Source organism: Brevundimonas sp. FV2ps16 (assembly GCF_058681075.1).
Genome location: NZ_CM178728.1, coordinates 2,129,803 through 2,186,415 on the forward strand (window position 1 = coordinate 2,129,803; position 56,613 = coordinate 2,186,415).

The 56,613-nt window shown below is 65.5% G+C and carries 51 protein-coding genes and 2 pseudogenes (2 of these 53 cut by a window edge); 31 read left to right on the plus strand and 22 right to left on the minus strand.

Features of this window, described 5'->3' with window-relative positions:
* Positions 1-453 carry the beginning of a tryptophan halogenase family protein gene (locus ACW170_RS10325; protein ID WP_492086605.1) on the minus strand. The gene continues 987 nt to the left of window position 1, outside the view, so 453 of the gene's 1,440 nt are visible here — the first part of the coding sequence; it begins with the start codon at positions 451-453; its stop codon lies off the left edge, out of view.
* Positions 454-656: 203 nt separating this feature from the next.
* On the opposite strand from ACW170_RS10325, the gene ACW170_RS10330 reads away from it, so the two are divergent.
* Complete coding sequence (locus ACW170_RS10330) at positions 657-3,713, plus strand: TonB-dependent receptor (protein ID WP_492086606.1); 3,057 nt, start codon at positions 657-659, stop codon at positions 3,711-3,713.
* Between the two features lie 62 nt (positions 3,714-3,775).
* Here the strand turns inward: ACW170_RS10330 and ACW170_RS10335 are convergent, their stop codons facing one another.
* The gene (locus ACW170_RS10335; protein ID WP_492086607.1) at positions 3,776-5,629 is read right to left on the minus strand and encodes a glycoside hydrolase family 9 protein; all 1,854 of its coding nucleotides are present in this window, start codon (positions 5,627-5,629) and stop codon (positions 3,776-3,778) included.
* Between the two features lie 169 nt (positions 5,630-5,798).
* On the opposite strand from ACW170_RS10335, the gene ACW170_RS10340 reads away from it, so the two are divergent.
* Positions 5,799-7,322, plus strand: a complete 1,524-nt coding sequence (locus ACW170_RS10340; protein WP_492086608.1) for a tryptophan halogenase family protein — start codon at positions 5,799-5,801, stop codon at positions 7,320-7,322.
* A 143-nt stretch (positions 7,323-7,465) separates the two neighbouring features.
* Here the strand turns inward: ACW170_RS10340 and ACW170_RS10345 are convergent, their stop codons facing one another.
* On the minus strand, positions 7,466-7,729 hold the full coding sequence (locus tag ACW170_RS10345) for a hypothetical protein (protein ID WP_492086609.1): 264 nt from the start codon (positions 7,727-7,729) through the stop codon (positions 7,466-7,468).
* A 318-nt stretch (positions 7,730-8,047) separates the two neighbouring features.
* Between ACW170_RS10345 and ACW170_RS10350 the strand changes: the two genes are divergently transcribed.
* Positions 8,048-9,025 carry an aldo/keto reductase gene (locus ACW170_RS10350; protein WP_492086610.1) on the plus strand — a complete coding sequence of 326 codons (978 nt, stop codon included), beginning with the start codon at positions 8,048-8,050 and terminating at the stop codon, positions 9,023-9,025.
* A gap of 294 nt (positions 9,026-9,319) precedes the next feature.
* Here the strand turns inward: ACW170_RS10350 and ACW170_RS10355 are convergent, their stop codons facing one another.
* The 3 genes from ACW170_RS10355 to ACW170_RS10365 all read right to left on the minus strand — a co-directional run bounded on the left by ACW170_RS10355 (position 9,320) and on the right by ACW170_RS10365 (position 12,878).
* Positions 9,320-10,285: an alpha/beta fold hydrolase gene (locus ACW170_RS10355; RefSeq protein WP_492086611.1), complete on the minus strand. Its 966-nt coding sequence runs from the start codon at positions 10,283-10,285 to the stop codon at positions 9,320-9,322.
* A complete protein-coding gene (locus ACW170_RS10360; protein ID WP_492086612.1) occupies positions 10,282-11,049 on the minus strand; it encodes a cytochrome P450 in 768 nt (255 codons plus the stop codon). The genes ACW170_RS10355 and ACW170_RS10360 overlap by 4 nt, the downstream gene beginning before the upstream one ends.
* Before the next feature lie 713 nt (positions 11,050-11,762).
* On the minus strand, positions 11,763-12,878 hold the full coding sequence (locus ACW170_RS10365) for a GAF domain-containing protein (RefSeq protein ID WP_492086613.1): 1,116 nt from the start codon (positions 12,876-12,878) through the stop codon (positions 11,763-11,765).
* 137 nt (positions 12,879-13,015) lie between these two features.
* On the opposite strand from ACW170_RS10365, the gene ACW170_RS10370 reads away from it, so the two are divergent.
* Both ACW170_RS10370 and ACW170_RS10375 read left to right on the plus strand, forming a co-directional pair.
* Positions 13,016-14,632: a GMC family oxidoreductase gene (locus ACW170_RS10370; RefSeq protein WP_492086614.1), complete on the plus strand. Its 1,617-nt coding sequence runs from the start codon at positions 13,016-13,018 to the stop codon at positions 14,630-14,632.
* Between the two features lie 136 nt (positions 14,633-14,768).
* Entirely contained in the window at positions 14,769-15,482 is a 714-nt protein-coding gene (locus ACW170_RS10375; RefSeq protein ID WP_492086615.1) for a winged helix-turn-helix domain-containing protein, read from the plus strand.
* A gap of 186 nt (positions 15,483-15,668) precedes the next feature.
* Here the strand turns inward: ACW170_RS10375 and ACW170_RS10380 are convergent, their stop codons facing one another.
* From ACW170_RS10380 to ACW170_RS10390, 3 genes are all read right to left on the minus strand, one after another.
* Complete coding sequence (locus ACW170_RS10380) at positions 15,669-16,418, minus strand: winged helix-turn-helix domain-containing protein (protein WP_492086616.1); 750 nt, start codon at positions 16,416-16,418, stop codon at positions 15,669-15,671.
* Between the two features lie 343 nt (positions 16,419-16,761).
* Positions 16,762-17,088 (minus strand): nuclear transport factor 2 family protein, encoded by a 327-nt coding sequence (locus ACW170_RS10385; RefSeq protein WP_492086617.1) that lies wholly within the window; start codon positions 17,086-17,088, stop codon positions 16,762-16,764.
* A gap of 175 nt (positions 17,089-17,263) precedes the next feature.
* Positions 17,264-18,061: a response regulator transcription factor gene (locus ACW170_RS10390; protein ID WP_492086618.1), complete on the minus strand. Its 798-nt coding sequence runs from the start codon at positions 18,059-18,061 to the stop codon at positions 17,264-17,266.
* A 79-nt stretch (positions 18,062-18,140) separates the two neighbouring features.
* Here ACW170_RS10390 and ACW170_RS10395 point away from each other — a divergent pair, with 79 nt between their 5' ends.
* Entirely contained in the window at positions 18,141-18,773 is a 633-nt protein-coding gene (locus ACW170_RS10395; protein ID WP_492086619.1) for a response regulator, read from the plus strand.
* Between the two features lie 65 nt (positions 18,774-18,838).
* Here ACW170_RS10395 and ACW170_RS10400 read toward each other — a convergent pair whose 3' ends face one another.
* Positions 18,839-19,234 carry a hypothetical protein gene (locus ACW170_RS10400; protein ID WP_492086620.1) on the minus strand — a complete coding sequence of 132 codons (396 nt, stop codon included), beginning with the start codon at positions 19,232-19,234 and terminating at the stop codon, positions 18,839-18,841.
* Between the two features lie 190 nt (positions 19,235-19,424).
* Here ACW170_RS10400 and ACW170_RS10405 point away from each other — a divergent pair, with 190 nt between their 5' ends.
* The 3 genes from ACW170_RS10405 to ACW170_RS10415 all read left to right on the plus strand — a co-directional run bounded on the left by ACW170_RS10405 (position 19,425) and on the right by ACW170_RS10415 (position 24,796).
* The gene (locus ACW170_RS10405; protein ID WP_492086621.1) at positions 19,425-22,424 is read left to right on the plus strand and encodes a ligand-binding sensor domain-containing protein; all 3,000 of its coding nucleotides are present in this window, start codon (positions 19,425-19,427) and stop codon (positions 22,422-22,424) included.
* Positions 22,425-22,707: 283 nt separating this feature from the next.
* Positions 22,708-23,541 (plus strand): alpha/beta fold hydrolase, encoded by an 834-nt coding sequence (locus ACW170_RS10410; protein ID WP_492089168.1) that lies wholly within the window; start codon positions 22,708-22,710, stop codon positions 23,539-23,541.
* A 274-nt stretch (positions 23,542-23,815) separates the two neighbouring features.
* The gene (locus ACW170_RS10415; RefSeq protein ID WP_492086622.1) at positions 23,816-24,796 is read left to right on the plus strand and encodes a hypothetical protein; all 981 of its coding nucleotides are present in this window, start codon (positions 23,816-23,818) and stop codon (positions 24,794-24,796) included.
* Positions 24,797-24,803: 7 nt separating this feature from the next.
* Here the strand turns inward: ACW170_RS10415 and ACW170_RS10420 are convergent, their stop codons facing one another.
* Together ACW170_RS10420 and ACW170_RS10425 are read right to left on the minus strand one after the other, a co-directional pair.
* Positions 24,804-25,160, minus strand: coding sequence for a lysozyme inhibitor LprI family protein (locus ACW170_RS10420; RefSeq protein ID WP_492086623.1), 357 nt, complete (start codon positions 25,158-25,160; stop codon positions 24,804-24,806).
* A 193-nt stretch (positions 25,161-25,353) separates the two neighbouring features.
* Positions 25,354-26,055 carry a phosphatase PAP2 family protein gene (locus tag ACW170_RS10425; RefSeq protein WP_492086624.1) on the minus strand — a complete coding sequence of 234 codons (702 nt, stop codon included), beginning with the start codon at positions 26,053-26,055 and terminating at the stop codon, positions 25,354-25,356.
* Positions 26,056-26,400: 345 nt separating this feature from the next.
* On the opposite strand from ACW170_RS10425, the gene ACW170_RS10430 reads away from it, so the two are divergent.
* The 3 genes from ACW170_RS10430 to glnA all read left to right on the plus strand — a co-directional run bounded on the left by ACW170_RS10430 (position 26,401) and on the right by glnA (position 29,162).
* Positions 26,401-27,033, plus strand: coding sequence for a LysE family translocator (locus ACW170_RS10430; RefSeq protein WP_492086625.1), 633 nt, complete (start codon positions 26,401-26,403; stop codon positions 27,031-27,033).
* A 45-nt stretch (positions 27,034-27,078) separates the two neighbouring features.
* Positions 27,079-27,489, plus strand: coding sequence for a DoxX family protein (locus ACW170_RS10435; RefSeq protein WP_492086626.1), 411 nt, complete (start codon positions 27,079-27,081; stop codon positions 27,487-27,489).
* Positions 27,490-27,752: 263 nt separating this feature from the next.
* Complete coding sequence (gene glnA / locus ACW170_RS10440) at positions 27,753-29,162, plus strand: type I glutamate--ammonia ligase (RefSeq protein ID WP_492086627.1); 1,410 nt, start codon at positions 27,753-27,755, stop codon at positions 29,160-29,162.
* 95 nt (positions 29,163-29,257) lie between these two features.
* Here the strand turns inward: glnA and ACW170_RS10445 are convergent, their stop codons facing one another.
* A complete protein-coding gene (locus tag ACW170_RS10445; RefSeq protein ID WP_492086628.1) occupies positions 29,258-30,040 on the minus strand; it encodes a GNAT family N-acetyltransferase in 783 nt (260 codons plus the stop codon).
* A gap of 171 nt (positions 30,041-30,211) precedes the next feature.
* Positions 30,212-30,753: pseudogene (locus ACW170_RS10450) on the minus strand (DDE-type integrase/transposase/recombinase).
* 155 nt (positions 30,754-30,908) lie between these two features.
* Here ACW170_RS10450 and ACW170_RS10455 point away from each other — a divergent pair.
* From ACW170_RS10455 to ACW170_RS10475, 5 genes and pseudogenes are all read left to right on the plus strand, one after another.
* Positions 30,909-31,031: pseudogene (locus tag ACW170_RS10455) on the plus strand (LuxR C-terminal-related transcriptional regulator); the annotation flags it as partial.
* Between the two features lie 163 nt (positions 31,032-31,194).
* A complete protein-coding gene (locus ACW170_RS10460; protein WP_271166521.1) occupies positions 31,195-31,464 on the plus strand; it encodes a hypothetical protein in 270 nt (89 codons plus the stop codon).
* A 112-nt stretch (positions 31,465-31,576) separates the two neighbouring features.
* The gene (locus ACW170_RS10465; protein ID WP_492086629.1) at positions 31,577-31,933 is read left to right on the plus strand and encodes a hypothetical protein; all 357 of its coding nucleotides are present in this window, start codon (positions 31,577-31,579) and stop codon (positions 31,931-31,933) included.
* Positions 31,934-31,961: 28 nt separating this feature from the next.
* Positions 31,962-32,366: a hypothetical protein gene (locus tag ACW170_RS10470; protein ID WP_492086630.1), complete on the plus strand. Its 405-nt coding sequence runs from the start codon at positions 31,962-31,964 to the stop codon at positions 32,364-32,366.
* Positions 32,367-32,396: 30 nt separating this feature from the next.
* On the plus strand, positions 32,397-32,753 hold the full coding sequence (locus ACW170_RS10475; RefSeq protein WP_492086631.1) for a helix-turn-helix domain-containing protein: 357 nt from the start codon (positions 32,397-32,399) through the stop codon (positions 32,751-32,753).
* A 62-nt stretch (positions 32,754-32,815) separates the two neighbouring features.
* On the opposite strand, the gene ACW170_RS10480 is transcribed toward ACW170_RS10475, so the two are convergent.
* Positions 32,816-34,102 (minus strand): DUF5690 family protein, encoded by a 1,287-nt coding sequence (locus tag ACW170_RS10480; RefSeq protein WP_492086632.1) that lies wholly within the window; start codon positions 34,100-34,102, stop codon positions 32,816-32,818.
* Positions 34,103-34,176: 74 nt separating this feature from the next.
* Between ACW170_RS10480 and ACW170_RS10485 the strand changes: the two genes are divergently transcribed.
* Together ACW170_RS10485 and phnX are read left to right on the plus strand one after the other, a co-directional pair.
* A complete protein-coding gene (locus ACW170_RS10485; protein WP_492086633.1) occupies positions 34,177-35,310 on the plus strand; it encodes a TIGR03364 family FAD-dependent oxidoreductase in 1,134 nt (377 codons plus the stop codon).
* Positions 35,307-36,110, plus strand: a complete 804-nt coding sequence (gene phnX / locus ACW170_RS10490) for a phosphonoacetaldehyde hydrolase (protein WP_492086634.1) — start codon at positions 35,307-35,309, stop codon at positions 36,108-36,110. Before ACW170_RS10485 ends, phnX begins: the two co-directional genes overlap by 4 nt.
* On the opposite strand, the gene ACW170_RS10495 is transcribed toward phnX, so the two are convergent.
* Positions 36,107-36,676, minus strand: coding sequence for a phosphonate degradation HD-domain oxygenase (locus tag ACW170_RS10495; protein ID WP_492086635.1), 570 nt, complete (start codon positions 36,674-36,676; stop codon positions 36,107-36,109). The two genes, phnX and ACW170_RS10495, sit on opposite strands and share 4 nt — an antisense overlap.
* A 102-nt stretch (positions 36,677-36,778) precedes the next feature.
* Positions 36,779-38,431 (minus strand): alkaline phosphatase family protein, encoded by a 1,653-nt coding sequence (locus ACW170_RS10500; protein ID WP_492086636.1) that lies wholly within the window; start codon positions 38,429-38,431, stop codon positions 36,779-36,781.
* Positions 38,432-38,646: 215 nt separating this feature from the next.
* Here ACW170_RS10500 and ACW170_RS10505 point away from each other — a divergent pair, with 215 nt between their 5' ends.
* Positions 38,647-39,384, plus strand: coding sequence for a UTRA domain-containing protein (locus ACW170_RS10505; RefSeq protein ID WP_492086637.1), 738 nt, complete (start codon positions 38,647-38,649; stop codon positions 39,382-39,384).
* Here ACW170_RS10505 and ACW170_RS10510 read toward each other — a convergent pair whose 3' ends face one another.
* Complete coding sequence (locus ACW170_RS10510; RefSeq protein ID WP_492086638.1) at positions 39,385-40,185, minus strand: DeoR/GlpR family DNA-binding transcription regulator; 801 nt, start codon at positions 40,183-40,185, stop codon at positions 39,385-39,387.
* Between the two features lie 359 nt (positions 40,186-40,544).
* On the opposite strand from ACW170_RS10510, the gene ACW170_RS10515 reads away from it, so the two are divergent.
* From ACW170_RS10515 to ACW170_RS10540, 6 genes are all read left to right on the plus strand, one after another.
* Positions 40,545-43,331, plus strand: coding sequence for a TonB-dependent receptor (locus ACW170_RS10515; RefSeq protein ID WP_492086639.1), 2,787 nt, complete (start codon positions 40,545-40,547; stop codon positions 43,329-43,331).
* A gap of 72 nt (positions 43,332-43,403) precedes the next feature.
* The gene (locus tag ACW170_RS10520; protein ID WP_492086640.1) at positions 43,404-44,042 is read left to right on the plus strand and encodes a sulfotransferase family 2 domain-containing protein; all 639 of its coding nucleotides are present in this window, start codon (positions 43,404-43,406) and stop codon (positions 44,040-44,042) included.
* Between the two features lie 5 nt (positions 44,043-44,047).
* A complete protein-coding gene (locus ACW170_RS10525; protein ID WP_492086641.1) occupies positions 44,048-44,668 on the plus strand; it encodes an aspartyl/asparaginyl beta-hydroxylase domain-containing protein in 621 nt (206 codons plus the stop codon).
* On the plus strand, positions 44,665-46,596 hold the full coding sequence (locus ACW170_RS10530; protein ID WP_492086642.1) for a sulfotransferase: 1,932 nt from the start codon (positions 44,665-44,667) through the stop codon (positions 46,594-46,596). Before ACW170_RS10525 ends, ACW170_RS10530 begins: the two co-directional genes overlap by 4 nt.
* Positions 46,597-46,600: 4 nt before the next feature.
* Complete coding sequence (locus tag ACW170_RS10535) at positions 46,601-47,551, plus strand: aspartyl/asparaginyl beta-hydroxylase domain-containing protein (protein ID WP_492086643.1); 951 nt, start codon at positions 46,601-46,603, stop codon at positions 47,549-47,551.
* A gap of 78 nt (positions 47,552-47,629) precedes the next feature.
* Positions 47,630-49,429 (plus strand): acyl-CoA dehydrogenase, encoded by a 1,800-nt coding sequence (locus ACW170_RS10540; RefSeq protein ID WP_492086644.1) that lies wholly within the window; start codon positions 47,630-47,632, stop codon positions 49,427-49,429.
* On the opposite strand, the gene ACW170_RS10545 is transcribed toward ACW170_RS10540, so the two are convergent.
* From ACW170_RS10545 to ACW170_RS10560, 4 genes are all read right to left on the minus strand, one after another.
* Complete coding sequence (locus ACW170_RS10545; RefSeq protein ID WP_492086645.1) at positions 49,430-50,035, minus strand: biliverdin-producing heme oxygenase; 606 nt, start codon at positions 50,033-50,035, stop codon at positions 49,430-49,432.
* Between the two features lie 68 nt (positions 50,036-50,103).
* Positions 50,104-51,270, minus strand: coding sequence for a glutathionylspermidine synthase family protein (locus ACW170_RS10550; RefSeq protein ID WP_492086646.1), 1,167 nt, complete (start codon positions 51,268-51,270; stop codon positions 50,104-50,106).
* A 3-nt stretch (positions 51,271-51,273) separates the two neighbouring features.
* The gene (locus tag ACW170_RS10555; protein ID WP_035305458.1) at positions 51,274-52,014 is read right to left on the minus strand and encodes a PspA/IM30 family protein; all 741 of its coding nucleotides are present in this window, start codon (positions 52,012-52,014) and stop codon (positions 51,274-51,276) included.
* Positions 52,015-52,029: 15 nt separating this feature from the next.
* The gene (locus ACW170_RS10560; RefSeq protein WP_492086647.1) at positions 52,030-52,725 is read right to left on the minus strand and encodes a YjfI family protein; all 696 of its coding nucleotides are present in this window, start codon (positions 52,723-52,725) and stop codon (positions 52,030-52,032) included.
* Positions 52,726-52,803: 78 nt separating this feature from the next.
* Here ACW170_RS10560 and ACW170_RS10565 point away from each other — a divergent pair, with 78 nt between their 5' ends.
* The 5 genes from ACW170_RS10565 to ACW170_RS10585 form a co-directional block, all read left to right on the plus strand.
* The gene (locus ACW170_RS10565) at positions 52,804-53,850 is read left to right on the plus strand and encodes an ion channel (protein ID WP_492086648.1); all 1,047 of its coding nucleotides are present in this window, start codon (positions 52,804-52,806) and stop codon (positions 53,848-53,850) included.
* Between the two features lie 2 nt (positions 53,851-53,852).
* Positions 53,853-54,500: a DUF2491 family protein gene (locus ACW170_RS10570; protein ID WP_492086649.1), complete on the plus strand. Its 648-nt coding sequence runs from the start codon at positions 53,853-53,855 to the stop codon at positions 54,498-54,500.
* A 24-nt stretch (positions 54,501-54,524) separates the two neighbouring features.
* A complete protein-coding gene (locus ACW170_RS10575; RefSeq protein WP_492086650.1) occupies positions 54,525-54,938 on the plus strand; it encodes a DUF350 domain-containing protein in 414 nt (137 codons plus the stop codon).
* 5 nt (positions 54,939-54,943) lie between these two features.
* Positions 54,944-55,576, plus strand: coding sequence for a DUF1190 domain-containing protein (locus tag ACW170_RS10580; RefSeq protein WP_492086651.1), 633 nt, complete (start codon positions 54,944-54,946; stop codon positions 55,574-55,576).
* Positions 55,577-55,756: 180 nt separating this feature from the next.
* Positions 55,757-56,613 carry the beginning of a TonB-dependent receptor gene (locus ACW170_RS10585; RefSeq protein ID WP_492086652.1) on the plus strand. The gene runs 1,912 nt beyond the window's last position, so 857 of the gene's 2,769 nt are visible here — the first part of the coding sequence; the start codon lies at positions 55,757-55,759; its stop codon lies beyond the right edge, outside the window.

Here is a 56,613-nt window from a genome sequence, read left to right on the forward strand (position 1 = left end):
GCGCAAATAGGCGGCGTACAGACCGGCGTCGAAATGATAGGCGTGCTTGAGGCTGGATAGGACGGTGCGGGGATCGGTCGATCCGGGCGTGAATCGATTGAGCCGCGCGGCTGTCGCCGCCAGGCAATAGTCCGCAAGCGGCGTCTCGTCGCCGGCCTCCCGCTGAGCGAGCCAGTAGTGGTGGAAGCCTACTCCCTCCAGATCCACGCCAAAGGCGCCGAACGGGTGGATGTATCTGTCGCCGAGCGTCCCCCAGTCGACGAACTCGATGCCCAGCTTGAACGTGCCTTGCGTCGCCCTGAGAAAGTCGTTCTCGTCGATGCCGAGCATCGCGTTGAATGTGGCGATCGGGGGAATGGTGGCCTCGCCAACACCGACGGTTCCGATCTCTTCCGACTCGATCAGACGGACGCGAACTCGTGGCGATAACCGGCTGAGCGCGGCGGCCGCCATCCAACCCGCCGTGCCGCCCCCAACCACGAGAACCTCGCGTATAGCATTGCTTTGCGAAGGTTTTTGCAGGCCTGGCGTCATGCTCGCGGTCTTCTCGGCAGGGGATTGGGAACGTTCCATTACATTGACCGCCTATGGGACGCATGCTAGTCGCGGGATGACAGCGCTGTCACGTTGTCCAAAACATATTCCTCGGGGGAAACATGCGCGACACAATTCACACTCCGACAGGCGATTTGCGCGGTCGCCGTCTGATGCACGGGGTTTCGGCTCTCGCCATCGGCGCGATTCTGTTTGCCGGTTCGGCCGTGGCCCAGACCGCCGACGCCGCGCCTCAAAGCCAGGACGAGGCCGTCGACACGGCCGACGCGACCGATGTTCAGGAGATCGTGGTCACCGGCATTCGCGCCAGCCTGCGCAGCGCGCAAAGGATCAAGGAAAACTCGGACGTCTTCGTCGACGCCGTCACTGCGGACGATATCGGCGCCCTTCCGGACCGGTCCGTGACAGAGGCGCTTCAACGCGTGCCTGGCGTCTCGATCAACCGTTTCGCCGGCGCCAACGACCCCGACCACTTCTCGGTCGAAGGCTCCGGCGTCGTGATTCGCGGCCTGAACTTCGTCCGTTCCGAGTTGAATGGCCGGGATACCTTCTCGGCCAACAACGGTCGTGATCTGTCTTTCGCCGATGTTCCGTCCGAGCTGCTCGGCAGCGTCGAGGTCTTCAAGAACATGTCGGCCGAAATGATCGAAGGCGGCATCGGCGGCACCGTCAATCTCAACACTCGAAAACCCTTTGACGCGCCGGGCCGCACCTTCGCTTTCACGACCGAGGCGAGCTGGGGCGACATGCGCAACAATATTGCGCCGACCGTCTCCTTGCTGGGCAGCGATCGCTGGGAGACTCGGTATGGAGAGTTCGGTCTTCTGCTCAGCGGCGTCCACTCCGAACTGGATTCGCGGGCCGAAGGTCTGCAGTCGCTCAACTATCGCCTGACGACGGTGGACGGTCAGGATCGCTGGACGCCGTCCGGCCTGGCCTTCCGCACCCAGGAATTCGACCGTCGCCGCGACGGCATCGCGGCCGCAGGCCAGTGGCGCTCAAATGACCGCAAGATGGTTGCGACCCTGCAGTATCTTCGGTCGGATTCGCAACAGGCCTGGCTGGAAAGCGCGATCGAATCCGTCGTCGACGACAGCGGCAATCGCACCGCCTTCGCCGGGACGAACTGGACCTATAACGGAGACGGAATCTTTACCGGCGGGGCGATCACGTCCAATGCCGATTGGCGATCAGCCGACCCCTCCGTACCGCTCAACGGAATCCAGCACCTGTTCGTGAAACGCGGCGTGGTGCAGGACTATCTGACCAGCGATTACGGCTTCAACTTCAAGTGGGCGCCGACGGATCGCCTTCGGTTCAACTTCGACGCCCAGTATGTCGATTCCACCGTGGATGCGGTCGACTTCCAGCTGACCAATTCCTTCTTCGCCGTCGACGTCCTGGATCTGACCGGCGATCTGCCGTCGCTGAACTTGCTCGCGCCCGACGGTGGCGACATCGACGCCTATCTGGCCGATCCTGCCAACTATTTCTGGCGTAACGCCATGGATCATATCGAACAGAGCGAGGGGGACGAGACCGCGTTCAAGGCCGACGCCGAGTATGATCTCAGCGCGGGCTGGATCGAATCCGTCAAGGGCGGCGTCCGGTTCGCCGAGCGCGATCAGACCACGCGCAACTCCGCCTACAACTGGGGGGTCATGTCGGAAATCTGGAACGGGGTTACCGGGCCGGTCTGGTTGGACCAGGGCGATGTGACGACCCCCCGGCTCACCGGCGGCCTGGACCACGCCTCGCCCTACAGCTTCAACGCCATGGGCGTGCCGGTCACGGCTTACGGCTATGCCGGGAATCCTGGCCGTTCGTATGCCGAGACGGCGGCCTTCGCTCAACAGATGAACGCCATCTGGGGCGGCAATGGCTGGACGCCGCTGGCGGCACGGTCAAACGTGGTCCCCGGCACGCCTTTCACGCCGGGCGAGATCAACACCACGAACGAACAGACCAGCGCTGCCTATTTGATGCTGAGGTTCAACAACGGCGCCGAGCCGGTGTGGGGCCAGAGCGTGGCGATCAGCGGCAACCTGGGCGTCCGCTACGTGGAGACCAAGATCTCCGCCGAAGGCGCCTTGAGCTTCCCGACTCAGGCTCAGGTCTTCACCGGCACCTGCGCGGCGCCGGTCGGCGGCGGCGATCTGCCGGCCTTCTGTCGGCTGACCCCGGCGCAGCAGGCGGCTGCCCTGGCCTTCGCCACGGGAGCCTCCATTCCCGAAACGGCCGAGCACAGTTACGACAACTGGCTGCCCAGCCTGAACGTCAAATTCGGCCTGACGCCCGAGTATCTGATCCGCTTCGGCTATTCGGAAGCCATCCGGCGTTCGGACCTGGGCTTGACCCGAGATCAGGTGCCCATCCAGCCCCGCGTCATCGACAATAATTTCCTGGGCTTCGAGGCTCAGGCCGGCAACACCTTCCTGAACCCGATCAAGTCGCGTCAGTTCGACCTATCCAGCGAATGGTATTTCGCGCCGACCGGTTCGCTGACCCTGTCGCTGTTCCACAAGACCCTGACGGATGTGATCACCAACGGCTATTATGATCGCACCGTGACCAACAACGGACAGACGTTCGACGTCTATGTTCGCGGACCGGTCAACAGCACCGAGGAAGGCACGGTTCAGGGGCTGGAGCTGGCCTATCAGCAGTTCTATGACTTCTTGCCCGGTTGGCTGTCCGGCTTCGGGATTCAGGCCAACTACACCTACATCGACAGCTCGGGCGTGCCGCAGGAAAACCTGGACGCCGGCAAGGCCAATCCGGGCGGCAGCGAGACCGCCATCGACACCAGCCAGCTGCCGTTGGAAGGCCTGTCGGAACACAACGCCAACTTCACGGCCATCTACGAGAACGCCAAGATTTCGGCCCGCCTTGCCTATAGCTGGCGCTCGGAGTTCCTTCTGACCACGCGCGACGAGATCGTGCCCTTCGCGCCCATTATGTCGGACGCGACGGGGCAGCTCGACGGCTCGGTCTTCTATTCGGTGAATGACCGGATCAAGGTCGGGGTTCAGGCTGTGAACCTGCTCAACGAAACGACTCAGACCTTCCAGGTTCTCGACGACAGCCTGCTGGAAGCGCCGAGGTCGTGGTTCCGCAACGACCGCCGCTTCTCCTTCGTGGTGCGCGGCACCTTCTAGTCTTTCTCCTCGCTTCCTGAGCGAAACTGGCGCGCCGTCTTCGGACGGCGCGCCATTCTTTTTCAGTGGTCGTCCACAAAGGCCGCCGCCCAGACCAGGGGGGCGTTCCAGTTGATCGCCACCTCGTTCAGCGCATAGGCGTTGATGTCGTCGACCCAGCAGGTCTGAGGTGCGCAGCGACCGGCAAGGGGCCGGGCGACGTCATCCGTCATCGCCTGATTGTTCGGCCCGCCGGAGACGACGCCGGGCGGCGGAGCGGGATAGGCCGGATCGGCGGCCTTGGCCCAGAAGCGGTGATGGGGATGTTCCATCGGCCGCGCCCCATAGCCGCTGACGAACGACTGATCGAGCGGGTTGCGGCCCAGGACATAGTCCAGCGCCTGGATGACGCCGTTGCGATAGACCCAGTCGCCGGTGAAGTCGAACGCCAAGCCCATGACCACGGCGCGGCTCAAGATCGCTCCGTTGGAACCCCAGGGGTAGTCGACGCCGCCGAAAGGCACGCGGTAGCCCGAGGCCCAGCCTTCTTCCACATAAGCGCGGGCGCCGGCGGCGAGATTGCCGCGCACCTTCGCTCGGTCCGTCTCAGGCAGAGACGAGGGAACGAGGGCCAGGGTAATCGAGCCCAGGCTGGCCACGGAGGCCCAGCTGGGATCACCGGTCGCCGTGGCGCCCGAACGGGGTCCCCCGAGGTAGTAGGGGGATGTCTTCAGCGCCGCGAGATAGGCGTCCGCTCCGGTCGAGACGTAGAGTTCCGCCGTGGCCCAGTAAAACTCGTCCGACAGGTCCTCGTCGCCATAACCGCCCCCACCGTCGAAGGCGTCTCGCGCATAGACCTCGCGGTTGCGCAGGGCGGCGCGGTAGGCGCGTTGAGACGCGCTGGCGCAGCGACGCGCGAAGTCGATGTCGATGTCGCGCCATATCCGCGCGCACTGGGCGGTCACTGCGGCAAGGTTGAGGGTGGCGGCGGTGCTGGGGGGATAGAGAAGCCGCGTCTCCCGGTCGTCGGCCGGCGCGGTGGGCAGAGGCGTCCATTTGGCGTCGTGCACCTTGTGGTGGGCCATGCCGCCGACGTCTCTCGAGGTCAGGGTCTCCGACTGTCTGCCGACGGGGACGAGCGCCTGAACGCCGTCGCGAATCTGCATTTTCAGCAGGAATTCGAGTTCATACCGCGCCTCATCGAGAAGATCGTCGACGCCGTTCCCCGCTTCGGGAATGTCCGTTGTTCCGTCTGCAAAGGCGCGCGCGCCAGGACCGCCCTTCGCCAATGCGCGCTCGTAGCTGTTCAACAGCATCCAGACCGAGATGCCGCCATTGACCACGTATTTTCCGTGGTCCCCGGCGTCGTACCATCCGCCCGTGACGTCGAGGGTGTAATCGCAGCCTGGCCAGACGACGCCAAATCGATCTGCGCCGGAGAAGCAGGTGGCCGACTCATGGGGGTGTCCAGCCGGCCTGGCGAGATCGGCCCGCGACACATGGTCGGCCAGGATCGGAACGCCTGCCCGGTTCTGGTAGAAAAAGGCGAGAGCGTCGCGTTTAAGGGCGCGGTGCGGGTGGTCGAGAACAACGAAGGGAGGGCTCTCCTGATCGTCCACGACCAGACGATAGGCCTCCCCCGGCGTCCGGAGCGCCGAGAAGTCGACGAGGTGCACATGTTCGCCCGAAGCGGCGTCTTGGCCGAAGACCTCGCTGCGGCCTTGGGCCATGGTCTGGCCGGCGGCGTCGAGCACACGCCAGGCCAAGGGCTGGCGTACGGGGGAGGGCAGGGTGGCGCCCTTGGGGCCATGGGTCTCGAAGCCGACCTGGCTCATGCGTATGGCGCGTTTTTCGCGATCAGGGGTCTGACTCTCCGCCGTAACCGACAGAAGAGCCCCCGCGAGGATCGTGGCGGCGAACAGATATCTCTTGAACATGGACAGGTCCCTCCCCGGGGCGGTTCATCCGTCCCCTGTTAAGCGCGTCGATTTTATCAGGTGACAGCGCTGTCACAACAGTTCAGTTGTTCGCCTCGCCACCCTGCGGCATTTCGAACCCTCATGTCGTCGTCGCCCGAGCGCGCGGCGAGCCTTTCACGGACCGATCATGTCAGCACAAACTTCAGAAGAGGCTCGGGTTCGTCGGGTGGTGATCGTCGGCGGCGGGACTGCCGGCTGGATGACCGCCGCCGCCCTGACCCGGCTGGCGGCGCCTTCGGGGGTGGACGTCTGTCTGGTCGAGTCGGAGGCGATCGGCACGGTCGGGGTCGGAGAATCGACCCTGCCTCATATTCGCGCCTTCAACGAACGGCTCGGCATTGACGAGGCGACCTTCGTCAAGGCGACCCAGGCGACGTTCAAACTGGGCATTCGGTTCGACGACTGGCGGGCGGTGGGGGACCGCTATATTCACCCCTTCGGAGACTATGGCGCGCCGGGCGGCGAAGCCCCGTTTCATCACTACTGGCTGCGCGCCGCCAAGCTCGCCGACGTCGGTCCGATCGACGACTACGCACTGGCCGTCGTCGCGGCGCGGGAGGGCCGTTTTGCGCCGCCCGCCGATGATCCCCGATCCATGATGTCGACCTATGGCTACGCCTACCAGCTGGATGCAACCTTGTACGCTCGCTTCCTTCGCGACTACGCTGAAACCAGGGGCGCGAGACGGATAGAGGGGCGGATCGTCGAAGTCGCGCAAGACGGCGAGAGCGGCGCCATCCGGTCGCTGCGTCTGGAGACGGGCGAGACCGTCGAAGGCGATCTCTTTGTCGACTGTTCGGGTTTCCGCGCCCTGCTGATCGAGGGGACGCTGAAGGCCGGTTTCACCGATTGGTCGCACTGGCTGCCGTGCGATCGAGCGATCGCCATTCCGTGCCAGAGCGATCAGCCCACCGTGCCTTACACGACGGCCCGGGCCATGGAAGCCGGCTGGCGGTTCCGGATCCCTCTGCAGCATCGCGTGGGCAACGGCTACGTCTATTCCAGCCGGTTCATCGACGCCGACGCCGCCCTTGAGCGCCTTGCAGCAGAGCTTGAGGGGGCGGCGCTGGCCCCGCCCAACCATCTGAAATTCACGGCCGGTCAGAGGACGCGCAACTGGGTCGGCAACTGCGTGTCCGTTGGGCTTTCATCCGGCTTCATCGAGCCGCTGGAATCGACCAGCATCTATCTGATCCAGATCGCCATAACCAAGCTGTTGGAACTCTGGCCCACCGGCGCCTGTGATCCGGTGTCGGCGGCCGAATTCAACCGTCAGATGGATCTGGAGTACGAACGGATCCGCGACTTCATCATCCTGCACTATTGCGCGACGGAGAGAAGCGACACGCCCTTTTGGGACTATGTGCGCACCATGCCCTTGCCCCCCTCTCTGGCTGAAAAGATCGAGCTGTTCCGCGCGCGGGGGGTCGTTCAGGAATACCGGGAGGGATTGTTCCTCCATCCGAGTTGGGTCGCCGTCTACCTGGGACAGGGCGTCCTGCCTCAAGCGCACCACCCCCTGGCCGATGCGCCCAGCGACGATCAGTTGCTCTCGAGCCTCGCGCGTTTGCGGACCGTCGTTCAGCAGAGCGCTTCGCAGCTGCCGTCTCAAGACGCCTTCATCGCCCGAATGACGGCGGCTTCGGCTTAATTAGGCGAGGGCCCCCAGGCGAGGGAAACCGACGTCGCTTTGTTTGGGCGGGCGAAATGACGACGCGGGGCGGCAGCTTGTCCTTCAGTGAAGTCCGAAACCGGTTTGGGAATAAATGACCACTTCTCTAATCGGGCATGGGGTCAAGCTGGTTTTGATCGTCGGCCTGATCGATCACGAATGCACACGACATCGAAGCCGATTTCCCGGAAGCCATAGGTGAGGTGCTGGGTCAGCGTGCCGGCCTCCAGGCTTACCTGATGGATCGGCTCAAAGAACTCGTTCAGGCCGCGGACCAGGTCCGGCAAATCCGACGACACTGACCGCTCGAGGCGGACCTTTCCGTCGCCATCGATGATGCAGACCGTCACTGAGCGCAGCGACACCTCCAACGCTGCGTAGAACATCGTCGTCTCCCTGAGGCCTGGGACTTGAAGCCCCGTTGTTGGCGCTCTCGTCGTCGGATCGGGAGATGATCCTCTCCGGTTTGACCGGCTGGTGTCGCAGCAGGCGGCCCAGCAGCTTCAAGGCCGCCTGCGTATCGCGGCGGAGCCGCCAGAGGCGTAGAGGCCGCCAATACGGACTTCTAGATGGCCGCTCCACGAGACGATCCGGTTACGCCGGTAACGTCGAGACCGGGATTTGAAATCATTCTGGAACCGCATGGGCGGAGAGGTGGCATGTTCGGGCGGCCTCCGCCGCTGCCGTCTTTTAAGAGCAATCACATGAAAACTCGCGTTCTTGGGTCCGGGCTCAGCGTTTCGGAGATGGGCCTCGGCTGCATGGGGCTGTCGTTCGGCTATGGACCGGGTATCGACGAAGATGAGGCGATCCGGGTCATCCGGGGAGCGCACGAAAAGGGCGTCACCTTCTTCGACACTGCCGAAGCCTATGTCGGGAACGAGGCGTTGGTGGGCCAAGCCCTGGCGCCCATCCGCGATCAGGTCGTCATAGCGACCAAGTTCGGCTGGAAGGGCGGCGATGCGATGACGCACCAGTTGGACAGCACCCCCGATCGTATTCGGCTGGTCGCGGAGCAGTCGCTCACCCGCCTGAAGACCGATCGGATCGATCTCTTCTATCAGCATCGTGTCGATCCGAACGTGCCGATCGAAGACGTCGCAGGCGTCGTCGGCGACCTGATTGCAGAGGGAAAGGTGGCCCACTTCGGTCTGTGCGAAGCCGGAGCCCAGACCATCCGCCGCGCGCACGCCGTCCAGCCCGTCGCCGCAGTGCAGAGCGAATACTCGTTGTTCACGCGAGACGTCGAAACGGAGATCCTGACGACGCTCGAGGAGCTTGGCATAGGTTTCGTGCCCTTCAGCCCGCTCGGCCAGGGATTCTTGAGCGGCAAGATCAACTCGGCTTCGACCTTCGCGCACGATGACATCCGCAGCCTGCTGCCGCGGTTCCAAGCGAAGGCCCGGGAATCCAACCAGCGGCTTGTCCTTGCGCTCCAGTCCATCGCCGAACGCAAGCGCGCCACTCCGGCGCAGGTCGCCCTGACCTGGCTACTGGCCCAGAGGCCCTGGATCGTTCCGATTCCGGGCACGACCAAGCTGCACCGCGTGGAGGAGAACGTCGGCGCCTGCGAAATCGATCTGACTTCGGAAGACCGGGACGAGATTTCCGCAATCCTCTCAAGTCTGCCCGTTCAAGGCGAGCGCGGTACAGACCAGATGATGACGTTGTTGGATCGCTGACAAAGGATCCTGGTCGGATGGGACGGTGCAACCGCGCAAAGACCATCCGACGGGACTTGACCCCCTGTTGCTGCCGCTCTCGTCGTCGGATCGGGAGATGCGGGTCCTCGATCCGGTTGTTCTCTCTGAGGCGGCCGGGGCGGTGAACCTGGGTGGGATCAGCGCTCGAAGGGCCGATCCGTATGACGTCAGGCCGTCCGTCGCGATCACCTCCGCCGGGTAGCGGTGGCGTTTGAACGGCAGCGGCTTCATGACAATCGTCTCCGATCAGCCATTTGAGGCCATCTCCTAGCGTTAGCCTGGCGGCACTGTATTGGTCTCCACCGCGCGCGGCGCATATCCGGCTGACTTCAGAAAACGGATCATGGACTGATTGAAGAGTTCCGGATTCTGCCAGGGTGCGAAATGCCCGCTGTCCGCCAGATACTGAAGATCGGCGCCGGGTATGGCGTCCGCGAGATAGGCGGGGTGTTCAGGCTTGATGAATTCATCTTTCGAGCCCGCGACGATCAGGACCCTGCGCGCCCGAACCAAGGCGAGTTGACCGGGGCCGTAATGAAGCTGGGTTGTCTGCATGCTCCGGACCGCCTGGATCAGAGCCGAGAAGTCCGGGGCCGGCGAAAGCTGCTCATAGTCGGCCGCCAGCCGTGGCCCCACCTGCTTAAGGATTGGCGCCTCGTTTGCGTCCTCTCGAACGCCCTCCAGATCCATATTGGCGCCGAAAGCATAGAGGGGGCCAAGTCGATCGCCGCGATCCATGCCGAGCACGAGCGCCGTTATGGCCCCGTCGCTCCAGCCCACGACCGCAGGTCGGTTCAACTGTAGATGATCGATTACCGAGCCGACATCCTCAGCCAGCTGATCATAGCTCAGAGGCGCCGAACCCATCGTGCTGCGACCATGGCCGCGGCTGTCGATGAGTATGACCTGGTAGCCGGCTTCAAGGAGTACGGGGACCTGTCCGCCCCAGGCCCGGTGGCTGGATAGCCCCCCGTGCAGAAGGATTACAGGCGGGCCGTCGCCGATCACGCCATACCAGAGATGCGCGCCCTCTCGCCAAACGCCGCCCTGTGTAGGAAGCGGAGGCAAGGCGCGTTCGGCGGGCAGGGTTTTGATCGAGTGCGACGGCGGCGAGCAACCGAGAAGGCCGGGCAGGAGTGCGAGCCCCAGGCCCAGCGCCCGCCATGGTATTCTGCTCAGGCGGTCAGCGTGGGGGCGTCGCATGCTGGCGGACGATGCGTTCTCAGAGGCGCGGATCACCACGTCACCTTCAGTTCGCCGATGCGCCGGATTCCCGCGTAGCCCTCCACCTTGACCGGTGGTCCGGCCAGTCGAAGACCAGGAAGCTTGCGGCACAGGGCCATCAGGCCCTCTTCGAGTTCCAGCCGGGCCAGGGCCTCGCCAATGCAGCGATGCGCTCCGGCGCCGAACGCCATATGCCAGCGAGCATGATCCTGCCGGTCGATCAGGAAGGTGTCCGGATCATGGAAGCGAGCGGGATCGCGCATGGCGGATAGGGTCGACAAGGACACCAAATGCCCGGCTGGTATGACCATTCCGTCCAGCGTGATCGCTTCCGTCGAGAACCGGGGAAAAGAGCCGACCGGCGGTTCGAACCGCAGCGCCTCTTCTACGGCGGCCCGCGCACGGTCATGATCTTCGCTGAAGTCGGTCCAATCTGCACCGCGCTCGGCCAGAAGGCTGACCTGCACGGCCAGTGCGCCGCGGGTGGTGTCGCTGGCTCCGATGATCAGCGTGACGATTTGGGCGGCGGCCTCCGCCTCGGTCAGCTCGCCCGCGCCGATGGCGGCGAGCATGTCGTCGAACAGCGTGGCGCCAGCCGTTTGACCGGCGACCGCCGTGTCGAACCACGCTTTCACATAGTCGATAAGCCAACGCGCGCCTTCGACCATGGCGTCCATATCTTCGCCGGGAAGGGCCGGGGCGAAGGCATGAGAGACCTTGTAGACGGATCGCGCGAACGCTTGGGCTTCGCTTGCCGGCACGCCCAGGAGCTGGCTCATTATCAGGGGCGGGAGGGGGGCGCAGAACGCCTGGACCAGGTCCGCCGCGCCATCGGCCTTGAAGCCGTCGATTAAGCCTTCGGCTGTCCTCCGGACCGTATCGCGAAGGGACTCGATGGCCCGGAAGGCGAAGGTGCGCGACAGGGGCGCCCGCCGCCGGCGATGCGCATCGCCCTCGGACAGCAACACCGATGTCGCCAGGAGGTCGAACAGCGGACCCGGCGGGACGCCCCGCATACGTGCATAGAGCGCGCCGTCGATCTGTTGCGTTCGGGGATCCTTGAGAAGCCGTTCGACATCGTCTGCGCGAAGAACGAGGCAGGCGCCGTCCTCCCGCTGGATCACGGGGCTTTTTTGGCGCCAATGACGAAACATGCCGTGGGGGTCGCGCTCCAGGTCCAGCGAGGAAACGACGGGGATGGGCGGGCCTGGCGCAGCAGGCGGCGGAGCAAGCCGCTGGTCCGGGTTGGTCTGACGGTCGTCGTGGGAAGCGGTCGGTGCTGCAGTCATCGCGGGTCCTGTCGGTCGGCACGGCGGCCGTACAGGCGCTTTCGAGCGACGGCCGATGAGACATGTTCGGCGCGCCGTGTCACAGGCGGGCTTCAGGACCCGAGCTTATCGACTACAGATGAAACCCTTTCGTCGGCGCAAGGCCTCGGATGATCGAGCTGAACCGCCTCGATTCGTTCGATGAGGGCGCGCCGTCGCCTCGGTCAGCGGGACTTTCGGTCCAGGGCCTCCATCGCCTGTCTCAGACGACTGTCGGTCGCCCGCAACTTGACCTCATCCGAGACAAGCGCGGCCAAATTCGTAAGGATCGCTCGCTGACTGTCGTCGAGCTTCCGCGGGCGGGTGTCGATGACGCACAGGGAGCCCAAGGTGAAACCGTCTGGATCCACGATGGGGCATCCAGCATAGAAACGGAAGTTCGGGGCGTCCGCGACAGCGGGGTTGTCGGAGAAGCGAGGGTCGGCGGACAGATCCTCTGAAATCATGCAGCTGTTCTGCAGGATGGTGTGATTGCAAAACGCCCAGCTTCTCGGCGTATCGACCATCTCCAGCCCATGGCGAGACTTGAACCACTGCCGGGTGGGCGTCAGCAGGGTGATGAGGGAGATCGGCATGCCGAGCGTCTGCGCCGCCAACCACGTCAGTCGGTCGAACGCGTCCTCAGGTGGCGTGTCGACAAGACCGGAGCGTTCGAGAGCGATCAGCCGTTGCGCCTCATTGCCGGGAAGAGGGAACAACGAAGTCGCCTCCAGAGCGCTGCGCGGTTGATCAGCCCCCCTGGCGGCGGCCTCGGCCGCGTGCGCCAAATCATCCACGCTATCGATGAACCGGACCCGGCCGGCGGTGTGAGACGCTTTGACGAGTGCTTGATGATCTCCGCGACCTACGACCAGTACGATGGTGTGTTGTAGGGCGATATTGGCGCCTAGCGCATGAAGCAGTCCGTCAGACAGGGCGAACGAGTCTGCGTCTATGACCACCGCCGCCGGCGACCGACCGCCTATGTCCAGCATGGCGGAGAACGGCTCGGGATAGGCGTCGATGAAGCAGGATGGGGCGCCTTTTAGCGCGGCTTCGAACGCCGGCAACCGTTCAGGCCGCGCGATGACCACGACCCTTGCTGAGGCTGGCGAGACCTGGATCTCCTGACCTTTGACGAGCGCCACCACGTCGCTTCGGTAAACCCGTCGATGGCCGCCTGGCGTCTTCCAAGAAGGGATCGAGCCGCCCTCGATCAGCAGCTGAGCTGTTCTGACCGACACGCCGAGAATCTTCGCGGCGTCCGTGGTGGTCACGATCTCCTTTTCGGCGGCGTCCATGGTGTCTCCTGCGGCGGATCGCCGGCTCTCGTCAATATGGAGAGGGGCTCGCGCACCGCCATACCACGGCCTAAATCTGATGTATCTGATGGATTTGGTAGATTTGATACCTGATCCGTTGATGTGGAGATTTGAAAATGATGGATGGACCGCAAGCCGATGAGGCGGATTTCGCCGCCCGCGTCGCAGCCAATCAGGCCGAGCGCCTGGGGGCTCTCAGGAAGACTTTCGACTTCATCGTCTGCGGCGCGGGCAGTTCGGGTTCGGTCCTCGCTCGACGATTGGCGGAAAACCCCGCTGTCCATGTGCTGCTGATCGAGGCCGGCGGGAGCGATGATCGGCCGAGTGTCATGGACCCGGCCGCTTGGCCGACCAATCTGGGCAGCGAGACAGATTGGGGATTTGTCGCCGAGCCGAATCCCGAGTTGAACGGGCGGGCCATGCCGATGTCCATGGGCAAGGTTTTGGGCGGTGGTTCAAGCATCAATGTCGGCGTTTGGGCGCGCGGCCATCGCAGCGACTGGGATTATTTCGCCCAGGAAAGCGGCGACGAGTCCTGGGGCTATGCGTCCGTCCTGGACCTCTATCGCGAGATTGAGAACTGGCAGGGCGCGGCTGATCCTATGTATCGCGGCACGGGCGGGCCCGTTTATGTGCAGCCGACTCCCGATCCCGGACCGGCGGCGCTGGCCATGCTGGACGCCGCACTCGAGCTCGGCATCCCCACTTACAACAGCCCGAACGGCCGGATGATGGAGAGCGACGGCGGCTGCGCCATTTCCGACGTTCTCACGCGAGACGGCAAACGCCATTCCATCTTCCGGGCCTTCACCTATCCCTATCTGGATCGGCCCAATCTCACGCTTCTGACCCGCACCCAGGTGAACCGGGTGATCGTTCAGAACGGGCGCGCCGTCGGGGTCGAGACCGTGCGGGACGGCGTGGTCGAACGGTTTGACGCCGCCCATGAGGTCATACTGTCGCTTGGCGCCATCATGACGCCGACCGTCCTGATGCGCTCCGGGATCGGGGATGAGGACGAGTTGCGTGCGGCAGACATCAAGGTCCTTCACAATCTTCCGGGTGTCGGCCGCAATCTGCAAGACCATGTGTCCTTCGGCTGCATCTGGGAATACCGGGAACCGATCGCGCCGCGGAACAGCGGCAGCGAGGCGACGCTCTATTGGAAGTCCGACCCCGCCGTCAGCGAACCCGACTTGTTGTTCTGTCAGGTCGAGTTCCCCGTGCCGAGCCCCGAAACCGCTGGCCTTGGCGTCCCGGAGCACGGTTGGACCATGTTCGCCGGTCTCGCTCACCCCAAGAGCCGCGGTCGGGTTCGCCTCTCAAGCGGAGATCTCCTCTCCCTGCCGCGCATCGAGTTGAACACCTTCAGCCATCCGGATGATCTTCGTACGGCGATCGCCTGCGTCGAACTGTGTCGCGATCTGGGCAATACGCGGGCCTTTGAACCGCTCGTCACGCGTGAAGCCATGCCCGGGCCGCTGGGTCAGGCAGACATGGAGCGTTACGTTCGAGATGCGGCGGTGACTTACTGGCATCAGACCTGTTCGGCCAAGATGGGTCGGGACGCGCTGTCCGTCGTGGACGGCAGTCTGCGGGTCTATGGCGTTGAGGGTCTGCGCATTGCCGACGGATCGGTGATGCCGCGCGTCGCGACAGGCAACACCATGGCGCCTTGCACGATCATCGGTGAAAAGGCCTCGCGCTACATCCGCGCGGCCCACGGGGTCTAGGCGCCGAGCAACGGAGGCGGCCGCCGGCGGGGACCCGGCGGCCGCTGGCTCGGCGAATGGCGGATCGTCCTCGCCCCCCTGCGAGGCCTCGCCCACGCCTCTCCAAGTCTCTTCAAGTCAGGAAAAGTGCTGCTCAATGTTGTACGCGAAAAGACACGTCCTCGTCGTCGACGACAATGCCGCGGCTTGCGATGCGCTGGGCGGATTTCTCAGCGCGCACGCCTTTCAGGTGAGCACGGCGGCCGATGGCGTCGCCATGCGGCGAATTCTCAGGGCTCGGCCTATTGATCTGGTCGTCCTCAATCTTGGCATCGCCCGTGAGGACGGCCTTGATCTCATGCGGGGCGTCGTTGATCGTGACGATGCGCCCGTGATCAGTATCACCGACGCTGGAAGGGGGGAGCCGGACAAGGTCGTCGCGCTCGAACTGGGCGCTGACGACTGCATGAGCACGCCCGTCAGCCCACGGGAACTGCTTGCGCGTATCCGCAGCGTCTTGCGCCGCGCCCGCCCGGCCAAGGTGCGGGAACGCATCCGATGGCGCTTTGACGGGTGGGAACTGGACCTGCGAAGGCGGAGCCTTACTTCCCCGGACGGCGCCCCGGTCAAGCTTACGACAGCCGAGTTCAATCTGCTGACCGCCCTCTTGAGGGCCCCCAGTCAGATCCTGACCCGTCATCAGTTGGTCGCCGCCAGCCGGGTCCATCCCGACGAGGTGAACGACCGCAGCATTGATGTCATGATCCTGCGGCTGCGGCGAAAGCTGAAACCCGCGCCAGGCCATCAGCCCCTCATCCGAACCGAGCGCGGCGTCGGCTATGGACTTGCTGTTCCTGTAGAAGCCTTTTGACCGGTCGTTTGGTCCGCCTGGCCCGGTTCGGCCTGGGATGTGACCGAGCGGGATCGTGGCGCCGAATATCCAGCCCGACTTCCATATCGGAGCGAACCTGGTGTCTGCCGGCCGGGCGGGCGCCCTCAGTGTCAGTCTTGGCGGCGGCGCCCAGCACCCTGGTCATTCCTCTTGCGACCGAATGTGTTAGGACGCCTCCACCTCGGCCTTGAAAATATAGCCGAGGCCCCTGATGGTCGCGATCACCTCGACGCTGTTCGGCCTTGCCTGGAGCTTCCGCCGAAGTCGCAGCACCTGAGCATCAATGCTGCGGTCCGATAGGTCCTCGCGCATACCTGTCGCGTCGAGCAAGTCGTGGCGAGACAGCACGCGTTGCGGCGCGCTGATAAAGGCGTTTAGGAGCCGGAATTCGCCCAAGGTCAGAACGACCGAAGCGCCGCCCTCTTGGGACAGACGGCGCGTGCGGCAATCCAACTCCCACAGGCCGAACCGGACGCGTGTGCGCGGACGCAATCGCACTGCTCCGGACAACTGATTGCGCCGTCGCAGGATGCTGCGGATCCGGGCGTTGAGTTCACGTGGATCGACCGGACCGTCGAGATAGTCGTCAGCGCCCAGTTCGAGGCCTACGATTCCGTCAGCCGGGTGACGCGGCTTCGCAGCGACGAGGACGACCGGAACCTCCGACGCCGCGCGCAGTCGCCGCAAAAGATCAAGGCCGTCTCCGCCGAGATCGAGGTCCAGGACCACCAGGCTAGGATGGTCGCCGATACCCCGAAACAAGCCCGCGGGCGTTTCGGTCGCGACGACCCGCATCCCGTCTTCCTCAAGGGTGGAGCAAAGGCTCTCGAGCAAACGGGTTGAGCCGGCCGCAAAAAGGATGCGAGGCCTAACGGTCAACAGGTCGAGCGGATGACCGACAGAGGCCAGATTCATCTCCGGCCGCCATTGGCTATTCGCTGTGGCCTCCTCATTCAAGGGGAGGCGGCGGGCCGCTAGATCCTGTGTGGGATGGGCAGGGCTGGTCATAGACTATTGATACAGGTTGGCCCGGCCCGGCGGTGGAACGATCCGGTTGCGACTGAAACACCGGCCGCAGGACGGGGCGACTGAGATGCTAAAGGCGAGCCCCCAGCCCTCGTATCGGCAAGGGCAGGCGAGGTGCGGCCGTCACATGGTTGGGATGGCCTGCAAGAAGCGCCCGTACCGTTCCTAACAACGTCAGGCAGGCCTTGGGCGTCGGAGGCTGTCGATCAACGGCCGAGTCAATCTTCTGTCCTCAGGCGATCTCCATGCTCTTGATCGCATCGCCGTCGAGTTCGAAGACCAGGACGAACCGGCGCTGGCTCACCTCGAAGTCGCCGGCCTTAACGCCCTCAACGACGATTTTGCCAGTCTCGTGGCATAGGGTGTCCGGGATGAAGACCGTCCCGTTTGCGGCCGACGTGTCGAGAATCCAGGAGCGCACCGCCTGATGGCCTTGGTGACGTCGGCCGCCGTGATTGACGGCGCCGTCGGCGGCAAAGGTTTGCACCATGCCCTCGACGTCGCGCCGCGCGATGGCGTCTACATAGTCTGCGATCGGCTGGGGGAGTCTTACGAACATCCGGGTCTCCAAGGTTGAAAATGAGAAGTCGATGCAAGCTGCAAAACGAGCCGATCGATCACAAGCCGGGCCTGCCGGCTTTCGCGTTGCGACTGAAACAGCCGGTAGGCGCGAGGTCCTCGGCGACGCCAGGTCTTTGACGGTAGGGCGCGCACACCGATCGAACAGACGGGCATCAGACGCCAAGGCCCAGCAGATCGGCCATCCGGACCAGATCCGCTGTCCCCCGCGCCTGCATCTTCTGCATCGCCAGCCGGCGATGGGTTTTGACCGTCGTCTCGCTGAGGTCGAGTTCGGCCGCCGCCTGCTTGTTCAGACGACCCGTCGCCACCAGTTCGACGACTTGCCGCTGACGGGCCGAAAGGCTGTCGAAACAGCGACGTAGTCGCTCGCTTTCCCGCCGTTCAAGCCAACGCCGCTGGTCGATCGCCAAGGCGGCCGTGACGGCGTCGAGAAGCTCCTGCTCTCGAAAGGGCTTTGTCAGGAAATCGGTCGCTCCCCCCCGCATCGCCCGGACAGACAGCGCGACGTCAGCATAGGCCGTCATGATGATCACCGGCGGATGGCTTTCCGACCGGGCCGCCTGCGTCAGCAGATCAAGACCGTTGCCGTCCGGCAGCCGTATGTCGGTGAGAATGCAACTGGGCCTGTCCGGGAGGTCGGCGGCGTAGAAGTCTTGTAGGGACGCATGTTCGGTGGATTCCAGGCCGATTGACAGCAGCAGCTCATGCAGAGCCATCCCGAGGATCAGATCGTCTTCGACGATGTGAACCAGGGCGGGGGGGATCGCGTGGGGCAAACGCTCGTGTCTTCGTTGTGCGGGCATTAAGGCTTGCTCCTTTTGGACGAGGCATGATCCGGGAGAAGCCGGACCCGGTCGAGTTGGATCGGGTAGGCTCGCGCCTACACTGATGCGGGGGAGCAGCCGCCGCCGCCGGATGCTCCGGGCATGCCCGAACGGGTGAGTGGACATGGATCAATCGGGCTTGATACTCTGCGAGACGCGCTCATCTTGGCGTGGGCCGCGTTGATGGCGGACAAGGAGTGACGCGGTGTCGGCCAGCAGCAACCCGATACGTGTTCTGGTCGTGGATGATCACGCCATGCTGCGCGAAGGCGTCGCGGCCATGATGTCGACAGAGAGCGATATGGAGCTGGCAGGTCAGGCCGCCGACGGCGTCGAGGCGGTCGCGGCGTTTGAGCGCCTGCGTCCAGACATCGTTCTGCTCGATTTGCAGATGCCGCGCATGAAAGGCCTGGACGTGCTCGCCGCAGTTCGACAGCTGGAACCGGCGGCCCGGGTGATTGTGTTGACCACCTACGACGGGGACTTCCAGGCATTGCGCGCCCTCAAGGCCGGCGCCTCCGGCTATCTCCTCAAGACGTCGCTTCGCAAGGAGTTGATCGACGCCGTTCGGGCGGTCCACTCGGGGCGTCGCTACATTCTCGCGGAAGTCGCCCACGACATCGCGCTACATGCCACCGAGGACAGTCTCAGCCAGCGCGAAATCGACATTCTGGACCAGGTGGCGAGGGGGCAGTCCAACAAGGCTGTGGCGCGCGGTTTCGGTCTGTCGGAAGACACCATAAAGGCCCATCTTCGCAGCGTGTTTTCGAAGCTGCACGTCAGGGATCGAACCGAAGCTGTCACCGTTGCCTTGAAACGTGGCATCCTGACGCTTTAGCGGCGTCATGAACTCGGCGGAGGCGGCGCCCGCGGTCTGGGCAAACGGGTCCGGCGCCGCTCGATCTACTTCGGGCTATCAGAGCTCGGCAGGATGATCCGCCGTCTTCCGAACAGGGCGCTGTCGATCGAATAGGCGCCGGGGCCGACAAGAGCGAGAGCGGCGGCGCAGACGACGTGGACAGTAAGGGGGTCCAAGCTGACGGACCGGGCGAATATCAGCGGCAAGGCCACAGCGCTGACGGCGGCCAGCGCCCTTGTTTGGATACCGGCCGCGATGGGAGCTGCGATCATCAACCAAACGGCGAGCACCCAGCCGAAACGGGGTTGCGCCGCGTTCGCGAGCGCAACTGCAGATCCGGCGACCCCAATGCGCAGAAGCAACAGGCCGGCCCCCGTCAAGCCGCTCGGGTAAATGTACATCAGGGAGCCCATGCCTAGACGTCGCACGATCCCTTTCATGCGTGTAGCCTCGACTGAGGGACGATCGCCTAACCTGATCGGGGATGCGTCTTCTTCACCGATGTCTCGATATGGGGGCGACAGAAATGGGTGAAGGTAGGGAGCAGGCGTGGAGATAGCCCGCGTTCAGAGAGCGGTGTCGTTCGGTCGATCAGCGGCCGTCACTCTTCTATGGGCGCTGACAAGCGCCTTGCTCGCAGCGGCCACGCTCGTCGAAGCCCGGACGCCCGAAAGGCGCATCGCCCAGTACCAGCACACACGCTGGACGATGGCGGAGGGCGCTCCACAGCTTATCTATGCGATGGCTCAGTCGCCGGACGGCTTTATCTGGCTGGCGTCCGAAAGCGGGCTTGTTCGTTTCGACGGCCTGACATTTGAACAGATTTCTCCCATGTCCGGGGACGGATCGGGCCAGGTCACCGCGGTACTGGTGAGCCGGACGGGCGCGGTTTGGGCGGCGTTGCGGAACTCGCAGCGACTGGTGATCTACCACAAGGGCAGGCTTACGACGGCGCCCTTGCCCATGCACGAGGATGGGCTGGTCCGACACCTGATCGAGGCGCCGGACGGATCGATCTGGGCAGGGGATCCCCATGTAGGCCTGCCGCTGTTGCGCTTCGCGAATGGACAGTGGCGAAGCATCGACGCGACTGCGGGACTGCCAAGGTCGGGTCTGACCAGCCTGTTGGCGACGGCGGATGGGGCGATTTGGGCCGGATATGCCGACTATGTTCTGCGCCTCGCGCCAAGCAGGGCGCGCTTCGAGCGCGTCGCCAATCTGCAGTCGAGCCTGGGCAGACTCGCCTTGGACGGTGAAGGGCGGGTCTGGCTGCTGGATCGCGGTTCGGCCCGCCCCATAAGCGGGCCACGGGGCGCTCCGACTGGCTCTCCGTCGTCCACCCGGATGCCGGTCGATGACTCAGGTCGCCCCGGACGTCCGCTGTTCGACAGGTTTGGCAATCTGTGGGAGGCGACCCTGCTGGGCGGGGTGACGAAAAGCCGGGCAGGGCTCGCCGCTCGACAAATCGACAGGTTCAACGCCGTCAACGGCCTTTCTTCCGACGCGACGACGTCTGTTCTGGAAGATCGTGAAGGCAATATCTGGGTTGGAGCGGCAAGCGGCCTTGATCGATTTCGTCGATCGCCCGTCGTCCCCGAGCCCGGGCTTTCGAGGCCGGGCCCCTATGGCAATGTCCAGCTTTCGGCGTCCGACGGCACGGTCTATATCGCGGAGACTGACACCGTATACCGCGTGTCTGCCGGTGGATCTCCTGAAGTCCTGATGAGAGGTACGGCTTTCCCGCAAGGCCTGTGCGAAGGCCCGGATGGGACCATCTGGATTGTGAGTTCTGACGCCATTCGCGGCCTTCGCCCAGACGGCCGGACCATCGTCCGAGCTCGGCCTGCCGCAGCGCAGCGCGAGTTGTCTGACTGTGTGGTGGACGAGGCGGGTGGATTGCACGTCAACGCTGGAGGTGATGGCGGGTTTCGGTGGATTAACGGGAATTGGGAGACGCTCGCCTTGAGCGGCGGCCAACCGTTCTACGCGAAGACTTTGGCACGCGATGGCGCCGGCCGGCTTTGGGCTGATCTGGATCAGAACGCTCTGGCTCAGTGGACGCCGCAGGGGTGGCGGGAAGTCCTCTCCCCTGAGCGGCTGTCCACAGGAAGCCTCTTGACGCTGTTTCCCTTGGCAAGCGGGACGTTGTTCGCGGGCCGGGAGGGCGTGGGGCGGCATACTCCCGAGGCGGGTAGCGCAGGACCGGTTCGGGCTTTTCGCGGCAGCACCGGTCTGATCAGGCGACCGAATGGCGATGTCTGGGCCTTTTCGTCGCGCGGTCTGATTTATATGCAGGCGCAGGCCTTCGACAGATCGCTTGCTGATCCGGCCTACGCCGCGCCGTTCCGCGTCTTTGGTCCTTCCGATGGCCTTCTTAGCCGCTATGCGTCTCAAAGTTGGCGGTCACTGGTCCAAGGGGGGGATGGGCGCATTTGGGTCGCCACAGCCATCGGCGCCGCCTGGATTGATCCGGCGCGCATCCCCGTCAACCAGCGGGCTCCACCTGTCGTCATTACGAAGCTGGAGGGCCGTGGGGTGTTCGAACGCGACCCAACGGCAGTGCAGCTGAAGGCTGGAATGTCGGACCTGGCGATAAGCTTTTCAGCCCTTAGTCTCGGTGCTCCTGAACGGGTTCAGGTGCGTTACCGGCTGGACGGGCATGACGAAGACTGGGTCGATCCGGGACAGCGTCGCCAAGCCTTCTACACCAACCTGCGCCCAGGCTCTTATCGCTTTCAGATCATCGCAGCCAATGAGGACGGGGTCTGGAACCGGAAAGGCGCGACCGTGTCCTTCACGATTGCGCCGACCTTCTTGCAATCCATGTTGTTCAAGTTGCTCTGTGCTCTTGCCTTCCTTGGCCTGGCGTCGGCCGCCTATCTGCTGCGAATGCGGCAGGTGACGGCCCAGTTGAGGGACCGGTTCCAGATCCGCATCGCCGAGCGCGAGCGCATAGCGCGTGAACTTCACGATACCTGGTTGCAGGGCGTCCAGGGGCTCTTGCTCAGTTTTCAGTCGGTCGCAAATCGCCTGCCGGCCGGCAGCGCGCTGAGGGCGTCTGTCGACGACACCCTGGACCGGGCCGACAGCCTCATCGTGGATGGGCGGCGGCGCTTGCGTGATCTGCGTCGGCGGGCCGCCGACACCGACCTCGGTCAGGCCCTTGCCGACGCGGCGAGGGAGGTGATCTCAAACCAGTCGGAAGCGCGCATCACGATAGAAGGGACCCAGCGACCGCTCGACCCCACCGTCGCCGAAGAACTGTTGCGCATTGCGGAGGAAGCCATGCGCAACGCCGTCCAGCATGGTGAAGACGTCGAGATCGAGGTCGCCCTGGTCTACGCCCGTCTGGAGCTAAGGTTGGTGATCCGCGACCACGGTCCCGGGTTACCTGACGATGTGCTCGCGACCGGTCAGAAAAGCGGCCATTTCGGTCTGCTGGGTATGCAGGAGCGGGCTGAGCGGATCGGTGCGCGCCTCGAAATCTGGAGCCAGTCCCGGCGGGGAACCGAGGTCAGGATCACCCTGCCATCGCACCGCGCCTATCGCGGCGGACGCCCATTCGACGCCGCCCGCCTGTTCGAGCGTGCGGGTCTGAAACCGCCCCGTCTGCCGGGTAGACGCCGCTGACGTCGCGCGGGAATGCGCGGTCGACTGATACCAAAGATGAATGTCACGACCTCCAGGGCGACTGGCGGCGCGTATGGCGTCCGGGCACCGTCAGTCACAGGAACAACTCACTGAAAGCCCCGGGGGGCGGCAAGCCATGACCACGCACGAAGATTCAGCCCCCGCGACCACCCGTCGCGCCCTCCTGGCGGCGACGGGTGCGACGGGCCTCGCCCTAGGCCTGCCTGCTTCGGCCCTGGCCGCCATTCTTCAACAGCCCACCGACAACCCAGGAGCTCCGGTGATGACCACGATCAAGACCCGCGACGGCACGGAAATCTTCTACAAGGACTGGGGGCCGAAGGACGCCCAGCCGATCGTGTTCCACCATGGTTGGCCGTTGACCGGCGATGACTGGGACAACCAGATGCTCTTCTTCCTGGAGAAGGGGTATCGCGTCATCGCCCATGACCGTCGCGGTCACGGCCGGTCGGCACAGACGGACACCGGCAACGACATGGACCACTATGCCGCCGACGTCGCCGATCTGGCCGCCGCGCTCGACCTGCGATCGGCCATTCACGTCGGCCACTCGACCGGCGGCGGCGAGGTGGCGCGTTATGTCGCTCGCCACGGCGGCGGCGGTCGGGTGGCGAAGGCTGTGCTGATCGGCGCCATCACGCCCGTCATGGTCAAGACCGCGGGCAATCCCGACGGCTTGCCTCTTGAGCTGTTCGACAGCTTCCGCGCCGCTCTGGCCGCCAACCGGGCCCAGTATTTCTGGGACCTGCCCAGCGGGCCCTTCTATGGTTTCAACCGCCCTGGCGCGACCCCGCAGCCGGGCGTCATCGCCAACTGGTGGCGTCAAGGCATGCAGGGCGGCGCCAAGGCGCACTATGACTGCATCAAGGCCTTCTCGGAGACGGACTTTACTGAGGATCTGCGAGCCATTTCCGTGCCGACGCTCGTCCTTCACGGAGACGATGATCAACTGGTGCCGGTCGATACGTCCGCCCGGCTGGCGGCCCCCATGCTCCGGAAGGGGGAGCTCAAGATCTATCCGGGTTTCAGTCACGGAATGTGCACGGTCAACTCGGATGTGGTGAACGCGGACCTGCTGGCATTCTTCAAGAAATAAGCCAGCGAGGTCCCGGCGCTCTAGCCCTGAAAGGCCGCACCTGTGCAGAGGTCGGCAAGGGCTTGTGGGCGACCCCGGCGGACACCGCCGGGGTCGCTTAAGCCTTGGAGTCCCGACAGGGGGCGCCGGATGTCGGTGTGTTCCAGGGGTGACGCCGTCCGGCACGCCGCCCGCAGCGCCTGGGCGAGCGCCATAGAGCTGGAACAGCTAGATCTCGACGTTGGAAACACCTAATTTGCATAGCCTTGGCGCTGACCGCCCGGTTGATCGACTGATGCAAGAGATGCGGATCATCACACGGATGCCTTGGGTCGAACTGAAGCCGCTGCTCGCGGCGACAGTCTTGGGGTTTCTCGTCCTGTCCGGCGTCGATCATGCCCGGGCCCAGAGCGATCCGGCGGCGAGCGCCGACCCCGCGACACTGCGAGGCCGGATTACGCCGCCTTCCGATGAGACAATCGAAGCCTATCGCCAGGCCGGCGCTGAGAACGCCCAGGCGCACCGACTGACCAAGCGGGAATGGGCCTTGGTCGAAGGCGCGATCGCCGATCTGCCGCCTCTGCATCGGCAGGTCCTGGAGCGTCGCCTGGGTCGTCTTAGCTTCATTGATGCACCCTCCAGCATGGGCACAGCCCTGACCCGCGCCTACGACGGGCCCGATGGAGAGAGCCTTTTCGAGATCACCCTGCGCGCGGACGTCCTGGACAAGACCCTGAGCGCGTTCCTGACCCAAAAGGAGGCGATGCTCTTCACGGACGACGGCTCAGGCTACAGTGTTCATGTCTCGGCGGGCGCCGCGCCGGCGCTCCCCTATCTTCTGCTCCACGAAGCGACCCATGTGATTGACCAGACGTTCGGCGTTTCGATGGAGATGCGCCCCTTCGGCGCGCTGTGGGTCGGCTACCGGGATCTGGCGGACGCCTATGCGACTGGACCGTTGGGGATGTCCGCCTACCGCCGCGGGCCGCCGATCCCTTTGTCGCAGAGCCCGGGCCTGTACAGGGCGCTGGCGGCGTCGCCCTTCGTCTCCCTCTACTCCACCGCCTCCGCCGGCGAGGACCTGGCCGAACTCTCGGCCTGGAGCACGCTTTCCGTCCGGTTCGGGATTCCTCTGACGCTCGAGGTCAGGGACGCGACCGGCCGGCTCGTCGTCATGGTCGAGCCGCTTGCCTCGCCGGCCGTTCAAGACCGCTTCGCGACCGTCGAAGCGATTTTCGCCCAAACCGGGGCGCGGCCGAACGAGACGCTTCCTTGAACCGAATCTAGCCGCCGGTCGCTTCCAGGGCGAGACGACGACGAATGGTCTCGTTCAGCAGACAGCCGGGGATCTGGATCCGGTCGATGGTCCCGCCTGTGGCTGACGCCCGGCACCCGTCATCGCGCTGACGGATCCAGGCCCGTTCCTCACTGCGGAGCCTCGCCTGGCCGGCGCTGTCGAGCCTGGCCATCGCCGCCCGGTAGGCCGTGTTCAGACGCGCGTCCTGCGCCTCAAGTTCGGCGTTGACGCAGGCGGCCATGGCCGGGGTCACCCCTCTGGCCGCGTCTCCGCTGCCCAGACAGGCGTCCATCGTGGGGGAGTGTTCGGCGTCGATCTGAGCCTGGGTCACGACCAGGGGCATAAGGTTCGCCGGCGGGGCGGGGCGCGCCGGAGCGGCGGGAGCGGCGGATGGGACGGCGGGGGTCGGGACCGCAGTTTCAGTCTGGGCCGGAGGCGAGGGGGCAGCCTGCGGTGCAGGGCTATCGCCTGGCCCGCATGCGGCTAAGGCGAGGGCCAGGGCGCCCAGGACTGCCTGTGTCAGAGAGTTCGCCATGTCATGTCCTCGAGGGAAGGGGAGCGTCTTTAACGCACGAAACCGTCTGACCGATCAGGGCGCCCAGGCCAAGACCCGCGATTATGTCGCTGGGCCAATGGTCTCCGCCGAGCACCCGCGACAGGGCGGCCAGCCCGGCGAGCGACAGCCAAATCCAACCCTGCTGCGGAGACAGCCGCATCGCCGATACGGCCAGGGCGCCCGCGAGGGCCGCGTGCGCCGAAGGTAGGGAGTGAAAGCTCGCATTGGCGGTGAAGGGATCGAAGCTCAGCCAATCCGAGGCGACGCCGTCCGGTCGCGCGCGACCGATGAGGGCCTTGAGACAGAGGGCCGCGAACGTGGCCAGAAGACCGGCCTTGAACAGCGACCATGCCGCCGACAGCGGCCCATGAAATTGCATCTGACGGCGACGCCCGAGAATTCCCATTCGACCCAGGCCCGCCACCACGAGCAGAACGAACAGGGCGGACAGGATGTGCGTCGGCTCCAGAATGGACCCCAGGCTGACGAGGACTGACCGCAGCGTCCCACCGGGCCCGGCGACGAAGGCGAGGGCGAAAGGATCAATCGCAACCAGCGTCGCCGCCGTCGCCGTGAGCCAGTAAAGGACCCCTGTCGCCGTTCCGAGGGTGGAGACCGGGAGCCGCCGTCGCTTGCCATACAGGGAGGCCTGCCCCGACGCGGACGGTTGATGGCGCGGCAATGAAATCCTCCGTCACGAAACAGGCGTGGAAGCTCCCTTGCCTGGGCGCTGGAGATTGCGCTTCGATGACCGGATGAGCGCGCGGTGTTGCCGTTGTAATCGCCGCGCCAATCGGCACGCGGCGTGCGCCGGCCGCCAGTGCCGACGGCCTGGACCTGCTGGGCTGGAGCGCTTCCAGTGGGCCGGATTCGGAACGCTTCGAGGCCGCGGTCACGCAGGCCTTGTTACGCTTGAAACCGCTTCCCTACGGTTCTGAAGGCGGCGCGAAATGCGGCGGGTTGAAACGGCCGTCGCTGAAGGTTGGCCGGAGACACGACTGACCGCGCCGACGTCTCGAGTTCGTCCATGTCACCGGAAGCTCTTTCCGCCTTCCTCGTCACTGCCTTCGTCCTGACAATGGCGCCTGGGCTCGATACGGCCATGGTGCTGCGCTCGGCCGCCGCCGACGGTGTCCGTCATGGGGCGGCGACCGCCTTTGGCATCGCCATCGGTTGCCTGTGCTGGGGTGGCGCCGCGGCCTTCGGACTTGGCGCTCTTCTGGCTGCCTGGCCGCTGGCGTTCGAGGTGCTCAAATGGGCGGGCGCGGCCTATCTGGCCTGGCTTGGCCTACGCCTGCTGGTCAGGCCTCGCCGCATCTTCTCGGCCGGCGCCACACCCGTAGGGAAGGCGCCGTCAGTCGCCAGCTCTGTACGGGGCGGGTTCACAACCAATATTTTGAACCCGAAGGTCGGCCTCTTTTACCTGACCCTGCTGCCGCAGTTCCTGCCGGCGGACGCAAGAAGCGGGACCGCGTTCGGCCTCGCCGGCCTCCATGTCGGCATCGCCCTGACCTGGTTTCTCGTCCTGTCGGGCGTCACCGCCGGCATTCGGCCCTGGCTGAGTCGTCCCGGGGTCATGGCCGCCGTCGATCGCACGACGGGCGGCGTCTTCATGCTGCTCAGCCTCCAACTCATCCTCCTGTCGGGACTGCACGCCTGACCCGACGTCCCCTGCCGGTATCACGCCCACGAAAGAACCTTGCCTATGACCTTTCCTACACACCTGATCGGCCGGATCCTTGTCAGCGCCGCCGCGCTCGCCCTGCTCCTTGATGGCGCGCTGCTGGCGACCTCCGCACCGCCGATAATCGCAGCGCTGGGCCACGCGGGCTTTGAACCCGGCCTCGCTCCGCTGATCGGGCTGGTGATCCTCGGGGCGGCCCTGCTTTTGCTCATTCCCCGACTGGCCCCGCTGGGCGCTATCCTGTGCACCGGCTTCCTCGGCGGCGCTATCTGCGCGCACGTCCGCATCGGCGAGCTCGGCTCGCCGCCGCAGATCATCTGTTTGGTGCTGGGCGGCCTGATCTGGGGCGGCCTGCTGCTCGCCGATTCTCGCGTCCGCTGCTTGATGCACGGCGCCACGACCGATCGACCTGGGGCGATCCCCCTCTTCTGAACCTGTTCCCCGCCAGGGGCTCGCCCCCATCTGACGCCGTCGCAGACGATGACGATCCGCACTTTGTTCCAGCGGTAACAGGATGTCGCCCTTGCTGTCGCGCGTCGCCAATCCAGGCCTGTGTTGATGTGGCGGGGCGCACATCCGCCAGAAAGCGACCGCGTTCGTCGCCGAAGCAGGCGGATGGATGACGCGCCCGCGACGTCCCCCGGGGTCACCCCACAGCACCGGGGGACGTCATCCTCTCAGAAACAGGACCTAGAATGAAAACCGCCGACACGCTGCTGAGCGAAATCCACGAGAAGGGCGTCGAATACATCGATCTCCGCTTCACCGACACTAGGGGGCGGATGCAGCACGTCACCTTCGACGTCGACCTGGTCGATTCCGAGTTCTTGACCAAAGGCACGATGTTCGACGGTTCGTCGATCGCCGGCTGGAAGGCCATCAACGAGTCCGACATGCTGCTGAAGCCGGACCTGACCACGGCCTACATCGACCCGTTCTATCAGCAGACGACCATGTTCCTGTTCTGCGACGTGCTGAACCCGGACACCGGCGAACCCTACAACCGCGACAGCCGCTCGATGGCCAAAAAGGCCCTGTCCTATGTCCAGTCCTCGGGCATCGGCGACATCGTCTATTTCGGCCCGGAAGCCGAGTTCTTCATCTTCGACGACGTGCGCTGGTCGACCCAGCCGCACAACACCTCCTACTCGTATGATTCGACCGAGCTGCCGGCCAACACCGGCGCCGAATACACCGAAGGCAATATGGGCCACCGCCCTGGGCCCAAGGGCGGCTATTTCCCGGTCAACCCGGTCGATTCCGGCCAGGATCTGCGCGGCGAAATGCTGGGCGTGATGCGCGACCTGGGCCTCCAGCCCGAGAAGCACCACCACGAGGTGGCCCCGGCCCAGCACGAACTGGGTCTGAAGTTCTCGGACCTGCTGACCATGGCCGACCGGCTGCAGCTCTATAAGTACGTGATCCACAACGTCGCCGCCGCCTATGGCAAGTCGGCGACCTTCATGGCCAAGCCGATGTTCGCGGACAACGGCTCGGGCATGCACGTCCACATGTCGATCTGGAAGGACGGCAAGCCCCAGTTCGCCGGCGACAAATACGCCGGCCTGTCGCAGGAATGCCTGTGGTACATCGGCGGCATCATCAAACACGCCAAGGCCATCAACGCCTTCGCCAACTCGACCACCAACAGCTACAAGCGTCTGGTCCCCGGCTATGAAGCCCCGGTGAAACTGGCCTATTCGGCCCGCAACCGTTCGGCCTCGATCCGCATCCCGCACGTCTCGTCGCCGAAGGCCAAGCGTCTGGAAGCCCGCTTCCCCGACCCGATGGGCAACCCCTATCTGACCTTCGTCGCCCTGCTGATGGCCGGCCTGGACGGGATCGAGAACCGGATCGATCCGGGCGCGCCCGCCGACAAGAACCTGTACGATCTGCCGCCGGAAGAGCGCGGCTCGATCCCCGAGGTCTGCGGCTCGCTGCGCGAAGCCCTCGAGAACCTCGACAAGGACCGCGCCTTCCTCAAGAAGGGCGGCGTCATGGACGACGACTTCATCGACAGCTACATTGAGCTGAAGATGGAAGAGGTGATGCGCCTGCAACTGCACCCGCACCCGGTCGAATTCGACATGTACTACAGCTGCTGATCATCAGATCTGCGTAAAATCGAGGCGTCGGCGGAGAACCGCCGACGCCTTCATATCCGAGATCCATCCCCCTGAAGGCCCGTAGCGGGCGCGTGTCACAGCGGGGGAAGCGCGAGAATCTGGTATTCGGCCACCTTCGCGAACCCTAGGCTGAGATACAGGGGCTCACCCATCGGGGTGGCCTGGAGGGTGGCCAGTGGAAACCCATGTTCACGCGCGCAGGCGAGCGCCGCCGAGGTGAGCGCCGCCCCGACGCCGCGACGTCGCCAAGCCTCGTCCGTTGCGACGAGATATATTCCGGCGACGCCGTCGGCGAGCAACAGTTCGCTGACGCCGACGATCCGTCCGTCGATCCGGCCCTCGAAACGGACCAGGACGCCCGGGGCGTCCTGGCGCGCCTCCTCGGCGGCGACGACGAGGGGGATGTCGGCCTCGCGCACCCCCATGGCCGGAGCATAGGCGGCGACCCAGGACGAAAGTGGAGCGCCTTCGGGCAAGCGATCGACATGCAGATCCGCCGGACGGGGCAGGGTGCGGACTGCGTCGGTGCGGATCGCCATGATCGGCGCGACGCCCACTGTTTCGCCACCTGCCGCGGCGAGGGCGGCCAATGTCGCCGGGTCGCTGTCGCCGCCCACCCACCATAGCCAGGGATGACCGGCCAGCCGTCGCCGCGCCTCGGAAATCTTGGCGTCGAGGCTCCCGGACCCCAGCCACATCACCCCGTTTAACTGAGGGTGGTTCGCGCCGACGCTGTACAGGGTCAGGCCGTCTTCCACCCTTTGGGCGTAGCCATAACCGAGCCAGTAGCTCCGGCAGTTCCGGTGGAAGGCGGCGAGTTGTTCCGCACTCACAGCAAGGGTAATGTCTGGGATCATAGCGCGCCTCAGGAGAAGGGTGGGTGGGGCCCGCACGCGACGCGGCCTAGCAGCATCGATCAGACGTGTGGATTTCGGCATTGTGACGAGTCGTCGCCAAAGCGTTGCGATTGAAACCTGAACGGTCCAGCGAACGCGCTGTCAGGTTGACCGCCTTGAGTTGCAGATGTCCTAGTCGGCGTCGGCCCCGGCGCGGAAACGGCGAAGGCGCGTTCGGCAGATCAGATGACGCTGGACGTTGAAGGTGTTGTAGATCGCGGCCTGGGTGGTGAGGAATCGTTGGGCGGAGGCCTGGGATTTGAAGCCCTGCTGCTGCTGGCGTTCTCGCCGGCGGATAGGAAGGCGGGAGTTCTCGAGGTTCTCTCGTGCTCGGCCTGGCCGAGGGATGTTGGCGAGGCCGCGCGCTCGAAGTGCTGATCCGTATGACGTCAGGCCGTCGGTCGTAATCTGGTCCGGCACGACGGGGTGGTTGCAGCAAGCGTCCCTGACGCTTCAGCGCGGCGTGACTGTCGCGGCGCCGCTGGGAGGACGACGAGATCGAGCACCTCGGCTTCGTCATCGACGGCGCGCCAGAGGTGCATTCGACGCCCACCGGTCCAGCGGAACATCTCTTCGACGTCGCGCAGGGCGGTATTGAAGCGGAAATGTAGCCACACCGGATGGCGGATCACTACGGCCGGGAGGCGGTGGCGTCTGAACGACAGCGGCTTCATGCAAAATCGTCCCCGGTCAGCCATCTACGATCACCTTCAGTGGAGACAGGTTGGCGTTAGACTGACAGCGCCCGTCGCCCGCTGGCGAATTCGCGTTAACACCGTTGCCGCTAGGCGTCGTCCGGGCGACATAGGGGCTCGAGGGGGAGGCCGCGATGTCCGAGACTTTGGAACTGCTGACGGCGCGAGAGCGGGAGTGTCTGCGGCTGGTCCATGCTCACCATAATTCCAAGCAGATCGCGCGGACCCTAGGGATCAAGCCCGGGACAGTTGACAAGCATTGCGAGAACGCTGCGCGTAAGCTTGCGGTCGAGAACCGTGTGGCGGCGGCCTTGGTTTTGGCGGCGGCGGAGGCCCCTCCGAACGATTCCCAATACGAAGGGATCGCAATGGCGGCGACGTTGGGGATCGGTCCAGTTGGAGCGGCTGAAAGGACGCCCCATGACCCACCTCGACGATACGATCCCGCCCATCAGCTGGCGCGAAATGGAAGCCATCCTAGCGACGATGGCCACCACGGAAACGAAGCGCCTCATGATCCGGCATTTGGTGGAGGGCACGCGCAAGCAAGCCCACTTCCTGACGCCTGGCGGGGTGATGACCGAACTGTTCTACATCGCGTCCGCGATGCTGGACGCGAAGTTCAGTCCCTCGACCTCGGACACAGGCGGCTCGGAAGCATCCTCATCGTTTTCGGCGTCGCAGCCGTAGCGGTCTGGATCGTGACAGCCCTCGCCGGGGCCGAACAGTTCGCCTTCCTGCTGCAGAGACTGCGCTACGGCGGCTGACTGGCGGCTCCCGCTCTTTTCCAACGGATCCCCAAATGAAACGCGCCGAACAGGCGGCGGCTATCGCTGCACGCCTCCACCATGCCCTGCACCTGGCTGAAGCCGGACAGGATCAATCGATCAACCGTCTCGGCAAACTCGCCCAGGCGCTAACCCGAAGCCGCAAGGAGGCTGGACTGTCCGCCACGGTCGGTCAGCCGGCTTTCAACGCCCTGGCCCGCGCCATGGCGGCCCAGATTGAGGCGCAGGAGGCGATGGTCGAACTGCACCACGCCTTGGCCGAGGTGAAGGAACACACCAAATTCCGCAGCGTGCGGATGGGGGGACTGGAGAAGACAGAGACTCAAGTGCCTCGGGAGACGCGTCTGATGGTGGTTAAAGAGGCCGCCTGAATCAGTGCGATGCTGATACGGTGCGTCCATGTCGCCGATCTATCTGTTCACCCTGTGCCTTTTCCTTCTGACCGCCGCGCTCGCTTTCTGGCGAGGCGGTCGTTGGGAAAAGGCGGCTGCGGTCGTGCTTGGTGTGGCGTGGGCGGTGACTGCGCTCGGCTCGTTCGATTATCGAAACGCCCCGTGGGCCGCCATTGCGGCTGATTCGGCGGTCTTCCTGTTCCTGCTTTATGCGGCGTTGCAATCGGGTCGGCGCTGGACTCAGGCTGCGGCCGGGTTTCAGTTTCTGGTGCTGGCGACGCACTATGTGTTCGCGACCAATAGGGCGTTGGAGCAATGGGCCTATGTCACCGCCTATTATGTTTGGAATATCGCGCTTATCGCCTCGCTTCTCGGGGGTGTCCTCTGGCGCCCAAGGCAACCGACGCTATAACGGGATCGTCTGACTACAGAGAGATGCCTGATGGCCGTACAGCATGATGCCCTCGACCCGATCGATGTCCACGTGGGGACGCAATTGAGGGCCTTGCGCCAACGCGAGCGCCTTACGCAAGCGAAGCTGGCCCAGTCCCTGGGGGTTACGTTTCAGCAGGTGCAGAAGTACGAACGCGGCGTGAACCGTATGGCCGCCTCGACGCTGGCCAAGGCGTCGGCGGCGCTGGGCTGCTCGGTGATGGATTTCTATCCGAAGGTGGACGGATCCGGGGAGCCGTCACGTGGAGAGGTGTTGGACGAACTGGCCGGCCTGTATGACAGCATGGGCGGTCGGCAGCGTACCGCCCTGCTGGTGACGGCGCGTGCTTTGGCGACCGTGCGCTGAAGCACGGCTTGTTTGCGGGGGCATTCTTCTGCGGCAGTGTAAAGTCTGACGTCGCTTACGCTCTAGGCGCTTTGCACGCCCCGCCTCCGACCGCGCAAGAACAGCGCCGCCGCCACGGCGACTAAAACCATGCCGATGATGCTGGTGGCGTAGGCGGCGGTGATGAAGAAGGGCAGCCAGGGCAGGTCGATGGCGGCGAAGTTGCGGACCAGCAGCAGGGCGACGCTGCCCATATAGCCCGAGGCGTCGGCGACATAGATCAGGAAGCCGGCGGTGGCCACCGTGCCCGTATAGGCGATCATACGGTCGAACAGCATGGCGTTGAACGGGGTGTAGGCCAGGTACAGGCCGGCGCCGCTGGCGATCATCCAGGCGATCGGCGACAGCAGGTGCTGCTGGAAGGCCAGGGTCGATAGGCCCATGATCGCGAAGCCCGCCAGGATCACCCCGTGGATCAGCAGCAGGGCCCGGCCGTTGTTCTTGACCAGAATCAGCAGGCCCATCGTCACCAGGGACAGGGCGGCCACGGGGCCTTCGCTGGCGGTGAAGACATCGGCGGCGTCGCCGTAACCCAGGGCGCGCCAGATCTCGGCGGCGAAATTGTCGCGGAGGTCGCGGAAGGCGGTCAGGGCGACATAGGCAGAGACCAGAAGCAGCAGGGCCGGCCAGTGGGCCGCGAGGAAGGCGGTGCGCTCCCTGGCCATCATAGGGCGGCGGGCGACGCGTTCGGCCTCGTCGGCGGCGCTGGGCGGGGGCAGGGCGGCCAGCGCCAGGACAGAAATCGCCAGCAGGGGCATGAAGACGACGCCGGTCGCCGCCGGCATCCAGAAGGGGCTGACGCTGGCGGTGTCCATAAGGGCCTTGCCCACCGACTTCACCACCCCAGACGATAGAATGAAGCTGGCGCACAGTATGGCCCCCAGGACCTCGCTGGTGCGCCGCCCTTCCATGAAACCGAACACCAGGCCCCAGATCAGGCCCAGCGGCAGGCCGTTCAGGAACAGGGCGGCGACGTTCCAGGGCGCGGGGACGACGGCGAACAGCACCAGCGCCAGCCACGAAATTCCGATCAGGATCAAGATGGCGATCGCCCGCCGTTCCGGCCGCATTTCTGCGATCAGCTTGACCCCCGCCAACTTGGACAGGGCGTAGCCAGCGACCTGGGCGATGACCAGGGCCACCTTGTAGTCCAGGGCGAAGTCCCAGCCCGCGACGACGTCGAAGGTGGCCGCCGTGAAGGGTTTGCGGAAGGCGTACATCGAGAAATAGGCGCAGAAGCCCGCCAGGCCCGCGAACAGGACGAAGGCGACGGGATGCGCCCGCGCCAGCCAAAGCCGTAGCCGATCCATCACGTGTCTTGCCCCTGTTGCATGCGCGTGGTCTAGACCAGACGTACGACGGCTGGATGACGGAGCGGCGGGCAGTGAAGACGGTTTACGACGTGGCTGTGGTGGGGGCGGGGATCGTGGGCCTGGCCGCCGCCCTGGCCGCCGCGCGGCGCGGGCTGTCGGTCGTGGTGATCGACCGCGACGCCCAGGCGAACGGGGCCTCGATCCGCAATTTCGGCTTTATCACCGTGACGGGCCAGCCGCGCGGTGTGATCTGGGAACGGGCGGTGCGGAGCCGCGACGTCTGGGACGAGGTCGTGGGCGAGGCCGGGATCGGGGTGGTGCAGCGGGGGCTGTGGATGTCCGTGCGCCGGCCCGAATCCCTGGCGGTGCTGGAGGCCTTTCTCGAGACGGAAATGGGGGAGGGGTGCCGGCTGCTGACGCCGCAGGCGGCGCGCGAGCGGGCGCCGGAGGTGGTCGGCGATCAGACCGTCGGGGTGTTGTGGAGCGCGCATGAACGGCGGGTGGATTCTCGGACCGCCATTCCGCGCCTGGCCGACTGGCTGGCGGCGCGCTTTGGGGTCGTCTTCATGCGACAGACGGCGGTCCATGCGGTCGAGCCGCCGCGCATCGTCACCGCGAGGGGCGTGGTCGAGGCGGAGGCGGTGGTGGTCTGTCCCGGCGACGATCTGGTCAGCCTCTATCCCGAATATCTGGCGGATACGGGACTGGAACGTTGCAAGTTGCAGATGATGCGGCTGGCGGCGCCGGGGTTCGCCCTGCCGGCCCCGGTGATGTCGGATCTGGGGCTGGTGCGCTACGGCGGCTATGCGGACCTGCCGCAGGCCGCCGCCCTGCGCGCGCGGCTGGAGACGGAGCAGGGCGAGGCCTTGGCCAACGGGGTGCATCTGATCGCGGTTCAGGACGCCGACGGCGCCCTGGTGGTCGGTGACAGCCATCACGACGCCGACACGCCCGATCCCTTCGCCAGCGAGGCGGTCGAGCGGCTGATCCTGGACGAATGGCGCGCCGCCACGGGCCGGGCGGCGCCGGCGGTGCTGGATCGTTGGGTCGGCACCTATGCGAAGGGCGCGAGCGGCAGTTTGATCGCCGCGCCCCATCCCCGCGTCCGACTGGCGGTGGTCACCGCCGGCAACGGCGCCTCCACCGCCTTCGCCTTCGCCGAGGAGGCGATCGCCGATCTTTTCGAGGAGACCCCCCGGTCATGACCCGTATTCGCGACTGTTTCGACATGGTGGTGTTCGACTGGGCCGGAACCATGGTCGATTTCGGCAGCCGGGCTCCGGTCCTGGCTTTGGTCGAGGCCTTCGCCGCCCTGGGGGTGACGGTCTCGGAGACGGAGGCGCGCAAGGACATGGGACGGGCCAAGGCCGACCATGTGCGCGCCCTGTTCGAACAGGCCGACGTCGCCCAGGCCTGGCGCGCGGCCCAGGGCGGTGAGCCCGATTCGGCGGCGGTCGATAAAGTCATGGCCGCGCTGGAGGCGCCGATGATCCGACTGGCGCAGGAGACGGCGGCCCTGATCCCGGGGGCGGCGGACACGGTCGCATGGCTGCGCGCCGAGGGGCTGAAGATTGGGTCCTGCACCGGCTATACGCGGGCGATGATGCAGGCCGTGCTGTCGCGCGCGGCGCAGCAGGGATACGCCCCGGACACGGTGGTCTGCGCGCACGAGACGCCGCAGGGACGGCCGTCGCCGCAGATGCTCTACAAGGCCTGTCTGGATCTGGACGTCTGGCCCCTGTCGCGGGTGGTCAAGGTCGACGACGCGGAGGTGGGGATGGCCGAGGGGCGCAACGCCGGCTGTTTCACCGTCGGGGTGGCCGCCTCGGGCAATATGGTCGGGCTGAGCGAGCAGGCGCTGGCGGGGTTGCCGCCGGAGGCGCGGGCGGCGTTGATGGCCGAGGCGTCCGAGCGGCTCTATGCGGCGGGCGCCGATCTGGTGATCGATACGGTCGCGGATCTGGTCCCGGCGCTGGAGGCCGAGGCGGCCCGGCGCGCTGCCTAGGCTGACCGCACGGCCAGCGCCGTCAGCATGTCCTTGTAGGCGGACAGGGGGGCGATGACGGCCCCTTCGGTCTTGCCCATCTCGTCGTAGCGACGCAGGCGGATGGCCGTGTCGAAATGGGGATGGGTGCGGAAGACGGCGGCCTCGTCTTCGTTCATGGGGCCGCCCTGGAGATGTAGGCTCTGGAGGGAGGCCGGGCTGAGAGCCGCAGCATAGCCGGGCTCGGTGGTGGCCAGATAGCGTTTGGCCTCGACGTGCAGCCGCACCGGTTCCGAAACCTCGGGCGCGAAGGTTTGGGCCAGCCAGGCGGCGCCGATCCGCTCGTGCACGGCGTCGATGCCGCGATCGGCGGCGTCCTGTCCGTGTTTCTGCAGCAGGTGGCCGATGTCATGCAGGAGGGCGGCGGCGACGAGAGTGTCCGCTTCCCCGGCTTCGCGGGCGTGGTGCGCCGTCTGAAGGGCGTGATCCAGCTGGGTCACGGCCTCGCCGTAGTGGTCGCCGCCCATCCGCTCAAACAGGTCGAAGATGGTCGTGACGAAATCTTCGGAAGACGCAGGGCGGGGCATGGGGCGCTCGAGGAGTGTTTTCTGGTCTATACCAAGAAGGTCTGGGTGCGGGTAGCCTGGTGATCGAGCGGGGCCGTCCCGCTCGATCACTGGCTTATGCCCTCAGCGCGGGATCAGCCGGTTCGGATCGATGAACTGGCGCGGAATGCCCGGACCTTCGAAATAGGCGCCCAGCCAGGCGCCGCCGCCGCCGTTGAACCATTCGACGCGAATGGCGTGCTTGCCGGGTTCGAGGCGGATCGTGCCGGCGGCGGTGATCACGCCGTGATCGCCGTCATTGTCCACGACCGTCTTGCCGTCGATGTAAAGCTTGCTGCCGTCGTCCGACGCGGTCGAGAAGCCGTATTCGCCGGCGGTGTCGATCTGGATCTGGCCTTCGAAGACCACGGCGACGGCGTCTTCGCGCGGCAGGGTCAGGCCGTCGACCGTGATCTCATGCGCCTTGCCGGAACCGACCGGCGTCAGGCGGGAGAAGTCGGGCAGCCGCACCGGGGCATCGGGCAGCAGATAGACGCTGTAGGTCACCCCCCGGCTCGCAGCGATGCGCGGGTCCAGGACGCGGAAATAGCCGACCGACGGGACGCTGGCCGGCTTGCCGTCAACGAAGACCGTGGCCCGGACGATGGTGTTGCGCGCGATCTCGACTGGAGCCGTGTAGAGCGGCGAGGCGGGGGTCGGGATGGTGTTGTCGAGGGTGTAGCGGACCTCGCCGACCGTATTGGGGTTCTGCAGGCTCATGCGGGCCGGGCCGTCGATGAACAGGCCGCCGGGCGGGGTGTTGCCCGATCCGGCCGGCAGGATGGCCGGGGGGGCGTAGAAGCTGCTGGTGCGATAGGCCTGGACCGGCATGGCCTCGCCCTGAAGGATCGGACGCACCGGACGGCCCAGCCAGGCGTAGGGGATGTCGGCCCCCAGCAGCCAGGCGACTGTCGCCCCCGTGTCGAAGGTGTTGATGGGCAGGTCCAGTTCGACGCCCGGCTTCACCCCCTCCCCATAGGCGATCCAGGGGATTTCCAGCTCGGCCAGGCTTTCGCCGCCATGGCCCTTGCCGACACCGCCGTGATCGGAGGTCACCAGAATGACCGTGTCTTCGGCGATTCCGGCCTCCACCGTCGCCTGGCGGATCCGGCCGATCAGGGCGTCGGCCTTGGTGACCGCTTCATAATAGTGGGGCGTGCCGTGGCCGTCGGCGTGTCCGGCGTGATCGACGTGGTCCAGGTGGATGAAGAGGAAGTCCGGACGCCGGGCCTTGATATAATCGACGGCCAGGTCGGTGGTCCTGTCCTCGTCCGCGCCATGGGCGTCATAGTCGACGAAGCGGTGGTCGTAGAGACGGCCGAAGCCGTCCCAGTTGTAAATGGAGCCGATCTCTAACCCGGGGTTCTGATCGGTCAGGATCTGGAAGATCGAGGGGAAGAAGCCGCCGGAGCCGGTGACCGAGGTGGGGAAGTTGAACTCGCCCACCTGCCAGTCGTTGCTGGTCACGCCATGCTGCTCGGGACCGGCGCCGGTGATCATTGAAGCCCAGTTCGCGCCGCTGGTGGTCGGCAGGACGCCGCGGGCGTGCAGGCTCCAGCTGCCCTTGGCCATCATCTCGTCGAGGACGGGGGTGTCGGCCTTGATCACGCCGTTGGGGCTGAGGCCGTCGACGCCGATGATGATCACATGGCCGGCGCGGCGGGGCTCGGCGTGGGCGGGCGCGGCGGCGACGAGGGCGCCCGCAAATAGGGGCAGGCAGAGGAAGGGCGTGCGCATGGAAGAGCTCCTGAAGACAGGGCGGGGCCAGGCCGGGGAGGGTCGCCGTGATCTTCCCGACCGTCCGCGCCGCATTTGCGATGAGGGCGTGACTGGTCCATACCAGATGGAAGGCCGGTGTTTGGCGAAGCTTTCGTGAAATGGCGGGCTTCAAGAGCGCGCTTGGTGGTAATCGTCTGTCGTCGGATAAACGGCTCGACCAGTCAGGGACCTGTATGACGAACATCGCGCCCGATCAGAGGTCGGACGGCCTCCACTACCTCGACATGCGGGACCGCGTGGCGGGCCGCATCGCGTCAGGCGAGTTGAAGCCCACCGACAAGCTGCCGTCCGAGCGACAGTTGCAGGAGGAGATGGGGCTGGCGCGCGGCACCGTCCGCGAGGGGCTGTTCCAGCTGGAGGCCGAGGGGCTAATCTACCGCCGGGACCGCAGCGGCTGGTATGTGTCGCCGCCGCCGGTGGTCTATGATCCGACGCGCTGGGAAGGCTTCATCTCCTATGTGGAGGCCCAGGGTCGGGTCCCGGCGACAGAGACCATGTCCGCCGAGACCATCGTGGCCGATCCCTTGCTGGCCGAGGTGTTCGGGCGACCGGCGGGCGCACCGTTGCACATGATCCGGCGCCGACGCCATGTGGATGGACGGGCCGTCCTGGTCGAGCAGATCGTGGTCGATGCGGCCCTGACGCCCGACCTATTGCGCTTTTCGTTCGACCAATCGCTGACCGAAATACTGAAGAGCGCATACGGACTGTCGGTCGCGCGCAATCGGGTCAGCATGCAGCCGTGCGCCTTGACCGGCTATGAGGCCGAGGTTCTGGGGGCGAAGTCCGGTCTGCCGGGGCTGGCTGTGCAGCGCACCAGCTATGACGCCCAGGGACGGGTGGTTGAGTTCGACCGCGAGCACTGGCGCCATGACGCCGTGCGGATCAGCGTGGACACGCGGGTGCGCTGACTAGGCCGGATCTGCGACGTGCAGCCGAGTGTCCCACTGGGCCGCAACACGGGAGAGGGCGCTGGATGGGGGCAGGTCCGTCACCAGGTCCTGAACGTCGCGGAACGATGCGACCTGGATGAAGCCGGACTTGGCGAACTTGGTGTGATCGGCCAGGACGACGATGCGGCGCGCCTGTTCCAGCAGGCTCTGTTTGAACGAGGCCTCGTCGGCGTCGAAGTCGAGGAAGCCCCGGTCCGCGTCCACGGCGCCCATCGACAGGACGGTCAGGTCGGGGGCGAAGCGGCGGCAAAAGGACTTGGCTTCCGGCCCGAAGGCGGCGTTGTGGACCGGATTGACCTGGCCGCCCGCCAGCAGAAGGCGCTGGCCGGGATTGCCCAGGACCTCGTGGGCGATCTCGACGCTGTTGGTGACGATGGTCAGGTTGCGCACCGAGGCCAGGGCGCGAGCGAGCCAATGGCAGGTGGTGCCGGAATCGAGCAGCAGGGTCATGCCCTCGGTGACAAGGCTGGCGGCCTTCTGGGCGATCTTCTGCTTGGCCTCGGCGTTCTCGCGCAGGCGGATGCGATAGGGCGCCTCGATCAGATTATTGGTGGAGGAGAGGCCGCCGTGCACCTTTTGCAAGACGCCGCTGCGCTCCAACTGGCGGGCGTCGCGACGGATCGTCTCCTCCGACACCTCGAACCGGCCGGCGAGCTCGGAGACCGTCCAGAACGCCTTCTCCTCCATCAGCTGGAGGATCTCGGCCAGGCGGGCCCCTTGGCTGAGGTGTTTAGAGTCTTTGAGGAGGGCGGCGCTCATGGTCGATCCCCTTTATCAACGCCAAATCCCACACACAACCACATAATTCGCCTTAAGGCTCTCATATGAATGGCGTTATGACGCCTCGATCGTTTCGTTCCGGGTACGGTATAAAAGGCTGAAACCAAACGGACGTTGAGCGTATAGATTGATAAGAAACAGGTTTTTCAGCGGATAGGGTGGGTGGGGCAATGGCGTGAAATTCCCACACGGAACCACATAATTCAACATAATTCCCTCAAACCGTCACATGACTGAAACGCCCGCGACCTAATGAGGCCGGACTTGGCGGCGCCGGTCAGAACGGCCGCGTCGGACCGAGCCGCTTGGTTCACACCAGTTTGTCGGGGGACACGATTATGTCGAAGCAATATCCCGTTCGGGGCATGGGCCCGAACCTCAAGAAGGTGCTGTTGGCGACGGTGTCGGCGGCGGTCGCCGGCGTCAGCGCGTCTGCAGCCTTCGCCCAGGAGGCGCCGGCCGCCGAGGTGGACGAAGTCATCGTCACCGGTTTCCGCAAGTCGCTGAGCGACGCACGCGCGATCAAGCAGGACTCGGTCATCCAGGTCGACGCCATCGTGGCCGAGGACATGGCCAAGTTCCCGGACCTCAATCTGGCGGAGTCGCTGCAACGCCTGCCCGGCGTGCAGATCAACCGTGAAGCGGGCGAGGGCCGTCGGATATCGCTGCGGGGTCTCGGTCCGGACTTTGCCCGGGTTCAGCTGAACGGCATGGAAGTGCTGGGGAACGTCGACTCGGCTCAGGACAGCCGCGGCCAGCGCTCGCGCGACCGCGCGTTCGATTTCAACATCTTCGCCTCGGAACTGTTCTCGCGGGTCGAGGTTGAGAAGACCTTTGAAGCGGCGCAGAAAGAGGGTGGCATGGCCGGCACGGTCGGCCTGTTCACCGGCAAGCCCTTTGATTACGGCACGGGCGCCGACGGCGCTCTGTCATTGAAGGTCGGGACCAACGAATATACCGAGGACACCCAGCCGCGCATCGCCGCCCTGTTCACCCAGAACTGGGACAATGTGTTCGGCGTCTCCTTCTCGGCCGCCTACAGCAAGCGCGAGACGACGGAGCAGGGGCACAACACCTATAACTACTCCAAGCCGAGCGCCGCGACGCTGCAGGGCTTGGTGACCAAGGGCTTGAACATCTCCGGCCTGTCCGCCGCCGAGCAGGCCAAGTTCCTGTCCGGCGATCTGTATTTCGCCGACGGCAACCGCATCTCGTCCTGGAACGCCGAGCAAGAGCGGCTGGGTCTGACGGCGGCGGTTCAGTGGCGTCCGATGGACGGCATGGAGCTGACCCTGGACGTCCTGCACGGTGAGTTCACGACGCGCCGTGACGAGTATCACCTCGCCACCCGTCCTCTGTCCTCGACGGGCTCGGTCGCCTTCGACACCGCTGCGGGCGGCGTCTGGCCGTCGATCTTCCAGTCGGCTTCGGTCATCAATGACTTGACCTGGGACAGCGACAACTACGTCACCATGACCGACGTCACGGGCACGACCTTCGGCAGCGAGCATCGCCGGTCGCTGAACGAGAACGAGTTCAACCAGGTTGCGCTGACCGGCGAGTGGGAGATGTCGGACCGTCTGAAGTTCGACGGTCACGTGGGTTGGGAAAAGTCGACCTATGACACGCCGTATGACGACAAGCTGTATATGCGCGCCAAAGGCAATCTGATCGCCAACTATGGCGAGAACGGCCAGTCCGCCTCGTTCGAATATCCGAACTGGGACCCGACCAATCCGGCCAACTACGCGATGGACTCGTTCTACTACCGCGCCTTCAGCAATGAATCGGAACTGCACGAGGGTGAGCTGAACGCGCGGTACGAACTGAACGATACCTGGACGCTGCGCGCCGGCGTCGCCTACCACAAGTTCCGTCAGGAAGGCATCGACATCTTTTACGACGACAACGTCAACGGCACGCGGTCGAAGATGCGCGGCACGGCCGCCAACGACGTCACCTCGGTGTTCACCAACGCTTTCGGATCGTGGCTGGTCGGGGACTACGACAAGGCCTTCGCCAAGTACAACGAGTACCACCGTCTGGAGCCGAACAAGGACGGCACCGGCGGCGCGCTGCAGGACATCGAGAACGTCTACGAGACGACCGAAGAGACCCTGTCGGGCTTTGTTCAGGCTGACTGGGACAGCGATCTGGCCGGGCGGCGCTTCCGAGGCAATATCGGCCTGCGCGGCTACAAAACCGACACCCACAGCACCGGCTGGATCCAGGGGGACAGCTACGCTTATCTGGGCACGACCGACGTTGAGGGCGGCTATGACGGCGTTCTGCCGGCCATGAACTCGGTCCTGGAAGTGACGCCGGAACTGCTGGTCCGCTTCTCCGCGACCCAGAATCTGAACCGTCCGGGCCTCAGCTCAATGGCGGCGGAAGGCAGCGCCTTCCAGGATCCGGACTCCGGCGAGATCACCGCGTCGCGCGGCAACCCGAACCTGGAGCCGTACAAGGACACCACCCTGGACTTCGCCGTCGAATACTATTTCGGCGATGTGGGCCTGATGTCGGCCAGCGTCTTCCACAAGGACATCAAGAACTTCATCGGATCGGTGACGCTTGAGAACGTCCCGTTCAGCGAGACGGGCGTGCCCTTCTCGACGATACCCGGCGCGACGGCCTCGACGATTGTCACCGAGTTCTCAATGCCGGTGAACGTGGAAGGCAAAAAGCAGCTGACCGGTCTGGAACTGGCCGCGCAAAGCCAGCTGTCCTTCTTGCCGGCGCCGTTCGACAATCTGGGCGTTGTCGCGAACTACACCTATGTGGACGCCGACGACGCGCTGACCGGCATCTCCAAGACCAGCTACAACGCCACGGTCTACTACGAGACGGACAACTGGGGCGCGCGTGCTTCGCTGAACCACCGTGACAAGTGGTATTCGGGTCGCAACGACAGCGTCATGAGCGCCAGCACGCGCGGCTTCGAGGGCGGCACCTATGTCGACGCCGCAGCCTTCTTCAACATCACCGAGTCGCTGCAGCTGACGCTGGACGCGGTCAATCTGACGAACGAAAAGGACACCCAGTTCTGGGGTCAGAACGAGTACCTGTACAATCAGAACCAGAGCGGAACGACCTATACGGCCGGCCTGACCTACAAGTTCTGATCCGAGGCTTAGACTAGGCTGGGCGCTCCGCTCCCGTAGGGGGCGGGGCGCCCTTTTCTGGATTCCAGAAGCATGATCGTTTCCCACCGCCACCGGTTCATCTTCGCCGCCGTGCCCAAGACCGGCACCCATGCCGTGCGCCGCGCCCTGCGCGAGGATATGGGGGATGAGGACCTGGAACAGGTGGGGTTGTTCATCGACAAGCGCTTTCCCTGGGAAGATCTGGCGGCGATCCGCCACGGCCACCTGTCCTTGCGGCAAATCCGGCCCTACGTCGGCGAAGAGGCCTTCGCCGACTATTTCAAGTTCGCCTTCGTGCGCAATCCGTTCGACCGTTTCGTCTCCTACTGCGCCTTCATGCTGCGGGACGGCGACGTCTTCCAGCGCCGCCCGCGCGACGTGATGCGACACTTCCTGTTCCAGCAGCCGCCGGAGCAGCACATCCTGTTTCAGCCCCAGTCCTCCCTGCTGGTGGACGAGGACGGCAAGACCCTGCTGACCGATCAGTTCGGGCGGGTGGAGGAGATGCAGGCGTCGTATGACGCCCTGTGCGCTCGTATCGGCATTCCCTCGCGCCCGTTGGATCGCGTGAACGGCACCCGTCGTGAGGAGTATCGGATCTATTATGATCAGGAACTGATCGACGGCGTCGCGGCCCGCTATGCCCAGGACATCGACCTGTTCGGCTATTCGTTCGAAGGGCTGAGGTGATCGCCATGACCGTCGCGCCCGCCGCCAATCCGCGAAAGACCGCGACGATCCGCAGGTTGGGGACGGTCGATATCGGCGCCCTGCACGCCGCCGTGCTGGAGATTCCGGAAGCCGTCTGGGATGCGGAAAACCACAGCAAGCCGAATAAGTTCGAGGTGCTGGATCAGACCCGGCATATCGTGTTCCGGTTCGTCGACAGTCCGCGCGACTGGCGAGGTTCGCACGATCGTTCGCTCTGGGCGGCGTGGCGCGCGCTGCTGGAGCCGGTGCTGGGGCAGGCGGTTCAGGCCTATGGCTATGGACGCGGCGTCTTTCCGCGCGTGATGCTGGCCCGGATGCCGGCGGGGGGCGTGATCCATCCGCATATCGACGCCAATCCGGCCGCCAAGTGGCCGCACAAGATCCATGTGCCGATTACGACCAATTCTGAAGTCGTCTCCTTCTTCGGCGGGCAGGAGCACAGGTTCCCGGTTGGAGAGGCGGTGGAGGTCAATAATCTGGGCCCGCACTGGGTGCGCAACGGCGGCGCCACCGACCGTATTCATCTGATTTTCGAATACTATGACGCGGACCAGCCGGATCCGGACTGGCTGGCGCCGCTGCTGGCGGTCGGCGCGCTGCGATGACGGCGGCGGCTGAGATCGACGGCGGGGCGACGCAACGCGATGACCTGTTGCGCCGGGCGAGAGACCTGCGCGTCGCGCGTCGCGCGCCCGAGGCGCTAGCGGTGCTGGACCGGTTGCAGGCCCTGTATCCTCGGTTCAGCCGGGGGCTTCAGGAACGCGGCCATTGTCATGTCGTGATGGGCGATGCGACGGCGGCGCTGGAGGCGTTGCGAGAAGCGGTTCGGCTGAACCCCAGCCTGCCGGCCAGCTGGGACATGCTGGAACAGCTGCACCGGATGCGGGGCGAGGCCGTGCCGGCCGACGGCGCGGCGCAGAGGCTGGCGATGCTGAGGCGTCTGCCGCCGGAGATCGTGGCGGCGGACAGTCTGTTGGCCGATGGCGATCTGACGGCGGCCGAGACGGTCATCCGTGATGTCCTGGATCGCCAGGGGCCATCGGCGGGGGCCTTGCGTCTGCTGGCGCGTATCCGCGAGGCCTCCGGCGCCTCGGACGAGGCGCAGGCCCTGCTGGAGGGCGTGCTGGAAACCGCGCCGGATTATGACGCCGCGCGCTTCGACTACGCCATGATGCTGTTGCAGCGGCAGAAGCCGCAGGCGGCGCGGCGCGAGGCGGAGCGGCTGCTGGAGCGAGAACCGGAACGGCGAGACTATCTGAAACTGTTCGCCGCCGCCTGCGTCGCCCTGGGCGACTATGAGCCGGTGATCGAGATTTATCGGCGGCTGCTGGACGGGGCGCCCGTGGTCGGCGCCGAGACGGCGGAGCTGAGGCTGTGGCGTGCGAACGCCCTGAAGGTCACGGGTCGGCTGGGGGAAGCGGTGGCCGACTATCGCGCCGCCCTGGCCGCGCGGCCCGACTATGGCGTGGCCTGGTTCAGCCTGGCCAATCTGAAGACCCACAGCTTCTCTGATGCTGACATTGAGCGGCTCAAGGCCGCGGCGGCGCGGCGGGACCTGCAGGAGATGGACCGGGTCTATCTGGCCTTCGCCCTGGGCAAGGCGCTGGAGGATCGGGCGGATTATGCCGGTTCGTGGCGTTGGTACGCCCAGGGCAACGGGGTCCGGCGTTCGCTGGGCCGGTACAGGCCCGAGGTCGCCGAGGCCTGCGCCGTCCGCACCGCCCAGGCGTTGACGGCCGAGGTGTTCGCCAACCGCGCCGACTGGGGCTCGCCGGACGCCGATCCCATCTTCGTTCTGGGGTTGCCGCGTTCGGGATCGACTCTGATCGAACAGATCTTGGCTTCGCATTCCCAGGTCGAGGGGACGCAGGAGCTGACGGAGATCGGTCGCTACGCCGGCGAACTGTTCGGGCGTGATCCGGATTGCGGTCTGCCCGTGCGGCCGGAGGGGGCGCTTCAGCTGTCGGCGGCGGAAACGCGCTCTTTGGGCGAGCGTTTTCTTGCCGAGACGCGAACCTATCGCCGGGAAGGTCGGCCCTTCTTCATCGACAAGATGCCGAACAATTTCTGGCATATCGGCCTGATTCATCTGATCCTCCCGAAGGCGAAGATCATCGATGTGCGGCGCGAACCCATGGCCTGCTGCTTCAGCAATCTGAAACAGCTGTTCGGCACGACCAATCAGGAATTCACCTACGATATCGACCACATCGCCCGCTATTACCGTAGCTATCTGGACCTGATGCGGCATTGGGACGAAGTGCTGCCGGGACGCGTGCTGAGGGTCCAGTACGAGGATCTGGTCGAGGACCTCGAGGGCGGGGTGCGGCGGATGCTGGAGCATTGCGGACTGGCGTTCGAACCGGCCTGTCTGGACTTCCATCAGACCCGGCGCAGCGTGCGCACGCCCAGTTCCGAACAGGTGCGGCGACCGATCAGCCGCGACGGCCTGGCGCAGTGGCGCAACTACGAACCCTGGCTCGCGCCGCTTCAGACCGCGCTGGGCGACGCCTTGATCCGTTACAGGGACTGACCCCATGCGACTGTCGCAGCCCTTCTATCAGCTTCCGGTCCTGTTCGACGTCGAGCGTCTGCAGGCCGAGGTTGCGGCCCTGCCGAACGAGGCGTGGGGGCCGCATCCGGATCGCGTGCACGGCAACAGCGCGGCGCGCCTGATCAGCGCCGGCGGGGCGGAAACGGATACGGTTCACGGGCAGATGGCGCCGACCCGATGGCTGGAGCAGATGCCCTATCTGCGTCAGGTGCTGGCGGGCTTCGGCGTAGTGTGGAGCCGGTCGCGGCTGATGCGGCTGGCGGCCGGCGCCGGCGTGCCGGAACATGCCGACATCAACTATCACTGGCATACGCGGGTCAGGCTGCACATCCCGGTCTTCACACGGCCCGAGGTGCGTTTCCATTGCGACGGCGAGGCCGTGCACATGGGGGCGGGCGAGGCCTGGATCTTCGACAACTGGCGCCGGCACCATGTGGAGAACAGGTCGGAGGCAGAACGGATTCACCTGGTCGCCGACACCACGGGCACGGCGTCGTTCTGGCAGTTCGCCTGTGGGAAGACGCCGCCGCGCGATCAGTGGCGGACGGTGGGCTGGGATCCCGCCGCACGGCCTCAATTGTTGACAGAGGCCGACCAGAGGTTCGCCATCATGCCGGCGGCGGAGGTGCAGTGGCTGGTGGACGATCTGTGTCAAGAACTGACGCCCGCCATCGACAGCGTCGAAGCCCAGGCGCGCGCCGATCGGTTCCGGGCGGCGTTGGCGGGCTTCGTCCAGGATTGGCGCCAGCTGTGCGCGCTGCACGGCGTCAGCGGGCGGGCGCGACCCGACTTCGTGCGTCTGGCGGGGGCCGTGCATCAGGCCGTCAGGCCGCTGGCGGCGGGGCTGGTGATGCGCACCAATGGCGCCGGCGCCCTGCTGGTGCTGGAGAAGCGGGTGCTGCAGCATCTGGTCGCGGAACAGGGCGTCGGCTGAGCGCGCGCTTGCCGCCTTAAGGACAGCGACCTAGGCTGGCGGGGTGTCGCCGTAAGGCGGCGTCTCCGGAGCCTTCGCATGTCCGACGCCTCGCTGATCCTGTCCCGGCGCGATCTGGATTTCATTCTGTACGAATGGCTGGAGGTCGAGCGGCTGACGCGGCGGGCGCGGTTCGCGGATCATGATCGGGTGTCGTTCGACGGGGTGCTGGATACCTGCGCCCAGCTTGCGACGCATATGTTCGCGCCGCACAATCGCAAGGCCGATCAGAACGAGCCGACGTTCGACGGCGAGCGGGTGACGATGATCCCCGAGGTGGCCCAGGCCCTGGCGGCGTTCCGCGAGGCGGGCCTGTTCTCGGCGTCTCAGGACTACGAGCTGGGCGGGCTGCAACTGCCGAATGTGATCGAGCGCGCCGGGTTCGCCTGGTTCCAGGCGGCCAATGTCGGCACGGCTGCCTATCCCTTCCTGACCATCGGGGCGGCCAATCTGCTGAAGACCCATGGCACGACCGCGCAGATCGACGCCTATGTGCGGCCGATGCTGGAGGGACGGTTCTTCGGCACCATGTGTCTGTCGGAGCCCCAGGCAGGCTCGTCGCTGGGCGACATCCGCACCCGCGCGGTTGCGCAAGGAGACGGCAGCTATCGGCTGTTCGGATCGAAGATGTGGATCTCGGGCGGGGATCACGACCTGTCGGAAACCATCGTCCATATGGTGCTGGCGCGGATGGAAGGCGCGCCGGCGGGGGTGAAGGGGATTTCGCTGTTCGTGGTTCCCAAACACCTCTTGGACGAGGCCGGCGCGCCGGGCGAGCGCAACGACGTCGTCCTGGCCGGGCTGAACCACAAGATGGGCTATCGCGGCACGACCAACACCCTGCTGAACTTCGGCGAGGGGCGGCATGCGCCGGGCGGGCAGGGGGGCGCGGTCGGCTGGCTGGTCGGGGCGCCGCATCAGGGGCTGGCCGCCATGTTCCACATGATGAACGAGGCGCGGATCGGCGTCGGGGCCGGCGCGGCGGCCCTGGGCTATACCGGCTATCTGCACGCCCTGGACTATGCGCGCGGCCGGCCGCAGGGACGGCCCCTGTCGGCCAAGGACCCCGCCAGTCCGCCCGTCCCGATCATCCAGCACGCCGATGTGCGCCGCATGCTGTTGGCGCAGAAGTCCTATGCCGAGGGGGCGCTGGGGCTGAACCTGTATTGCGCGCGGCTGACTGACGACCAGACGACGGCCGAGGACACGGCCGAGCGGGAGCGGGCCGGGCGGCTGCTGGACATGCTGACCCCCATCGCCAAGAGCTGGCCGTCGCAATGGTGCCTGGAAGGCAACAGCCTGGCGATCCAGGTGCTGGGCGGATACGGCTATACCCGCGACTATCCGGTCGAGCAGTTCTATCGCGACAACCGGCTGAACCCGATCCACGAGGGGACGCACGGGATCCAGGGGCTGGACCTGCTGGGTCGCAAGGCGATCATGGACGGCGGCTCGGGCCTGAAACTACTGGGCGAGACGGTGATGGCCACGGTGGCGCGGGCGTCAGCTGATCCTGATCTCACCCCCTATGGCGAGGCCCTAGCCCAGGCCATGGGCCAGATCGGCGAGGCGACAGCGACGGTGTGGCGGGACGGCGATCCCGAGCGGGCCCTGGCCAACGCCTCGACCTATCTGGAGGCCGTGGGTCATGCGGTTCTGGCCTGGATCTGGCTGGAGCAGGCGCTGGCGGCGGCGGGTAAGAGCGGCGACTTCTACGATGGCAAGCGCCAGGCCGCCCGCTACTTCTTCCGCTGGGAACTTCCCAAGATCGGGCCGATGCTGGACCTGCTGGTCAGCAAGGACGACACCACCCTGGCGATGCAGGACGCCTGGTTCTGATCAGGCGGCGGCGGTTCCGGGCCAGAAGGTCCGGTCGACTAGGCCGCGCACGCGGCTGAAGGCGGCGGAGGCGCCGGCCATGACCCGCGCTTCCTCATCCACCGTCAGGTCGAGGACGTCGAGGGCGGCGGTGAAGCTGCGCCAGTGGTTGGCGCGGCCCTCGGGCGAGGCGGCCAGATGTCGGGCGCCGAATTCTGCCGACAGGCCCAGGCCTGCGGCGGCCTTCAGCAGGAAGGCGGCGCCCAGGTTCGATCCCTCGGCCACATAGAGCCAGCCCAGGGCTGTGGGCGCGTCCACCGGTTCGCCGGGTTCAAACCGGGGGTGTTCGCCTTCCGGGGCGGGGGCGGCCTCGAGATCAGCCAAGTCCGCGCGGACTTGCTGGTAACGGCGGCGGTCAGCCAGATCGGGAATCTTCGTCGCCAGCTCGGGCGTGTCGTAGAGGGCGGCGATGTCGCGGTGGAACAACTGCTGGACCCGCAGAAAGTCCGCATAGGCGTCCCGGCTGGCGAAGGGTTCGGCCTTCATGATCGCCTGGTCCAGTCCGTCATGAACGCCATGGGTCGCCGCCTTCAGACGCCTGGCGCGGCTAGTATCGACTTCGGTCATCAAAACGCCTCGGGTTACTGAGGCTGGAGCTAATCTAGTTGGGAACGACTCGCAAGTAGGTCGGGGCGTCACGGGCGGATGAAATGCGGCACGAAGCGCGAGGAGTTGCGGGTGATGCGGCCCGTGTCCTCGCGCAGGCTGATGCCGGCGGGCTCGGTTCCCACGACCCAGGAGCCGACGATGACGTGGTTGCCGTCGAACAGGGGCGGATTGCAAAGGGCCTGGCGGATGTAGCGCCCCTCGCCATAGCCGCCGTCCACGACCTCGGCTGCGCTGAGCCCCTGGTCGATCAGTTCGACATTGTCGCCCTCGCGCGAGAACAGGGGCTTGCGGACATAGGAGGCGCCCAGGGCGCTTTCGGCCGGATCGCCCTCGAAATAGGACTCCAGCAGATTGGGATGGCCTTTGTGCCGTTCCCACAGCAGGGGCAGGATGGCCTTGTTGGACAGGATGCTCTTCCACGCCGGCTCCAGCACCGTCACGTCGGCGGTGGGCAGGGGGGCGGCGTATTCGTCGCGCAGCATCTGCTCCCAAGGGTAGAGTTTGAACATCGCCTGGATGATCCAGTTCTCGTGGTCCACGAACCGGCCGTCAGCGTTCAGGCCGATCTGGTCGATGGCGACGAACTGAGGCTCCAGCCCGGCCTGACGCGCCAGGTCTTCGAGGAAGCGCACGGTCTGGCGGTCCTCTACGAACTCAGCGTCGGAGGCGAAATGGACAAAGCCGCCGTTGGGGAAGATGGCGCGGAAGCGGTCGACCAGCTTCTCGTGCAGGCTGTTGAACTGGTCGGCGTCGGCGGGCAGGGCGCCGGCCGCGATCTGGTCCTCCAGCCACAGCCACTGGAACACCGCCGTCTCATAGATGCTGGTCGGAGTGTCGGCGTTGTATTCGTACAGCTTGGCCGGGCCCGAGCCGTCATAGGCGAAGTCGAACCGGCCATAGAGGGACGGGTCGCCCCGTTTCCAGCTGGCGGCGACGTAGTCCCGCATGGTCTCGGGAATATCGAGCTGCTCCATCAGCCGCTCGGACTGAACGGCCTCATTGACCAGTTCCAGACACAGGCCGTGCAGTTCTTCGGTCGGCGCTTCGATCCCGTTCTCGATCTCGGGCAGCGAGAAGGCGTAGGCCGCCGTCTCGTCCCAATAGGGTTTGCCGTCGGTATGGCGCCAGGTGAAGCCGAGTTCTTCGGCCTTGGCGTCCCAGTCGGTGCGGGGATCGAAGCGCAGACGCTCCATGGTTCAGGCCGGGTCCTTGTCGGGGGTCGATTGGCCGATGCGCGGCGTGACCACGGTCACGTCCGGCTGGCTGAGGCGGGCCAGAACGTCGTCGGCCGACGAATGGCCGGGCAGGATGCCGGCTTCGCGCAGCTTGGCGTCCAGGTCGGCGCCGGTGCGGCGGTCTTCCAGGGCCTGGCTGGCGTTCAGTTTTTCTTCCTGGATGGCCTGGCGTTGCTTGATGCGTTGCAGGCTGTCCGCCGCCGAGCCGATGCGCGACTGGGCGCCGGCCGAGTTCAGGGCGACCGAGGTCTGGGCGCGCTGGACGGAGTCGTTGACCTTGACGATGTCGATCTCGCGACGAAGCGTCTCGATCTTCTGGTCGGTCGAGGCGATGGCGGTGCGCAGGCGCGTTTCGGCCGTCTTCATGTCCTCGATCAGCGGGCCACGGCTGGTGATCTCGACCTCCAGCTCGGCGATGCGGCCGGCGACTTCGCGGGCGAGGTCGGTCTTGCCCTGGCCCAGGGCCGAACGGGCCGAGCTTTCGTATTTGGCGATCTGGTCCCGGAAGCTGGCCATTTCGTTCTCGGCCATGCGGCGGCGGGCCACCAGGCCGGCCAGGTCGTCGCGGGCCTTGCCCTGGGCGTTGTCGGCGTCGCGGATTTCTTGGTCGAGGATCTTCAGCGCATTGGCGTCGACGACGCCCTGGGCGGCGTCATGGGCCGAACCGCGGAACAGGGCGGAGAGTTTTCTGAGCATGGACATGGTCGGGTCTCCGGATCAGGCGGCTTCGGCGCCGAAGGTTTCACGCAGTTCGGTGGCGTCGATCGCATTCTCGGCCAGGGTGCGCAGTTCGATGAGGATGGTCTGCAAGGTCGTCTTGCACGACAGTTCGCCCATCAGCTCATACACGTCTTCACCGCCGACGTTGGTAATGGCGAAGTTGGACAGGGGCACCACGCGCTGGGCCTTCAGCAGGAACTCGTTGAAGGCGTGGCGGTCAGCCTGTTCCGACACGGGCCACAGCAGGACCGAACAGACGATCTGGGCGCCGCCGACGCTGAGATAGACCGGCAGGTCGCCGTATTCGTGCATGGTGGCCAGCAGCACGGGGTCCGCCCCCTCAAGCACGCGCAGGGTCATTTCCCCTTCACGCAGCAGGGCCGACTCGTCCAGCGCCGCCTTGATGGCGGGCACGGTCCAGGGTGTTTCGATCACGGCGTCCATAGGGTGTTCGTCTCCAGGGGTGGTGGGATCAGAAGTGGGGCGGCGCGAGCGGCCGGCAAGGCGCTGAGCAGCAAGCCGGGGGCCGCGGGTGGAATCCGTGACGATGGCGCGGACAGCAGCCTTCACATCGTCGCGAGCAGATTCGGGCACCCAGAGCTCCAGCTTCACCATGCCGGCCGCCCGACGCGCCTGTCGCCACGCACGAATGCGATCATTGGCGGCGGAGGAGGGCGGAGCGGCTGAGGGCATGTTTCATGAAACGCGTAACATGAACGCTTGACTTCGCCTAGGGGTCTGCGGTCAGGTGGCCTTGAAGAAGGGGATGGCATGCTGCTGCCGAGGATGAAACTGGCGCTGATCTTCGACCGGGCGTTTCACGCCATGGCCGATATGCACTGGCGGATGCTGACCGGGCTGATCCTGTTTCACGCGGTTTCGTCCTGGCTCCTGCTGGCCTTGGCGGGAGAGACTGAGCTTCATCCGCCTGTAACCTTCATCTACTGGTACGCGACAACGGCCTATACCGTAGGTTATGGCGATCTTAGCCCGCAAGGCGTCGCAGGGCGTCTGGTCACCGCGATCTGGATCTTTCCCGGCGCCATTGCGGCCTTCACCACTGTGGTGGCCAAGGTGCTGGGGGCCATCGGCGACATCTGGCGTGCGCGACGAGCCGGAAAGGGAGACTATTCCAAGATGACCGACACGATCATTCTCATCGGCTATCACCCGACCCGAACGGCCAAGATGATCGGGGAGTTGTGCGCTGAGTTGAACACGACCCAGACCCTGGTCCTGATGACGCGCCAGGTCATCGCCGATCTGGATCCGCGGGTCCGGTACGTCCAGAGCGAGAGCCTGACGTCCTCCGAAGGCTTGGCTCGCGCCGGAGCGGCGACGGCAAGCCGGATCCTCGTGTACGCCGACACTGATTCCGACACCTTGACCGCGACCCTGGCGGCGTCCGCCGTGGCGCCGAAAACGGCGCATATCGTCTGCTTCTTCGAAGACGCCGACAGCGCGCGGCTTCTGGCTCAGCACTGCCCGCATGTTGAGATCGTCCTGTCGTCCGGTCCGGAGATGCTGGCGCGCTCGGCGCGTGATCCTGGCTCCAGTCAGGTCATCAGCGCCCTGACCAGCCAACTGGATGAAAGCGCCACCCTGTTCAGCCTGAAATGGCAGGGGGCGGCGCGATCGGTCGGCACGCTGACCCAAGGGCTGCTCCAGCATCGTGCGACCCTGCTGGCGCACCAGCCGCAGGGCGTTGATGCGCCGCGTTTCAACCCGTCAGCGGAAACGGCCGTGGAGGCCGGCGACCGCCTGTTCTATGTTTCGTCGGCCCGGCTGGATCAGGCCCGCCTGGCCGGAAACGCGTAACGATGTTCAAGAAACTCTTCGGATCGTCGGACAAGGCAGAACCCGCCTCCAAGCTGGCGACGGTGCGCAATATCACCGTGGGCCGCACCGTGTCGCTGGACCCGCTGGCCTGGCGCCGGCTGGGCGGTGAGACCCACTTCGTTCTGGATCGGGACGTGCTGGACATTTCGGCCCAGGGTCTGGTCAGCCTGGACAGCGGCCAGTTCGTGCATCGCTTCTATACCGACGACCACGTCATGCTTCAGGCCATGAGCGACGACGAGGCGGGGCTGGAATCCTATGACTTCAGCCTGTTCATCCCCTGGACCTCGGCCTATCCGCCAGGCGAGCGCGAGCGCCGGATCTGGCGCGACCGGCTGTCGGCGCCGGTGTTTCATGGGGCGGCCGAGGAACTGCCCGACTATCCGCGCTTCTGGTTCGCCGAGAGCGATGCGATCCAGCCGCCGGTCACCCTGTGGGAGACGATCTGGGACGACCGGGCCGCGACCACGCCCTATGCCAAGATCTTCCAGACCTGCATGCTGTATGCGCGGGAGCTTGCGGACGGGCGCGAATTGATGATCGCCCTGGAGCAACAGCCCGAGGGCGGCGAGACGACGCACGAAATCATGATCGGCATTCCACTGGAAATGGCCGAGTTCCGCGCCTGAGGGTGCACATCGAGGGCAGACAGAATGTTCGACTGGTTCATATTTCAGCAGGGGGCGATCGCCTTCATCATCGCCTTCGCGGCGGCCGGCGCCTTCACCCTGGCGTTCAAACTCGTCTACCAGTGGGTCACGCCGTATCACGAGCATACGCTGATCCGCGAAGGCAATACGGCCGCCGCCATCGCGCTGGGCGGGGCCTTGATCGGCTATGTCCTGCCCCTGGCCTCCGCCCTGTCGCATACGGTGAGCCTTATGGAGTTCGCGGCCTGGGCCCTGCTGGCCGGCATCATCCAGATCGTCGTCTTCGTGGCCATCAGCCGCATGGCGTTCCGCAATCTGGTGGCGCGCATCGAGGCGGGCGAGATCGCGGCGGCCGTCTATCTGGCCTCCATCTCCATTTGCGTCGGCTTGCTGAACGCCGCCTGCATGACGTCGTGACCGCCATGACCGACCCCAAAAAGGAACCGGGCGACCTGCCCCAAACCACCACCATGCGGCGGCTGAAGAGGTCGCGCGTGCTGCACGTCAGCAGTCTGATGGCCACCGCCAGCTTCTCGCTGGCAGCCTGCGGCGCTCCGGACGTTCCGGCGCCCCAGGCCGAGCCCGTGCCTGCCTTGGCCTATGCCTCTCTGGAGGAATGCCGCACCGCCAACGACATCCCCGACGACCAGTGCGACGCCGCCCTGGCCAAGGCCCAGGAAGACGCCGCCAAGACCGCGCCCCGCTACGCCACGCGTGAGGAATGCGAGGGCCAGTGGGGGCCGTCGCAGTGCCAGCCGAACAATCAGGGCGGCGGCTCCTTCTTCACGCCGCTGCTGGCCGGTTTCGTCGTCGGCCAGCTGCTGAACGGCGGCGGCTATCGCGGCGGCGGCCCGCTGTATCGCGACCGCCAGGACCGCTATTCGAATGGCTACGGCGGCGGCTACACCTACCGCGACTATCGCACCGGTCGCACCATCACCAACGCCCGTGAGCATGGCGATGTGGCGCGCCAGGCGCCGACGCGGGTTCAAAGCCGCACGACGGTCGTTTCGCGCGGCGGTTTCGGCGGCGGCGGGCGCAGCTACGGCGGCTGAGCCGGCGCACATCGAGGCGCATGATCGACGGCCCGCAGGATGCGCCTGCGGGCCGTTTTTCGTGTCAAAATCGGTCGAACAAGACAGGGCCGTGAAGTTTGAATGAAAAGCCCTGTCACACATTGAGGGGGGCTGAGAGCCCGTCGTTGAAGCGCCTAGAACTCACTGGGGGCTACTCAAATGAAGAACCGAATTCTGGGCACGACGGCGTTCGCCGTGGTCGCCGCAACGCCGTTCGTCGCCTTGGCGCAAGCTGCCGAACCGGCCGCCGTTACCGCGGCGAGCCAGGCCGAAGCCACGCTGGACGAGATCGTCGTCACTGGCTCGTATCGCCGCAGCCTCGAAGAGGCGGTGGACATCAAGCGCAAGACCGTCGGCTTCTCGGACTCGATCGTCGCCACCGACGTCGCCAACTTCCCCGAGCAGAACCTGGCCGAAGCGCTGCAGCGTATCCCTGGCGTGACCATCGAACGCAACAAGGGCCTGGGCCAGCGCGTCAATGTGCGCGGCCTGCCCACCGAGTTCACCTTCGTCAGCATCAATGGCCTGGCCACCGCTTCGGGCAGCGGCGGCCGTGACGTCGAGTTCGACATCTTCGCCTCGGAAATCATTCAGCAGGTCACGGTCCAGAAGTCCCCGCGCGCGGCGGACGAGGAAGGCGGCATCGCCGGTTCGGTCAATATCTCGACCGCCCGCCCGTTCGACTACGCCGGCCGCCGGGTCGTCGGTTCGGTCGAGGGCGCCTACAACTCCATCTCCGAAGAGGTCGATCCCAAGATCGCCTTCCTGGCCAGCGACACCTGGGGCGACTTCGGCGCGCTGGTGTCCTTCTCGACGGCCCGCCGCACCAACCGCACCGACTCGGAATCGGGCATCAACTTCCGTGGGATGTCTCGCTTCCTGGCGACCTCGACGGGCGCCCGGGGCACGCAGGCGGCGGCGGTTCTGTTGCGCGACGCCGGCATCTCGGTGCCGAACCGTTCCGACACCAATGTCACCAACCGCATCATCTTCCAGGACAAGGTCGGCGACCGCGC

Bases quoted from the DNA above. Each gene is read 5' to 3' on its own strand.
- ACW170_RS10360 (WP_492086612.1), bottom strand. From the start codon at position 11,049: ATGAGCCAGCTCCTGGGCGTGCCGGCAAGCGAAGCCCAAGCGTTCGCG.
- ACW170_RS10465 (WP_492086629.1), top strand. From the start codon at position 31,577: ATGAAACGCGCCGAACAGGCGGCGGCTATCGCTGCACGCCTCCACCAT.
- ACW170_RS10385 (WP_492086617.1), bottom strand. From the start codon at position 17,088: ATGTTCGTAAGACTCCCCCAGCCGATCGCAGACTATGTAGACGCCATC.
- ACW170_RS10565 (WP_492086648.1), top strand. From the start codon at position 52,804: ATGCTGCTGCCGAGGATGAAACTGGCGCTGATCTTCGACCGGGCGTTT.
- ACW170_RS10415 (WP_492086622.1), top strand. From the start codon at position 23,816: ATGCAAGAGATGCGGATCATCACACGGATGCCTTGGGTCGAACTGAAG.
- ACW170_RS10545 (WP_492086645.1), bottom strand. From the start codon at position 50,035: ATGACCGAAGTCGATACTAGCCGCGCCAGGCGTCTGAAGGCGGCGACC.
- ACW170_RS10420 (WP_492086623.1), bottom strand. From the start codon at position 25,160: ATGCCCCTGGTCGTGACCCAGGCTCAGATCGACGCCGAACACTCCCCC.
- ACW170_RS10410 (WP_492089168.1), top strand. From the start codon at position 22,708: ATGACCACGATCAAGACCCGCGACGGCACGGAAATCTTCTACAAGGAC.
- ACW170_RS10480 (WP_492086632.1), bottom strand. From the start codon at position 34,102: ATGGATCGGCTACGGCTTTGGCTGGCGCGGGCGCATCCCGTCGCCTTC.
- glnA (WP_492086627.1), top strand. From the start codon at position 27,753: ATGAAAACCGCCGACACGCTGCTGAGCGAAATCCACGAGAAGGGCGTC.
- ACW170_RS10555 (WP_035305458.1), bottom strand. From the start codon at position 52,014: ATGTCCATGCTCAGAAAACTCTCCGCCCTGTTCCGCGGTTCGGCCCAT.
- ACW170_RS10445 (WP_492086628.1), bottom strand. From the start codon at position 30,040: ATGATCCCAGACATTACCCTTGCTGTGAGTGCGGAACAACTCGCCGCC.
- ACW170_RS10350 (WP_492086610.1), top strand. From the start codon at position 8,048: ATGAAAACTCGCGTTCTTGGGTCCGGGCTCAGCGTTTCGGAGATGGGC.
- ACW170_RS10575 (WP_492086650.1), top strand. From the start codon at position 54,525: ATGTTCGACTGGTTCATATTTCAGCAGGGGGCGATCGCCTTCATCATC.
- ACW170_RS10515 (WP_492086639.1), top strand. From the start codon at position 40,545: ATGTCGAAGCAATATCCCGTTCGGGGCATGGGCCCGAACCTCAAGAAG.
- phnX (WP_492086634.1), top strand. From the start codon at position 35,307: ATGACCCGTATTCGCGACTGTTTCGACATGGTGGTGTTCGACTGGGCC.
- ACW170_RS10370 (WP_492086614.1), top strand. From the start codon at position 13,016: ATGATGGATGGACCGCAAGCCGATGAGGCGGATTTCGCCGCCCGCGTC.
- ACW170_RS10430 (WP_492086625.1), top strand. From the start codon at position 26,401: ATGTCACCGGAAGCTCTTTCCGCCTTCCTCGTCACTGCCTTCGTCCTG.
- ACW170_RS10340 (WP_492086608.1), top strand. From the start codon at position 5,799: ATGTCAGCACAAACTTCAGAAGAGGCTCGGGTTCGTCGGGTGGTGATC.
- ACW170_RS10505 (WP_492086637.1), top strand. From the start codon at position 38,647: ATGACGAACATCGCGCCCGATCAGAGGTCGGACGGCCTCCACTACCTC.
- ACW170_RS10400 (WP_492086620.1), bottom strand. From the start codon at position 19,234: ATGAAAGGGATCGTGCGACGTCTAGGCATGGGCTCCCTGATGTACATT.
- ACW170_RS10365 (WP_492086613.1), bottom strand. From the start codon at position 12,878: ATGGACGCCGCCGAAAAGGAGATCGTGACCACCACGGACGCCGCGAAG.
- ACW170_RS10460 (WP_271166521.1), top strand. From the start codon at position 31,195: ATGACCCACCTCGACGATACGATCCCGCCCATCAGCTGGCGCGAAATG.
- ACW170_RS10550 (WP_492086646.1), bottom strand. From the start codon at position 51,270: ATGGAGCGTCTGCGCTTCGATCCCCGCACCGACTGGGACGCCAAGGCC.
- ACW170_RS10330 (WP_492086606.1), top strand. From the start codon at position 657: ATGCGCGACACAATTCACACTCCGACAGGCGATTTGCGCGGTCGCCGT.
- ACW170_RS10530 (WP_492086642.1), top strand. From the start codon at position 44,665: ATGACGGCGGCGGCTGAGATCGACGGCGGGGCGACGCAACGCGATGAC.
- ACW170_RS10380 (WP_492086616.1), bottom strand. From the start codon at position 16,418: ATGAATCTGGCCTCTGTCGGTCATCCGCTCGACCTGTTGACCGTTAGG.
- ACW170_RS10345 (WP_492086609.1), bottom strand. From the start codon at position 7,729: ATGTTCTACGCAGCGTTGGAGGTGTCGCTGCGCTCAGTGACGGTCTGC.
- ACW170_RS10520 (WP_492086640.1), top strand. From the start codon at position 43,404: ATGATCGTTTCCCACCGCCACCGGTTCATCTTCGCCGCCGTGCCCAAG.
- ACW170_RS10435 (WP_492086626.1), top strand. From the start codon at position 27,079: ATGACCTTTCCTACACACCTGATCGGCCGGATCCTTGTCAGCGCCGCC.
- ACW170_RS10375 (WP_492086615.1), top strand. From the start codon at position 14,769: ATGTTGTACGCGAAAAGACACGTCCTCGTCGTCGACGACAATGCCGCG.
- ACW170_RS10525 (WP_492086641.1), top strand. From the start codon at position 44,048: ATGACCGTCGCGCCCGCCGCCAATCCGCGAAAGACCGCGACGATCCGC.
- ACW170_RS10510 (WP_492086638.1), bottom strand. From the start codon at position 40,185: ATGAGCGCCGCCCTCCTCAAAGACTCTAAACACCTCAGCCAAGGGGCC.
- ACW170_RS10495 (WP_492086635.1), bottom strand. From the start codon at position 36,676: ATGCCCCGCCCTGCGTCTTCCGAAGATTTCGTCACGACCATCTTCGAC.
- ACW170_RS10500 (WP_492086636.1), bottom strand. From the start codon at position 38,431: ATGCGCACGCCCTTCCTCTGCCTGCCCCTATTTGCGGGCGCCCTCGTC.
- ACW170_RS10475 (WP_492086631.1), top strand. From the start codon at position 32,397: ATGGCCGTACAGCATGATGCCCTCGACCCGATCGATGTCCACGTGGGG.
- ACW170_RS10570 (WP_492086649.1), top strand. From the start codon at position 53,853: ATGTTCAAGAAACTCTTCGGATCGTCGGACAAGGCAGAACCCGCCTCC.
- ACW170_RS10580 (WP_492086651.1), top strand. From the start codon at position 54,944: ATGACCGACCCCAAAAAGGAACCGGGCGACCTGCCCCAAACCACCACC.
- ACW170_RS10560 (WP_492086647.1), bottom strand. From the start codon at position 52,725: ATGCCCTCAGCCGCTCCGCCCTCCTCCGCCGCCAATGATCGCATTCGT.
- ACW170_RS10470 (WP_492086630.1), top strand. From the start codon at position 31,962: ATGTCGCCGATCTATCTGTTCACCCTGTGCCTTTTCCTTCTGACCGCC.
- ACW170_RS10535 (WP_492086643.1), top strand. From the start codon at position 46,601: ATGCGACTGTCGCAGCCCTTCTATCAGCTTCCGGTCCTGTTCGACGTC.
- ACW170_RS10335 (WP_492086607.1), bottom strand. From the start codon at position 5,629: ATGTTCAAGAGATATCTGTTCGCCGCCACGATCCTCGCGGGGGCTCTT.
- ACW170_RS10390 (WP_492086618.1), bottom strand. From the start codon at position 18,061: ATGTCCACTCACCCGTTCGGGCATGCCCGGAGCATCCGGCGGCGGCGG.
- ACW170_RS10540 (WP_492086644.1), top strand. From the start codon at position 47,630: ATGTCCGACGCCTCGCTGATCCTGTCCCGGCGCGATCTGGATTTCATT.